This window comes from Variovorax sp. P4_B10, from assembly GCF_056402375.1.
Map to the genome: position 1 here is coordinate 1 of NZ_JBFUHN010000039.1, position 57163 is coordinate 57163.

The window sequence follows — 57163 nt, forward strand, 5'->3', positions numbered from 1 at the left end:
GCATCAAGCAGAAATTCACTCGAGCCTATCGACCACAAACCAATGGCAAGGCCGAGCGCTTTATCCAGTCAGCGTTACGCGAATGGGCCTACGGCCGTGCATATGCCAGCTCGGATCAACGCCGAGCTGCGTTGCCGGTCTGGAATCACTTCTATAACTGGCACCGGCCCCATCACGGCATCGGCTGCCAGCCTCCTATGTCTCGGCTCTCGAATTCACGCAACAACCTCTTGACTCTTCACACCTAGGCCGCGCCGGGGGACATTCGCGGAGCAAGGTACCCCGTCGGCGTGAGCGCGCCCTGAACAGAGCCGTCACGCATCGAAAGGCGCCCGGTCAGCGCTTCTTGCTGCCGAAGATCCCGCCGAGCACGCCGCGCAAGATTTCCTTGCCCACCGAAGTGCCCATGGTGCGCACGGCCGACTTGGCCATGGTCTGCACCAGGCCATCGTGCTTCGCGCCGCGCGGGCCGGTGGTGCCGAAGAGCATGTCGTTGAGCATGCCACCCATGCCGGACCCCGACGCATCGGCGCCGCCCTTGCCGGCCGGTGCGTTGGCCGCCGGCGCATCGGGGGCGGATTCGGCGCGGCCCTTGAGCTTTTCGTAGGCCGATTCGCGGTCCACCGTCTTTTCATAGACGCCGGCGACGAGCGAGTTGGCGACGAGCGCCTTGCGCTGATCGGGCGTGATCGGGCCGAGCTGGCTGCCGGGCGGCAGCACGAACACGCGCTCGGTCACGCTCGGACGGCCCTTGGCGTCGAGGAAGCTCACCAGCGCCTCGCCGACGGCCAGCTCGGTGATGGCGGTCTCGATGTCCAGCCCGGGCTTCTGGCGCATGGTGCTGGCGGCTGCCTTCACGGCTTTCTGGTCGCGCGGCGTGAAGGCGCGCAGCGCATGCTGCACCCGGTTGCCGAGCTGGGCCAGCACCGTGTCGGGAATGTCCAGCGGGTTCTGCGTGACGAAATAGACGCCCACGCCCTTGGAGCGCACAAGGCGCACCACCAGCTCGATGCGTTCCACCAGCGCCTTGGGCGCCTCGTTGAACAGCAGGTGCGCCTCGTCGAAGAAGAAGGCCAGCTTGGGCTGGTCGGGGTCGCCGATTTCGGGCAGCTGTTCGAACAGCTCCGACAGCATCCACAGCAGGAAGGTGGCGTACAGGCGCGGCGAGTTCATGAGCTTGTCGGCGGCCAGGATGTTGATCACGCCCTTGCCGCCCACCGTCTGCATGAAGTCGGCAATGTTGAGCATCGGCTCGCCGAAGAATTTCTCGCCGCCCTGGGTTTCGATCTGCAGCAGGCCGCGCTGGATGGCGCCCACGCTCGCGGCGCTGATGTTGCCGTACTGGGTGGTGAACTGGCTCGCGTTCTCGCCCACGTACTGCAGCATGGCGCGCAGGTCCTTGAGGTCGAGCAGCAGCATGCCGTTGTCGTCGGCGATCTTGAACACCAGGTTCAGCACGCCGGCCTGGGTTTCGTTCACGTCGAGCATGCGGCCCAGCAGCAGGGGGCCCATGTCGGAGACGGTGGCGCGCACCGGGTGGCCCTGTTCGCCGAACACGTCCCACAGGGTGACGGGGCAGGCGGAGGGCTCGGGCAGGTCGATGCCGCGTTCCTTCAGCGTGGCGGCCAGCTTGTCGCCGATGCTGCCTTTCTGGCTGATGCCGGTCAGGTCGCCCTTGACGTCGGCCATGAATACGGGCACACCGATGCTGGAAAGCTTCTCGGCCATGGTCTGGAGCGAGACGGTCTTGCCGGTGCCGGTTGCGCCGGTGATCAGGCCGTGGCGATTGGCAAGGCTCGGAAGGAGGGCGCACTCGATGGTGTCGTGGCGTGCGATCAGAAGGGGGTCGGCCATGGGTGCTCCGGGTCGTATCGAAGCGGGCAGTCTAATCAAGCCGCGCTCCTATAATCCACGACCCGCACGGTAGTTCAGGAAAAAGTTTCAGGAGGTTTTTTTGTCATCGACTGCTCAGCCCCCCATTCCCGCCACTGGCGATGCGTCAGAACAGTCGCCGATTGAAAAAGAACTGGCCGTCCTGCTCGTGAACGCACTCAATCTCGAGGTCGCCCCCGAGGACATCGTCCCCACCGATCCGCTGTATGGCGAAGGCCTGGGGCTCGATTCGATCGACATCCTCGAAGTCGCGCTCGAAGTGTCGCGGCGCTACGGCTTCCAGCTGCGCTCCGATGACGAGCGCAATCAGCAAATCTTCCAGTCGCTGCGCACGCTCGCGACCCACGTCGCCCAGCATCGCAGCGCTTCCTGACCCATGTCACGATGGCGACTGGCGTTCCTCCTGCTGGTGGGCGTGGCGTATGCGGGCCTGTCCCACTGGATGACGCTGTTCCACGCCACCGAGCCGTGGGCGGTGGTGGTGCTGCTCGGGCCGCTCTGGCTCGCGGCACTGGGCTTTGCCGCCAGCCGTTTCGGGCGCCTGGGTCTTGCCGGGGCGCTGCTGCTGGGCATCGGCGGCTTCGCGCTCGTCTTCCTCGGCGAAGCGGGCGACCCCAACCGTCTCTATGTGCTCCAGCATGTGGCCATCAATGGCCTGCTGTGCGGCTGGTTCGGTTCCACGCTGCGCGGTGACGGCCTCTCCCTGATCACCCAGTTCGCTCAGCGGGTGCATCCGCTGGAAGGCCACATGAAGGCCTACACCACGCAGCTCACGCGCATCTGGACGGGATACTTCGCCGTGATGGTCGTGGCGTCGATCGCGATCTACCTGACCCTGCCGTTCTCGGCCTGGTCGCTGTTCGCCAATGTGCTGTCGCCGGTGATGGTGACGCTCCTGTTCGTCGGAGAACACTTCCTGCGCTACCGGCTGCACCCCGAGTTCGAGCGCACCCGGCTCGTCGATGCGGTGCGCGCCTTCTACGGCACGTCGCCGGCCGACCACGGCGCCGGCCCCCGATGACACAGGCGCTGCCCGCGTGACGACAGACACCCATTTCCTGCCGCTGCTCGCGGACCGCGACCCCGACGCTCCCCTGGCCTGGCGCGCCGGCGTGCCCGTGAGCACCCGCCAGTTCCTGGCCGACGTCGCCCGCTTTGCACCGGTGCTGCCGGCAGAGGGGGCTGCAGTCAACCTGTGCGTCGATCGCTATGCCTTCGCGGTGAGCCTGGCAGCGGCGCTGGTGCGGGGCCATGCGAGCCTGCTGCCGCCCGATGCACGGCCCGACACGCTGGCCCGCCTGCTCGAATCCGGCGGCACCGGCCTTTTCGCGCTCACCGACGACCCGAAGCTCCAGACGCCCGGCATGCAGCGCGTGCTGATTGAAAGCCGCTCCGGCCTCGACGGCGATGCGAGCGCGGCCGTGCCGGCGTTCGACGGCGCGATGCATGCGGCCAGCCTGCTCACTTCCGGCTCCACCGGTGTGCCGCAGCCGCATGCCAAGACGTGGCGCACGCTGGTGGGCGACGTCGCGGTCGCGGTCGAACGGCTTTGCCGGGTGCTCGAGCGCCCCTCGCTCGAAGGCCTCACGCTGGTTGCGACCGTGCCGGTGCAGCACAGCTACGGGCTGGAGTCGTCGGTGCTGCTGGCCATGCTGGGCGGCGCCGCCTTCGAAAGCGGGCGGCCGTTTTTTCCGGCCGACGTGGCGCAGACGCTGGCCTCGGTGCCGCGCCCGCGCGCGCTGGTGACCACGCCGTTCCACCTCAAGACGCTGCTGCTGTCGGGCATCGAGCTGCCGCCGGTGGACCTGATTCTTTCGGCCACCGCGCCGCTGTCGCCGCAGCTCGCGGCCCAGGCCGAGGAGGCCATGGGCGGCGTGCTGCTCGAAATCTACGGCAGCACCGAATCGGGCCAGGTCGCCACCCGCCGCACAACCGAGAGCGAAGTCTGGGAAACCTTCGGCCAGATCCGCGTGCATGCGGAGCCGGGCGAAGGCGACGGGCCGGAGCGCTTCATCTTCGACGGCGACTTCCTGCCCCAGCCGACGCCCATGGCCGATGTGCTCGAGCTGCTCGACGAACGCCGCTTCCGGCTGTTCGGTCGCGCGAACGACCTGATCCATGTGGCGGGTCGGCGCAGTTCGCTGGCGCACCTGAACTACCACCTCAACAGCATCGCCGGCGTCGAGGACGGCGCTTTCTGGCTGCCCGACGAAGTGGCCGACGGCGTGGTGCGGCCGGTGGCTTTCGTGGTCGCGCCCACGTTGACCGCAGGCGCCATCGTTGCTGCGCTGCGACAACGCCTCGAGCCGGTGTTCGTGCCGCGCCGCGTGGTGCAGGTGAAAGCCTTTCCGCGCGAAGGCACGGGCAAGCTCACGGTGCGCGCGCTGCGCGAATTCGCACTGGCGCAGCTCGCGGAAGACGACACGCCGGTGCAGATCGCCCACACGGTGCCTGCCGACCATCCCTCCTTGGCGGGCCATTTCCCCGGTCAACCCCTGCTTCCCGGCGCGTTGGTGCTGGCCGAGGTCATGGAAGCCATTCAGCGCGTACCGGCCCTGGTCGCGCGGCTCGGCGCGACCCCCACGCTCGCGGCGGCCAAGTTCCTGGCGCCGGTGCGGCCCGGCAGCACGCTCTCCATCGAGCTGCATCCGGAAGCCGGGACTGGTCGCGGCGTGCGTTTCGACGTGCGTTGCGACGGCGTGGTGGCTGTCAGCGGCCGCTGGACGGCTGTGCAAGAGTCGGCGTGATGAAACACACCGACGCCGAAACGCGCGCGGTCAACGAGGCGGCCGCAACCGCCCAGACCACGCAGCAGCAAGGTGACTGGGCCCGTGCGCCCGAGCGCAGCAACATGCTGGCCTTGCGCTTCATCTGCCTGATGGCCCTGGTGTGCGGGCGCCACATCACGCGCCTGCTGCTGCCGCCGATCAGTCTCTACTTCCTGCTGTTCGCACCTGCGCAACGCCGGCACATCAAGCACTACCTGTTCCGGGCCATCGGCCCGCACGCGGGCTGGATCGACGGTTATCGGCTGCTGCACGCCTTCTCCTCGACGGTGCTCGACCGCGTGTACTTCCTGCGCGGGCGCATGGAGCTCTTCGATCTGAAGATCGAAGGCAACGTCCCGCTCGAGACCGAGGCTGCCGAAGGCCGGGGCGCCTTCCTGCTCGGCGCCCATGTGGGCAGCTTCGAAGTGCTGGGCGCCTGCAAGCAGCAGACGCACCAGCACGGCCTGCGTCTGGCGATGCTGATGTACCCGGACAACGCGCAGCGCATCACGGCCATCCTCAACACCATCGCGCTGCCCGAATTTCGGCCCCATGTGATCGCGCTCGGCCGGCCGCATTCGATGCTCGCGCTGCGCGACTGGCTCGACGGTGGCGGCCTGGGGGGCATGCTGGCCGACCGCACGCTGCCGGGCAGCGAAGACTCGCCGACGCAGCAGCGCGGCAACAACATCGTGCTGCCGTTTCTCGGGCAGCCCGCCAGCTTCAACGACGGGCCGTTCCGCCTCGCGGCCCTGCTGCGCCGCAAGGTGTTCTTCATGGCGGGACTCTATGGCGGCGGTGCGCGCTACGATGTCCGGTTCGACCCGCTGGTCGACTTCGGCGAGCCGGTGGCCGATGCCGCGGAGCGCGAACGCCGCATCCGCGCCGCGGTCGAAGCCTATGTCGCACGCCTGGAGGCGCTGTGTCGCGCGTATCCGTACAACTGGTTCAATTTTCATGATTTCTGGCTCGAAGATGCGGCTTGACTGGCTTTGCAGGGTGCTCGTGCTGGCGTTGGCTTTCTGCGCCGCGCCGGCGTGGGCTTTCGACCTGCCCGAACTGATGGGCCTGCTGGCCAGGCAGAAGAGCGGCGAGGCCCGCTTCACCGAACAACGCTTCGTGCACGGCCTCGAAGGCCCGCTCGATGCCAGTGGCACGCTGAGCTTCGATGCACCCGACAAGCTGGTGCGCCGCACGCTCTCGCCGCGTCTCGAGACCATGGCGGTCGAGGGCAACACGTTGACGTTGTCGCGTGGCGGCCGTACCCGCACGCTGGCGCTCGACAGCATGCCCGAGCTGCTCGGCCTGGTGGAAGCCATGCGCGGCACGCTGAGCGGCGATGGCGCCACGCTGCAGCGCTACTTCAAGAGCATGGTGTCGGGCTCTTCGGCCAAGTGGACGCTCGACCTGACGCCCATCGACAGCCGGCTGGCCGCGCAGGTGCGCAGCATCCGCATCAGCGGCCGCGCGAGCGATGTGGTGGGTCTCGAGATGGAGTTCGTCGGCGGTGACCGCTCGGCCATGAGCATCTCGCCCAACGCACCCGCCGCGGTACCCGCCAACGCGGCCCCGTCCGGCGCGGCCGGACGCACCACGCCGTGACGGCGCCGCAGGCGGGCGGCCCGCCGAGCTGGCAGCGCAGGGCGGTCGTGCTGGCGGCGTGGCTGCTGGTGCTGCTCTGCGGTGCCCTGGTCATCGCGCGCACGCAGATCGGCGCCGACCTTTCGGCTTTCTTGCCCAAGAGCCCGGACCTGCGCCAGCGCGTGCTGATCGAGCAACTGCAAAGCGGCGTCGCCTCGCGCACGCTGATGCTGGGGATCGAAGGCGGCAGCAGCGCCGAGCAGCGCGCCACGGTCTCGCGTGCGGTCGGCAAGGCCATGCGCGAGAGCCAGCTTTTCGACCTGATCCAGAACGGCGACGTCGGCGACTGGAGCGAGGCCGGCACCTGGGTGTTCCAGCACCGCTACCAGCTGTCGCCGAGCGTCGCGCCCGGGCAGTTCACCTCCGCCGGGCTGCGCGACGCGATCAACGAAACGCTGTCGATGCTCGGCACGCCCGCAGGCAACGTGATCAAGCCGTTTCTCGACCGCGACCCGACCGGCGAGACACAGCGCATCGCGATGGAACTGGTGCCGGCGAGTGCGCCGCGCAGCGAGGACGGCGTCTGGATGTCGCGCACCGCGCCGCGCGCGCTCATGATTGCCACCACGCGCGCCGCCGGCAGCGACCTCGATGCCCAGGCCGTGGCCATCGCACGCGTGCACGCCGCCTTCGATGCCGCCACGCGCGACATGGGCGAGGCCAGGCCGAAGCTGCTGCTGAGCGGGCCACCCGTGTTCTCGGTGATGAGCCGCGACAAGATCAGGACCGAGGCCATTCACCTCGCGATGGTGGGCGGCATCGTGATGGGCGGGTTGCTGCTGCTGGCCTTTGCTTCGCCGCGCGCATTGGTCATTGCTTTTCTGCCGGTGGCCACGGGCGTGGTGATCGGCACAGCCACCGTGAGCCTCGTGTTCGGCTCGGTGCACGGCCTCACGCTGGGCTTCGGCAGCACGCTGATCGGCGAGACGGTCGACTACGCGATCTATTACCTGATCCAGGCGCGGGGCGCTGCGGTGGCCGGCACCGGCTGGCAGCGCTGGCGCGACCTGAACTGGCCCACCGTGCGGCTCGGGCTGCTCACCTCGGTGTGCGGCTTCGCGGCGCTGGTGTTCTCGGGCTTTCCGGGGCTGGCGCAACTGGGCGTTTTCTCCATTGCCGGGCTGGTCGCCGCCGCGCTGGCTACGCGTCATGTGCTGCCGATGCTCGCGCCCGACGGCGCGACCGGCATGGGCATGCGCAGGTACATGGCACAGGCTGCCGGCATGCTGGTGCGCGGCCTGCCGCGCTTGCGCTGGCCGCTGGCTGCGCTCGGCGTTGCCGCGCTGGGGCTGGTGCTGTGGCAGGGCGGCCATCTGTGGCGCGCCGATCTGGGCGCCATGAGCCCGGTGCCCAAGTCGGCCCAGCAGCTGGACGAGATGCTGCGCAGCGACATCGGCGCCAGCGACGGCGGCGTGCTGGTGGTGGCCTACGGCAACGACGAGCAGGCCGCGCTGCGCAACACCGAAGCGGCGGCGGCCCGGCTCGATGCGCTGGTGGACAAGGGCGAGCTCGTCGGCTACGAGGCGGTGACGCGCGTGTTGCCCAGCGTGGCCGCGCAGACCGCACGGGTCGCGAGCCTGCCCGACGCGGCAACACTGCGGGCCAGCCTGACCGAAGCCACGCAGGGCTTGCCGCTGCCGGCTTCGCGGCTCGGGCCTTTCCTGGCCGACGTCGAGGCAGCGCGCAAGCTGGCGCCTTTGCAGCGCGCCGATCTGGCCGGCGGCCCGCTCGGTTCGGTGGTGAACACCCTGATGTACCAGCGCCCGGGCGGTGGGTGGTCCACGCTGGTCGTGCTGCACCCCGGCACGAAGTTCGATCAAGGACGGCTCGAAGCCGCGCTGGCGGGCGTGCCCGAAGTGCAGGTGGTCGATGTCGGCCGCGAACTCGCGGGGCTGTACCAGCGCTATCTGCACGAGGCTTTCGTGCAGGTGCTGCTCGGCGCACTGGCGGTGGTGGTGTTGCTCGGCCTCTACCTGCGCTCGTGGCGGCGGCTGCTGGCGGTGTGCCAGCCGCTGCTGTTCGCCGTGATGCTCACGCTCGGGGGCATGGCGCTTGCGCAGGCCGCGCTCGGCATCCTGCATCTGGTGGGGTTGCTGCTGATCGTCGCGGTGGGTTCCAACTACGCGCTGTTCTTCGACCAGCTGCGCACGACGGGGCGGGCCGATGAAGACACGCTGGCCTCGCTGATGCTGGCCAACCTGACGACGGTGGTGTCCTTCGGCCTGATCGCGATTTCGGACATTCCGGCGCTGTCGTCGATCGGCCGCGTGGTCGCGCCGGGTGCCTTGCTGGCGCTGCTGCTGTCGGCCGCATTCGCGCGGCATGTGGCGCCGCCGCCTCCTGCGCAGCGCGGCTGATGGGAAAATCCATTCCCATGTCCACCGCATCCGTTTCGCCCGAATCCTGGCCCTGGCCGCCAGCCATGCGTGCCAGTGCGGCCTGGCATGTGGCGGCCATCGGCGCGGGCGTGCTGGTGCCGGGCGCGTGGCCCTGGGCGATTGGCGCCATCGTGCTCAACCACGCGCTGATCACCGGCGCGGGGCTGACGCCGCGCAGCAACCTGCTGGGACCCAACGTCACGCGGCTGCCCGAGGCGGCGGCCGCTCGGCGCGAAGTGGCGATCACCATCGACGACGGGCCGGAACCGGAAGTCACGCCTCGGGTGCTCGACCTGCTGGATGCGCACGGCCAGCGTGCCACCTTCTTCTGCATCGCCGAACGCGTGCTGGCGCACCCGGCCCTGGCGCGCGAGATCGTCGCGCGGGGTCACAGCATCCAGAACCACACGGCGCGGCACCGGCACAACTTCTCTTTCCTGGGGCCGCGCGGCTTCGCCAGCGAGATCGCCCGGGCGCAGGACATCCTGGGCGAGGTCACGGGCCAGCGCCCGACGTGCTTCCGCGCGCCGGCCGGCCTGCGCAACCCCTTTCTCGAACCCGTGCTGCACCGCCTGGGCCTTTCGCTCGTGAGCTGGACGCGCCGCGGTTTCGACACCCGCGAGGGCGACCCCGCCAAGGTGATGGCGCGCCTGGCCCGCAACCTGCAGGCCCGCGACATCCTGTTGCTGCACGACGGCAATGCCGCGCGCACCGCCGAAGGAAATCCCGTTTTGCTGGAGGTATTGCCCTTGTTGTTCGAACGCCTGCGCGCCGATGGATTGCGCGCCGTGACCCTGCCCGAAGGCCTGAAATCATGAGCCGCCGGGCCGCTCCCAAGGCGAATACCGCAGCGCGCAGCGCGGAGGCTACTCAATGAGTGCAGTGATGTCGCCGCCGTCCACGGACAACGCGTGGCGCGAGCTGCACGAGGCCGCGACCATTCCCTACAAGAAGGGCGGCACCTTCGCCTGGCAATTCGCCCGCGGCAAGCTGGGTCGCGACCCGGTGTTTCGCGGGCTGCTCGAACGCGGGCTGATCGACGCGCAGCATCGCCGCGTGGTCGATATCGGTTGCGGGCAGGGGCTTTTTGCGAGCCTGCTGGCGTCGATGAGCGCTATGCAGAAGCAGGGGCGCTGGCCGTCTTCGTGGTCGGCCACGCCGGCCGCCGCCGATTACACGGGCATCGAGCTGATGCCGAAGGACGTGGCGCGCGCCGAAGCCTCCATCGGCCACCTGCAGCCGGCGCCGCGGCTGGTGTGCGCCGACATGTGTTCGGCCACCTTGCCGGAGTGCGACCTGGTCGTGATCCTCGACGTGCTGCACTACGTGAGCCTCGAAGCGCAGGAGGGCGTGCTGCAGCGTGTGCGCGATGCGCTGCAGCGCGGCGGCGATCTGCAAGCCCGGTTGCTGCTGCGGGTGGGCGATGCATCGAGCCGACGCGGTTTCGCGATCAGCCAGTGGGTCGATCGCACGGTGACGCGCATCCGCGGCCACAAGGTCTCGCCGACCTGGGGCCGCCCGCTGGCCGAATGGACGGCGTTGCTGCAGCGCCTGGGTTTTCGGGTGCAGAGCATCCCGATGAGCAAGGGCACGCCCTTCGCCAATGTGTTGCTGGTGGCCGATCTGGAGGCCGCCGCTTGACAGCGCCGCAAACGCTCGACCGCGCCGGCATTGCGCGGCGCATTCCGCACAGCGGCAGCATGTGTCTGCTGGAGCGGCTCGAAGGTTGGGATGCCGATGTCATTCGTTGCAGCACGACGACGCACAGGCGAGCGGACAACCCCTTGCGTACGGCCGGCGGATTGCTGGCCCCCAACGCCATCGAATACGCGGCGCAGGCCATGGCGCTTCATGGGGGATTGCTGGCGGCAGAGGGCAGCACCCCGTCGGCCGGCTTTCTGGCGAGTGCGCGCAATGTGCGGCTGGCCGTCGCGCGGCTCGACGACATCGAAGGCGCATTGCAGGTGCAGGCCAGGCGCCTGTCGGGCGACGAGCGCCAGATCCTTTACGAATTCGCGGTCAAGGCGGACGATGGCCGCATGCTGGCCGAGGGACGGGCCGTGGTGGTCCTGAACACGCCGCTGGCAACAGAAAGCGCTTCATCATGAGTCTCGAAGGAAAGCGTGCGCTGATCACGGGCGCCAGCGGCGCGCTCGGCGCCGCCATGGCCGAGCGTTTTGCGCGGGACGGCGCCACGGTGCTGCTGCATGCCAATTCGCGGCCGGAAGCCATCGAGCAACTGGCGGCTTCCATCGCGGCGGCGGGCGGCAAGGCGGAGTGCCATGTGTTCGATCTGCGCAGCGACGAAGCCTCGGCGGCCGCTTGTGCGCGCATGCTGGAAGGCGGGGCGATCCAGGTGCTCGTGAACAACGCCGGTGTGCATGACGACGCTGTGTTGCCGGGCATGCGTGCCGAGCAGTGGCACAAGGTGATCGACGTGTCGCTCAACGGATTCTTCCGCGTCACGCAGCCTTTGTTGCTGCCGATGATGCGCACGCGGTGGGGGCGCATCCTGAACATCTCATCGGTGTCTGCGCTGACGGGCAATCGCGGGCAGGTCAACTACGCCGCCGCCAAGGGCGCCCTCAACAGCGCGACCAAGGCGCTGTCGCTCGAAGTGGCGTCGCGGGGCGTGACGGTCAATGCGATCGCGCCGGGGATCATCGCCTCGCCGATGGCGGATGCTGTTTTCGATCCTGCGGTCATCAACCAGATGGTGCCTGTGAAGCGTGCGGGGACGCCCCAGGAAGTGGCCGCGCTGGCCGCCTTCCTTGCCAGCGACGACGCTGGCTATATCACCGGACAGGTGATTTCCATCAATGGCGGGATGATCTGAGTTTTGGGGGGGCGGCCGGGCCGTACCGGGCGCCCTCCGCCAAAGGTCCCGAAGGCGTTACAGAGGCAGCGTATCGAACGCAGCGTAAGCCGTTGCGAGCCACGATTTCACGCGCTGGCGTTCGAGCAGGCCCAAGGCATGCGCGCCTTCGCGGTCATTCACGGCCTTCCAGAAGCTGGTGTTCTGCGCATCGATCTTCCGCATGCTGGCTTCGTGCAAACGCGGCAATGCAATCACCCGCGCACCGTTCGCATTCGCCTTGGAGAGCGACTGCGACGCCAGCAACATGCCGAAGTCGCTGCCGCGGCCGTAGTTCTGCACCACGATGTAGTTGGGCCGGTTGCCGAAGGTGTCGATCAGCGTGCCGAGCAGGTCGGTGGAGTCCTTGCCGTCGTCGAGCACGTGCCAGAAGTTGACGGTCACGCCAATCTCGGCGAACACATCGAACAGGTCCGACTCCTTGATCCAGCGCGACAGCGGCGTCAGCGTCTGGGCTGCAAGGTCGACGATCACGCTCTGCTTCGGATTGGTTTCGAAGCCGTTCACGACCGTGTCGAGCCCCTCGTAGCTGTCGACCACCACGGGCGAGGCGAAACCTTCGTAGAAGCGGGTGAACGAACTGTGCGAACGGTCGGTGTCGAAGCCGGTGAAAGGGCGGCTGCGGTCGATGAAGTACTGCGCCAGCACGCGCGCCGTGACCGACTTGCCGACACCGCCTTTTTCGCCGCCGATGAAATTGATGGAGCTCATGAGTTGCTGCTGCCTCGAATGGGTTGAGGGGTGAAGGGCTGAATCATTCTAGGGGCCATGTTTTTCTGTTTATTTGCCGCGCCTGGCCATGCCTTGCAGCAAGGGGTGTGCCTGCAAGCGCTGCTGCAGCCGCTTTTTCCACGGGGCGGGCAGCGTCGACGCTTCGATCATCTGGGGCCAGTGGGTGCGTGCGAGGCGTGCCGTGTCGGCGACGATGCGACGCACAAGCGGTTCGTGCAGCCCGGTGGAGAAGCAGAAAGCACGCACGCTGGCGGGCGTGAACAGGGCGGTTGTGCGTTTGGGGCCGGCACCGCCGGGCGCTGCCGGCAGCAGGGGCAGGGCATGGCCATCGACGCCCTGCAGCGCGGCATACGCCACGATGTCGTAGGCCGGCGCCAGCCGCGGCGCGATGCCATCGGCGTACAACACGCCGAAGTTCTTCAGGTGGGCATCGGGGTTGCCGAGCAGGTCGTTCACTGCGAGGCGCCGCACGAGCTCGAGCACCGCTTCTTCGCCCAGCGAGGGGAAGGCTTGCATGGCAAGCGCCATGTCGAGGTAGCTCGCGCTGTACTTGTGCATCGGGTCCACCGCGAGCACCTGTGCGAAGTCCTCGAAATGGATGCGGCGCGCGCCATCGCGGTCGAAGCGCGTGACGGCCAGGAATTCGGGCTCGTCGGGCAGTGCGTAGCTGTGCTCCGCCTGGATGGCCGAGAGCGGCGCCAACTCGGCGTGGCACACCTCGACGCCGGCCGTGCCCGCCATCTGCAGCGACAGCATCTCCAGCTGCGGCATATGAGGCCGGCCCGCCACAGGCAGCTTCGCGATCACGCGCGTGCTCGCGCCGGCACGCGTCCGCGCCACGTAGCGCCCGCCTTGGCGCCGCAGCCCCAGCTTGGGCTGCACGCCAGAGACCGAGATGCCTTGCGGCATCGGCAGTTCGACCACCGACATTTCGAGCGCGTCCTGGTCCTGGGTGATGAGTCGCTGCAACGTGCCGCGGTCCACCGAGACGGGCCTGGCGCTCACCGCGCCCGGCAGGTCGCCGCCGCAGGCCGCGAGCAGCTCGAAGTAGTCGTTCTCGCGGCAACCGCGCAACTGCGCGATATGGGTGCGCAAGACGCCTTCGGGCAGCAGGTTCTGGAAGAACCGCGGAAGCTGCCCGCCCTGGGCGTTGAACAGCGGATTCTTCACGTCGCTCCAGAGCGCGGCCTGGGTCGCGGCATCGCTCGCCACCATCGACAGCGAAAGCACCTCCGGCGGCGGCGCGGCCACCAGTTCGGGCTCCGCCACGAAGCGGCACAGGTCGGCGTACTGGAAGAGCTTGCCGAAGCGCCGCGTGCCGAGCGAGATCTCGAGGATCTTGACGTTCATGGCGAGCGGCGCTTGTTGCCATGGGGCGGCGGGGACGGTGCCTGCGCGACCGCATGGCCCACGCGGGTGGCGACGGGGCGGTAATCGGGGTCGGTGCCCGCGCTCTCGCCAAATCCCTTGGGTGCCAGCTGCAGCTCGAGCCCGAGCGCATCGACCAGCGCAAGCAGCGACGACAACTGCGGGTTGCCTTGAAGGCTCAAGGCGTTGCGCACCGAGCGCTCGGTCAGCCCCGAGCGCAGTGCGATCTCGGCGCTCGAGAGGCCCGTGGCGTCACGCCGCGCGGCCAGGGCCATGATGAGTTCCTGCTTGTTCACGGAAATATATTACCGTAATTGGGGATCTGGGAAACATATTTCCCATGAGTCATGTTGCCGATGGACCTATTTCGGTAGCATCGTGAAGAAGGGCATGACCACGCCCATGACCCAGTTCTGACCGAAATCGAGTGCTGCCCGCCGGTATTTCTCGTCGGCCTGTGCGGCCAGCAGGTCGAGCCGCGCCACCACCTTCGACAGCTCGCGGTCGGCCACGAGGTTGCGGCCGCGCTCGCTGATTTCGGTGGCCAGCAGCAGCGGCTGGCCGTCCGGGCCGGTCTTGGAAGAGATCAGCCAGAGCGAGATTTCGAAATTGCGCGCGGCCCGGTAGCTGTTCTCGGCGTTGACGCCGTCGACCAGGGTCTGCTCCCAGGTGCCGCCGTTGGCCTGCTTGAGCATCGAGGCCCAGCCGACCACCAGCGCCGCCACCCGGTCGCCCTGGTAGGCCTGCGGTCCGGTCTCGAAGGCCAGGCGAATCGCGTCGATGCCGGTCGCCCCGCGCAGTTCGGGCAGGTCGGGGCCTTTCAGCACCGCATCCCAGGCGCGCTGGGTGGCTTCGTCGATGCTGGCCGCTGATTTGCGCCATTCGCGCGGGTTGCGCCGGTAAAGGGTGGTCTGCACGCGCCGGATCGACTGCAGGTTGTCGCGCAGCGACAGGTTGGCGATGCGGTTGGCGCCGGACTGCAGCCACTCCTGGCTGGCATAGGGTTCGGCGCGTTCGGTGGAGCGGACCGACGCGCAGCCTGCCAGGCCGAGCAGGGCGGCTGCACCTGCCAACAGGCAGCCGCGTCGCGCCGCAAGGGGTAAAACCGGAGAAACACTCATGCCCTGACGTTATCATCCACGGCTGGGGCGGCGGCTCGCTTCAAGCGGCGGGCCCGTGCAATTTTCCTTACAAATCAATACCTTGGCGCTACGTCAAGGCAGGCCGACAAGTCGTGCGTCTTAATTCCATCAAGCTCTCGGGCTTCAAGTCGTTCGCCGAACCCACCAACTTCCTGCTGCCGGGCCAACTGGTCGGCGTGGTCGGGCCCAACGGTTGCGGCAAGTCGAACATCATGGATGCGGTGCGCTGGGTGCTCGGCGAGTCGCGTGCGTCGGAGTTGCGCGGCGAGTCGATGCAGGACGTGATCTTCAACGGCACGACCACGCGCAAGCAGGCCAGCCGGTCGAGCGTCGAGCTGGTGTTCGACAACGCCGACCACCGCGCCGGCGGCCAGTGGAACCAGTTCGGCGAAATCGCCGTGCGGCGCGTGCTCACGCGCGACGGCACCAGCAGCTACTACATCAACAACCAGCCGGTGCGCCGCCGCGACGTGCAGGACGTGTTCCTGGGCACCGGTCTCGGCCCGCGCGCCTACGCCATCATCGGCCAGGGCACGATCAGCCGGATCATCGAATCCAAGCCCGAAGAGCTGCGCCTGTTCCTCGAGGAAGCGGCCGGGGTCTCCAAGTACAAGGAACGGCGCCGCGAGACGGAAAACCGCCTGGGCGACACACGCGAGAACCTCACGCGCGTCGAAGACATCCTGCGCGAACTCAACGCCAATCTCGAAAAGCTCGAGAAGCAGGCCGAGGTGGCTGCGCGCTACAACACGCTGCAGGGCGACGCCACGAAGAAGCAGCACCAGCTGTGGTTCCTGAAGCGCAGCGAAAGCCATGCCGACCAGGCCAAGGTCAAGGCCGATTCCGAAAAGGCGATCAACGACCTCGAATCGCGCACCGCCGACCTGCGCCACATCGAAGCCGAACTCGAAACCGTGCGCCAGGCCCACTATGCGGCAGGTGACCAGGTCAACCAGGCCCAGGGCAAGCTCTACGAAGCCAGCGCCGAAGTCGGCCGGCTCGAAGGCGAGATCCGCTTCGTGGTCGAGGGCCGCCAGCGCGTCGAGCAGCGGCTGGTCCAGCTGCGCGAGCAGATGGGCCAGTGGGGCCGCCGCCGCGAAGAGGCCGAGGCCGAGATCGAGACCCTGGCCGGGCAGGGCGTGGACGCCGAAGAGCAGGCCATCCTGCTGGCCGCCCAGCTCGAGGAACACGATGCGCGCATGCCCGAGCTCGAGGAAGCCGTGCAGCGCGCCCAGGACGAGGCCAATGCCCAGCGCACGACCGTGTCGCAGGTGCAGCAGCAGATCCAGGTGCTGGCGGCCGACCAGCGCAACATCGAAGACCAGAGCCGCCAGCTCACGCAGCGCAGCGAACGCCTGCGCGCCGACCAGAACGCACTGGCCGCGCCCGACGAGGAGCGCCTGGAAGCCATGCAGCAGCAACTGGCCGCCGCCCAGGAAGCCGCCAGCGAAGCCGATGCGCGCCTGCACGAGTTGCAGGAAGCCGTGCCGCAACTCGACGACGACCGCCGCGCGAAGCAGCAGGCCGTCAACACCGAAGGTGCGCGCCACGCCGAGTTTTCCGCACGGCTCGAAGCGCTGCGCGCGCTGCAGGAGAAGGTCAAGACCGACGGCAAGCTCGCTCCCTGGCTCGCCAAGCACGGCCTCGACGGCCTGCAAGGCCTGTGGAGCCGCATCCATATCGAGCAGGGCTGGGAAAGTGCGCTCGAAGCCGCACTGCGCGAGCGCCTGGGCGCGCTCGAAATCGGCCGGCTGGACATGGTGCACGCCTTTGGCAACGATGCGCCGCCGGCCAAGCTGGCTTTCTACAGCCCGCCTTCGGCCGGTGCGCCGCCCGGCGCCAGCGCGCTGCCGCGGCTGTCGAGCCTGCTGCGCCTGAACGATGCCGGCCAGCAAGCCCTGCTGACCGACTGGCTCCACGGCTGCTACACCGCGCCCAGCTTCGAGGAGGCATTGGCGCAACGTGCCACGCTGCAGCCGGGTGAAGTCGTCTATGTGCAGAGCGGCCATGCCGTCTCCTCGCACAGCGTGAACTTCTACGCGCCAGATTCCGAGCAGGCCGGCCTGCTGGCACGCCAGCAGGAAATGGAAAACCTCGAGCGCCAGCTCCGGGCCCAGACGCTCATCAACGAGGAAGCGCGCACGGCGCTGGTTCGCGCCGAAGCCGCCTACGGCGACGCGGCACAGCGCCTCGTCGCTGCGCGGCGCGAAGCGGCCGACACCCAGTCGCGCGCGCATGAACTGCAGGTCGAGACCCTGCGCATGACCCAGCTCGCCGAGCAGACGCGCGCGCGCAGCCAGCAACTGGCCACCGACCTCGGCGAAGTCGATGCGCAGCTCGAAGAGCTGCAGGAAAAGCGCATGGCCGCCGAGGGCCGCTTCGAAGAACTCGACATGCAGCTGGCCGACAGCCAGGAACGCCATGCACAGCTCGACGAACGCGTGATCGAGGCCGGCCGTGCGCTGGCCGCCAGCCGCGAGCAGCACCGCAGCCTCGAGCGCCAGGCCCAGGAAGCCACCTTCTCGCAGCGCACGCTCGAAGCCCGCCGCGCCGAACTGAACCGCGCCATCGAAACCGCCTCCCAGCAGACCGTGGCGCTGACCGACGAAGACGAGCGCGCCCGCGCCGAACTCGGCCGCCTGTCCGATGCCGCCGCGCAAGCCGGCCTGCAGGATGCCCTGTCGCTCAAGCTCGAACGCGAGGCCTCTCTGGGTTCGGCCCGCAGTCAGTACGACGACCTCACGCTCAAGCTGCGCGCGAGCGACGAGCGCCGATTGCAGCTCGAGCGCGAACTCGACCCGCTGCGCCAGCGCATCACCGAGTTCCAGCTCAAGGAACAGGCAGCGCGCCTCGGTGTCGAGCAGTACCAGCAACTGCTGGACGATGCCGGCGCCGATCTCGAAGCCATTGAGCAGTCGATCGAAACCGACAAGGTGCGCCTGACCGGCCTGCAAAGCGAAATCGACCGCCTCAACCGCGAAGTGGTGGCACTGGGCGCGGTGAACCTGGCCGCGCTCGACGAACTCGCGATCGCGAGCGAGCGAAAGACCTTCCTCGATGCCCAGTCGGCCGACCTGAACGAAGCCATCGGCACGCTCGAAGACGCCATCCGCAAGATCGACGCCGAGACGCGCGACCTGCTCGGCGGCACCTTCAAGATCGTCAACGAGCACTTCAGCCGCATGTTCCCCGAGCTGTTCGGCGGCGGCAATGCGCGGCTGGTGATGACGGGCGACGAAATCCTCGATGCCGGCGTGCAGGTGCTGGCGCAGCCGCCCGGCAAGAAGAACCAGACCATCCACCTGCTCTCGGGCGGCGAGAAAGCGCTCACGGCCATCGCGCTGGTGTTTGCGATCTTCCAGCTCAACCCGGCGCCTTTCTGCCTGCTGGACGAAGTGGACGCGCCGCTGGACGACGCGAACACCGAGCGCTATGCCAAACTCGTGACCGCCATGAGCCGCGAAACCCAGTTCCTCTTCATCAGCCACAACAAGATCGCCATGGAAATGGCCGAGCAGTTGATCGGTGTCACGATGCAGGAGCAGGGCGTTTCGCGAATCGTCGCGGTGGACATGGAGGCTGCCGCCTCGATGGTCGAGGCCGCTTAAGTCGAGCGGCGCGCATGAGCAACCTCACCCTGGCCCTTTCCATTCTTGGCGGCCTCGTTCTCGCGACCGTCGTCGGTTACGAGGCGCTGATGTCGCGCCGCAACGCACCGCGCCAGCCCGATGTACCCGATGGCGATCTGGCCAATGCCGAGCGGCTCTCGTCGTCGGCCGATGGCGTGGAGCCGATGCTGCGTGTCGATCCGAACCCGCAGTCGACGCATGACCGCCACGAACCCCTGTTCGATCCCGATCTGCCGGCACCGAGCGGTGTTCCCGTGGCCACGGGCGAGCGGCGCGGGGGGCTCGATCCGCTGATCGACGTGATCGCGCCGGTGTCGCTGGACGGCCTCGCTTCGGGAGATGCCGCCATCGCGGCGATGCCGTCGACACGGCGCGCGGGCAGCAAGCCGGTGGCCATCGAAGGCCTCAACGAGCACACCGGCCAATGGGAGCCGCCCGTGGCCGGCCAGCGCTACAGCGCCTTCCAGGTCGGCGTGCAACTGGCCAACCGCACGGGCGCACTCAACGAAATCGAGTATTCCGAGTTCGTGGTCAAGGCGCAGGCCTTCGCCGACGCGGTCAATGGTGCGCCCGAGTTCCCCGAGATGCTCGACGAGGTGGCGCGGGCCCGCGAGCTCGACCAGTTCGCCAGCGCGCACGACGCGCAGCTCGGCTTCGTGCTGCGTGCGCTGCATGCGGCCTGGAGTCCGGGCTACGTGCAGCAGAACGCTGCGCGGCTCGGCTTCGTGGCCGGCATCATCCCGGGGCGCATGGTGCTGCCCACGGGCGAGATCGGCCTGCCGCCGATCCTCGGGCTGGCCTTCGACACCCAGGCCGCGCTGGCCGACGATCCGGCGCAATCGGCCATCCGCGAGTTGAGCCTGAGCCTCGACGTGCCGCAGGTCGACCGCGGCGAGGAGCCGTTCCGCCGCATGCGCGAGGCCGCCGCCACGCTCGCACGCGAGATGGACGGCGTGGTGACCGACAGCGACGGCCAGTTGCTGCGCGACGAGACGATGGACGTGATCGGCAACGACCTCGAACAGCTCTACGACACGCTCGATGCGCGCGATCTGGCCGCCGGCTCGCCCTTGGCCCGCCGACTCTTCAGCTGATCCGATTTTTCGGGAGACACCCCACATGACGACGCGCGACGAAGCGGCACGCGAAGCCGCCGCACTGAGCGAAAAGCTCCACAAGCACGCCCACCTCTACTACGTGCTCGACGCGCCCGAACTGCCCGACACCGAGTACGACAAGCTGTTCCAGCGCCTGCAGGCGCTGGAGGCCGAATACCCCGAGCTGCGCACGCCCGATTCGCCGACGCAGCGCGTCGGCGGCAAGGTGCTCGACGGCTTCGCCAAGGTGCGCCACAGGGTGCCGATGCTGTCGATCCGCACCGAGACCGACATCACGCCCGGCGGTGCCAGCGCCTTCGATGCGCGCGTGCGCAAGGAGCTGGGCCTGGCCGAAGACGGGCCGCAGGTCGAGTACGTCTGCGAGCTCAAGTTCGATGGCCTGGCCATGAACCTGCGCTACGAGAACGGTGTGCTGGTGCAGGCCGCCACGCGCGGCGATGGCGAAGTCGGCGAAGAGGTCACGCAGAACATCCGAACGGTGCGCGAGATTCCGCTGCGGCTCGACGGCAAGGCGCCGCCCGTGGTCGAGGTGCGCGGCGAGGTCTATATGAAGCGTGCCGATTTCGATGCGCTCAACGAACGCCAGCGCGAGAAGATCGCGGCCGGCCAGAAGAACGAGAAGGTGTTCGTCAACCCGCGCAATGCGGCGGCCGGCGCGGTGCGCCAGCTCGACCCGGCGATTGCCGCGGCGCGTCCGCTGAGTTTCTTTGCCTATGGCCTCGGCGAAGTCACGCCGGCCAGCGAAGGCGGCCCTGATTTTCCGACCCAGTTCGATTGGCTGCAGCAGTTCCACGCATGGGGGTTCCCGGTGGCCACGCAGACCGCGCGGGCGAGGGGCGCTATCGAATTGATAGCTTTCCACGAAAACATCGGCCGCCAGCGCGACGCCTTGCCCTACGACATCGACGGCGTGGTCTACAAGGTCGACAGCATCGAACTGCAGCGGCAACTGGGCTTTGTCTCCCGCGAGCCGCGCTGGGCCGTGGCCCACAAGTACCCGGCGCAGGAGCAACTGACCGAAGTGCTCGGCATCGAGATCCAGGTGGGCCGCACCGGCAAGCTCACGCCGGTCGCCAAGCTCGCGCCGGTGTTCGTCGGCGGCGTGACCGTGACCAACGCGACGCTGCACAACGAGGACGAGGCCCGCCGCAAGGACGTGCGCGTGGGTGACACCGTCATCGTGCGCCGCGCCGGCGACGTGATTCCCGAGGTCGTCGGCGTGGTGCCCGAGAGTCTTGCCAAGCCCGAGGGGGAGCGCGGCGCGATCTTCACCATGCCGCACCAGTGCCCCGTGTGCGGCTCGGCCGCGGTGCGCGAGGAGGACGAGGTCGACTACCGCTGCACCGGCGGCCTGTTCTGTGCGGCGCAGCGCAAGGAAGCCATCCTGCATTTCGCGGCGCGGCGCGCGGTCGATGTCGACGGCCTGGGCGACAAGCTGGTCGAGCAACTGGTGGATGCCAACCTGATCCGCACCTTGCCCGATCTCTACAAGCTCGGCTTCACCACGCTCGCGGGCCTGGACCGCATGGCCGAGAAGTCGGCGAAGAACCTCGTCGACGCGCTCGAAGCCTCGAAGAAGACCACGCTGCCGCGCTTCCTGTTCGGCCTCGGCATCCGGCACGTGGGCGAAAGCACGGCGAAGGACCTGGCCAAGCATTTCGGCAAGCTCGACGCCATCATGGACGCCACCGAAGAGCAATTGCTCGAGGTCAACGACGTGGGCCCGGTGGTGGCGCAAAGCCTGCGCACCTTCTTCGACCAGCCGCACAACCGCGAGGTGGTCGAACAGCTGCGCGCCTGCGGCCTGACCTGGGAAGAGGGCGAGCCCGCGGCCCGTGCGCCCAAGCCATTGGCGGGACTGACCTTCGTGATCACCGGTACCCTTCCTACGCTGGGCCGCGACGAAGCGAAGGATAAATTGGAGGCAGCCGGCGCAAAGGTCGCCGGTTCCGTCAGCAAGAAGACCCATTACCTCGTTGCCGGCGAAGAAGCCGGCAGCAAGCTCGACAAGGCCCGGGAAATCGGGGTGACCGTGATCGACGAGGCGCGTATGCTGGAAATTCTCGAGAACGGCGTCGAGGAACGAGGGGCTGGCGGCAGCCCCTCTTTACCGGCCGTTACGTGACTTCATCGCAGCGCAGTCAACAGGGTCTACAACCTGACGTTGAATGAAAACAGAAGGCCGACAAGGAGTCCCTCATGCAGAAAATTCGTGTTCTTGGTGCCAGCCTCGCAGTGGGCGGCATCGCGCTCCTCACCGGCTGTGTGGGTGTTCCCGCCGAACCGTACTACGCTGGCGGCTACTCTCAGCCGTACTACGCCGATCCATCGCCGGTGGTCGTCCAGCCGGCGCCGGTCTACATCCAGGGTGGGGGTTACTACGAGGGCCGCTCGTCGTACTACGACCGCCGACCCTACTACGGTCGCCCAGGCTATCCCTATCCGGCCGTGCGGCCGGGCTACCCTGCGGTGAGGCCCGGCTACCCTGCCGCGCGTCCGCCGGGCGCTTGGAGTGGTGGCGGCCGACCCGGTGTCGTGCCGGGTGTCACGCCGCCTGCCGGCCCGCAACAGATGCCTCGCGGCACCTCGCGGCTGTGGACTTCGCCCGACTCGAAGGGCACGACCCCTCCCTGATCGCGGCGCGAGGCTGTCGCGATAATCCCGCCATGGCCATCCGCGAAATCCTCAAGATGGGCGACCCCCGGCTGCTGCGTATTGCGCAGCCGGTCGCCGCCTTCGACACCGACGAACTGCACCTGCTGGTGCGCGACATGTTCGAAACCATGCATGCGGTCAACGGTGCCGGTCTTGCCGCACCRCAGATCGGCGTGGATCAGCAACTCGTGATCTTCGGCACCGACGTCGTCAATCCCCGCTACCCCGATGCGCCGCCGGTGCCCCGCACCGTGCTGCTGAACCCCGTCATCACGCCGATCGGCGAGGATGAAGAGGAGGGCTGGGAGGGGTGCCTTTCGGTGCCGGGCCTGCGCGGCGTGGTGCCGCGCTTCGCCAACATCCGCTATACCGGCTTCGATCCGTATGGCGACTCGATCGACCGGGTCGCCAGCGGCTTTCATGCGCGCGTGGTGCAGCATGAAGTCGACCACCTGCTGGGCAAGCTGTACCCGATGCGGGTGCGCGATTTCTCGCGCTTCGGCTACACCGAGGTCCTGTTTCCAGGCCTCGATGCGGCCGACGACGATTGACCGAAGGCCTGGACCTTACTTGTTGCTGAGGCCGAAGCGGCCTCCACCCATGAAGGCCACCGAGATCGCCGCGAACAGGAACATGCCCTGCAGTTCCAGCACCCAGCCGCCCTGGCCGTTCATTGCGCCAAGGTCCTTGCGGTGCGCCAGCCAGATCGCCACCAGCATGTTGATGACCATGATCGCGGCCGCCGGCCGCGTGAACAGGCCGACGATCAGCAGCACGGGCGCCAGGATTTCCCCGATGTAGACCCCGTACGCCAGGATGGCCGGCAGGCCGTGCGACGCCAGCATGCCGCCGATGCCGTCGACGCCCTTGGTGATCTTGGCCACGCCGTGCAGCAGGATGAGGATGCCCAGCGCTACGCGCAGAACGAGCTTGCCGATGTCGTCGGACTTGAACATTGTGTGATTCCTGTTCGGGAGTTGATAAAGGGCCGTATGGTATTGCCAATGGGCGTGCATATGCATCCAACGGACCGTTCTTTGGCGCGGCGGCGCGCCGCCCCGTACACTGCCTTTCGTTGACTGTTGAGGAGAACACACACATGAAGAACCGATTCCGCCCGGCGCTGCTCGCCGTTGCATCCGTCGTCGCCTTGGCCACCGCCGCGCCGGCCTTCGCAGGCAAGACGCTCGACGCCGTCAAGCAGCGCGGCACCGTCAAGTGCGGCGTGACCAACGGCGTGGCGGGCTTCTCCGCCCCCGACACGCAGGGCAACTGGTCGGGCCTCGACGTCGACACCTGCCGCGCCATCGCGGCCGCCGTGCTCGGCGACCCCAAGAAGGTCGACTTCGTGCCGCTGAATTCGCAGCAGCGCTTCTCGGCACTGCAGGCCGGCGAGATCGACATCCTCGCGCGCAACACCACCTGGACGCTGACGCGCGACGCCTCGCTGGGCTTCAACTTCACCACCATCACCTACTACGACGGCCAGGGCTTCCTGGTGCCCAAGAAGCTCAAGGTGACCAGCGCCAAGCAGCTCAAGAACGCCACCATCTGCACGCAGTCGGGCACCACCAACGAGAAGAACGTCTCCGACTACTTTCGTGGCCTGAACATCCCGGTCAAAACGGTCGTGTTCGAAAGCTTCGAGGCCTCATTCAAGGCTTTCTTCTCGGGCCGCTGCCAGGCCTTCACCACCGACGCCTCGGCGCTGGCGGGCCTGCGCAACAAGGAAGCGCCGAACCCCGACGACTACGTCATCCTGCCCGAGCTGATCTCCAAGGAGCCGCTCGCGCCGCTGGTGCGCCGCGGCGACGACGAATGGTTCGCCATTGCCAAGTGGGTGCCCAACGCGCTCATCGAGGCCGAAGAATTCGGCGTCACGCAGGCCAATGCCGACGAGCTCAAGGCCAACAGCAAGGACCCGGCGCAGCAGCGCCTGGTCGGCACCGGCGAAGACCTCGGCAAGCTGCTGGGCCTGGACAAGGACTGGTCGTTCCGCGCCATCAAGGCCGTGGGCAACTATGGTGAGGTGTTCGAGCGCAACGTCGGGCCGAAGTCGGTGCTCAAGCTGCCGCGCGGTTCCAACAACCTCTGGAACAAGGGCGGCCTGATCTACGCACCCCCGGTTCGATGAATCCGGAGGCCTCGCGCCGCGGCGCCTGGCTGGCCTGGATCGTCCAGGTGCTGCTGGTGCTGGCCGTTGTGGCCGGTGCCTTCTGGGTGGTGCATCACGCGCTCGAGGTGCTGCGCGCACGCGGTGTTCGCTCCGGCTTCGACTTTCTCACCGAGCCTGCGGGCTTTTCGATCAGCGAGGGCTGGCTCGATTTCGATGCCAGCCAGCCGTTCTGGCGCGCCTTCCTCGCGGGCCTGATCAACACGGTGCGGGCCTCTGTGCCCGCGGCGATTTTCTCGGTCGTGCTCGGCACGCTGATCGGCATCGGCCGGCTCGCGCCGCATGTGCTGCTGCGCGGCATCTGCACCGCGTATGTCGAGTTGCTGCGCAATGTGCCGCTGCTGGTGCAGCTGTTGATGCTGGCCTTTGCAATGGCCAACCTGCTGCCTGATCCGACCGAACCCGTTCGGCTGCTGCCCGGCGTGTGGCTCAGCAAGGGCGGCCTCAGCGTGCCATGGCCCATGGCGGGCGAGGGCGGCTGGTGGCCCACGCACTTCGAATGGCCCGAGCGCGGTGACTTCGGCGTGAGCGGTGGCGCTGCGCTGAGCCCCGAGTACGTGACCATCGTTGCGGGCCTGTCTTTCTATTCGGCGGCGTTCGTGGCGGAGATCGTGCGTGCCGGCATCCTGTCGGTCTCGCAGGGACAGGTGCTCGCGGGGCAGGCGCTGGGCCTGTCGTCGGTGCAGCAGCTGCGCATCGTGATCCTGCCGCAGGCGCTGCGGGTGATCGTGCCTTCGCTCACCAATCAATTGCTGAGCCTCACCAAGAATTCGTCGCTGGCCGTGGCCGTGGGCTATCCGGAACTGGTGTCGGTCGCCAACACCACCATCGGCTCGAACGGCCGGGCCTTCGAGTGCATCGCGATCATCATGGCGGTCTACCTGCTGCTGTCGCTGCTGATTTCCTTCGGCATGAACCGCTACAACGCGCGCGTCGCGCTCAGAGGCTGGCGATGAGAAACGTCGCGCAAGGTCCGATCGCGTGGCGCAGTGAACTCTGGGGTTCGCCGGTGCGCGCGCTGGCCACGGTGGTGTTGATCGCATTGCTCGCATGGGCCGGCTTTCATGGGGTCGAATGGGCCGTGGTGCATGCGGTGTTCCGACCCGATGCCGAGGCCTGCCGCGCGGTGCAGCACGGCGCCTGCTGGGGCGTGGTGGCCGAGAAGTGGCGGCCGATGCTGTTTGGGCGCTTTCCCTATGAAGAGCAATGGCGTCCAGCCATCGCGGTGATCGTGCTGTCCGCCGTGACCATGCTGAGCGCCTGGCCGCGCAGCTGGCGCTGGTGGCTGGTGCCGTTGTGGGTTGTGGCACTGCTGCTGTTCGTGCTGTTGATGCGCGGCGGGGTGATGGGGCTGATCGATGTGCCGACGAGTCGTTGGGGCGGCTTGCCGCTCACGATCGGACTCGCGGTGGTGGGGCTGGCCCTGTCTTTTCCGCTGGCGCTGCTGCTCGCGCTGGGCCGGCGTTCGGGCTGGCCCGTGGTTCGCACGCTGAGTGCGAGCTACATCGAGCTGGTGCGGGGCGTGCCGCTGATCTCGGTGTTGTTCATGGCGTCGTTCCTGCTGCCGCTGCTGTGGCCTGCGGGTTGGCAGCCCGATGTGCTGGTGCGGGTGCTCGCGGGCCTCACGCTGTTCGTGGCGGCGTATCTGGCCGAGATCATCCGCAGCGGCCTGCAGGCCGTGCCGCGCGGGCAGACCGAGGTGGCGATGGCGCTGGGCTTCGGCCGCTGGCCGGTGCAGCGCGACATCGTGCTGCCGCAGGCCCTGCGCCTGGTGGTGCCGGCGCTGACCAACAGCGTGGTCGGCACGCTGAAGGACACCTCGCTCGTCACCGTGGTCGGCCTGTTCGAGCTGACCGGCGCGCTGGGCCTCGCACTTGGCGGCGATCCGATCTGGCGGCCCTTCTATCTCGAGGGCTACCTGTTCATCGCCGCGGTGTACTGGGTGCTGTGCTTCGGGCTCTCGCGCTACAGCGTGTGGCTGGAGCGGAGGCTTGGAGAAGGGGCACGCTGAGGTGCCGCGCGAAGGTCAGGCGGGCAAGGCGCTTCCTGGCACCAGCTCCGCATGACCGGTGACCGGATCGATCTCGCGCGCGAACTGCCATTCGGGCAGCCACGCCAACAGGATCTCGGCCGTGGTGCGCACCACGCAGCCCGGCGCAACGTGGCCGCCGCTGACCTTGCCCGCCGCATCCGATACGCCGATGTGCAGGTGCGAGCCGTCCGGCGACAGCGTGCCGGAGAGCGTGAGGATTTCGAGACTGCCTTCGATCCGTGTCGCAGTCTCGGCACCCGCGAAGCGAATGGATGCGCCGCGCAGGCTGCCGATGCCCGAGAGCACGAAGGCTGCGGTTCCTCCGCTTTTCGCCAATGCGGCATCGAGCGCGGCCCGCAAGTCGTCGCCCGGGTTCAGGCGCAGCACCAGCGTTTTCATGGACTGCCGACCGATGCCGTCTCAGGCCGCCGACAGCGCCTTGTCGACCAGCTGCTGCGCCTCTTCGAGGATGCGCCCCAGGTGCTCCGCACCCTTGAAGCTCTCGCCGTAGATCTTGTAGATGTTCTCGGTGCCCGAGGGCCGGGCGGCGAACCAGCCGTTCTCGGTCACGACCTTGACGCCGCCGATGGCCGCGCCATTGCCCGGTGCGTGGCTCAGCACGGCCTGGATCTTGTCGCCGGCCAGCTCGGTCGAGCTCACCTGCTGCGGCGACAGGCTCGACAGCCGCTTCTTCTGCTCGACGGTGGCCGCCGCGTCCACGCGGTCGGACACCGGCCGGCCCAGCGCTTCGGTCAGCTCGGCATAGCGCTCGCCCGGGTCGCGCCCGGTGCGCGCGGCGATCTCGGCCGAGAGCAGGGCGGGCACGAGGCCATCCTTGTCCGTGGTCCACGCCGAGCCGTCCCGACGCAGGAATGTCGCGCCTGCGCTTTCCTCGCCACCGAAGCCCAGCGACCCATCGACCAGGCCGTCGACGAACCACTTGAAGCCCACCGGCACTTCGTAGAGCTTGCGTCCCAGCCGGGCCGTGACCCGGTCGATCATCTGGCTGCTCACCACCGTCTTGCCGACGGCTGCATCGCCGGGCCACTGCGGCCGGTGCGTGTAGAGGTAGTCGACCATCACCGCGAGATAGCTGTTCGGCTGCATCAGGCCCGCGCTGCGCGTGACCACGCCGTGGCGGTCGTGGTCGGTGTCGCAGGCAAAGGCGATGCCGAAGCGGTCTTTCAGCGCGATCAGCTTGTGCATCGCGTCGGGCGAGGATGGGTCCATGCGGATGCGGCCATCCCAGTCGAGCGACATGAAGCGGAAGGTCGGGTCGACCTCCTGGTTCAGCACGTGGAGCCGCTTGAGCTTGTAGCGCTCGGCAATGGCCGGCCAGTAGTGCACGCCGGCTCCGCCCAGCGGGTCGACACCGAGGTCGATCTCCACGCCGCGGATGGCGTCCATGTCGAGCACCTGGGCCAGGTCTTCGACATAGGTGTTCAAGTAGTCGTGCCGGTGCGTTGTTGGCGCGCGCAGTGCCTGCGCGAGCGGCATGCGCTTCACGCCTTCGAGCTTGTTCGCCAGCATCTTGTTGGCGGCAGCCTCGACGGCGGAGGTGATGTCGGTGCCGGCGGGGCCGCCATTCGGCGGGTTGTACTTGAAGCCGCCGCTCTCGGGCGGGTTGTGCGAGGGCGTGATGACGATGCCGTCGGCCAGCCCGGTCGTGCGCCCGCGGTTGTAGACCAGGATCGCGTGCGACACGGCCGGCGTCGGCGTGTACTCGTCGTCCTTCGAGAGCATCAGCTCGACGCCGTTGGCCGCCAGCACCTCGACCGCGCTGCCGAAGGCGGGCGTGGAGAGCGCATGCGTATCGATGCCGAGAAAGAGCGGCCCGTCGATGCCCTGTTGCCTGCGGTAATCGCAGATGGCCTGGCTGATCGCCAGCACATGCCATTCGTTGAACGCGTCGTCGAAGGACGAGCCGCGATGGCCCGAGGTGCCGAAGGCCACGCGCTGCGCCGGCACCGACGGATCGGGCCGGCCCGTGTAGTAGGCCGAGATGAGGCGCGGTACGTTCACAAGCAGGTCGAGGGGCGCGGGTTGGCCCGCGAGGGGATTGGTTTTTTGACTCATTTCGTGGGCCAGTCGTCGAGGTGGATCAGGTCGCCGATGCGTTCGATGGTGATGTCGGCGGGCGCGTAGGCGGCAATGGCCTGCGTGTCGAGCGCATAGTGGCCTTGCCGCACGAAAACGGTGGTGAGCCGCGGTCCCCAGATCGCCTTCATGGCGGAGAGCAGGCGCAGCTTGTCGTCGACCATCACGTAGTGCCTGGCGGGATGGCACTCCTCGATGGCGTCGAGCATCTGCTCCTTGTGCACATAGATCAGCACGCGGCCCTCGACCGCGTCCCAGAGGCCCGAGCGCTGCACCTTGCGTGGCTGGAACACCACGTCGCCGTCGGACAGGATTACCGTGGGGCCATGGCGCCGCAGATGCTTCAAGGCGTCGAGGGCGTCTGGATACAGCCGGTCGGCAAAGGGATAGTCGATCAAAAAGCTCGACATCAGCAGCAGCCGCGAATCGCTCATGCCGCGTTGGCTTTCCTCGGCCCGGTAGCGCTGCAGCGCGCCGAGGTAGTCGACGTAGCCGAGCTCGGTGCGCAACGCCTCGAAGGCCGCCCAGTAGCGGTTGGCGCTCTCGGCGCCGAAGGTCTGCTCCAGGTGCGCGCGGAGGTCGGCAATGACGCAGTCGTTGTCGAGCAGGGTGTTGTCGACGTCGATCAGGAAAACGGTGTCGGAATTCGGTGTCATCGAATGTGAGATCGTTGGACCTATGCTGGACGCATCGCTTTCAGCATACGCTATTGACGACCAAGTCCAAGGAGCAAGAAAAGATGTGGATGAAGAATGGCCGAGACTGGATCTGCCTGTCGGCCCTGGCCTTTTTGCTGGCTGGCTGCCAGGCGCCTCCCAAGGATCGGCCATTGACCTCGGAGGTGCCGGAGCCGCCGAGCTTCGCGCCGCCGCCGGAGAGCTGCCAGGCCGCCGCTGTCCGCTTCGGGCTCGGATTGCGCGCCACGCAGTCGTTGCTGGAAGAGATGCGGCAACGCGCCGGCGCGCGCGCTGCCCGGACGGTGCCGGCGGCCGAGACCGCCGGCCCGGCACAGGACGCCACGCGGCTCAATGTCCAGGTCGAACCCACGGGGCGCATCGTGGGCGCGCATTGCGGCTAGACCGGCAGCTCAGGACGCCAGCGCTTCCATCAGGTCGGTCTCGATCGCGAGCTGCGTCTTCTGGCCCTGCAGCTCGGGTCCGCTGATCAGAAAGCTGTCTTCCACGCGCTCGCCCAGCGTCGTGACCTTGGCAAGCTGCAGGTTCAGGTGATGGCGCGCGAGCACGCGGGCCACCGAGTACAGCAGGCCGGCACGGTCGCTGGCCGAGATGCTGAGCACCCAGCGCTGGGCCTTGTCGTCGGGCACGAGGCTGATGCGCGGCTTGATCGGAAAGCTCCGCACCCGGCGCGACACCCGGCCCATGCTGGGCGCGGGCAGGGCGCCGGCTTCGGTCAGTGTCTGTGCCAGGCCCGACTCGACCATGCTGATCAGGTCGCGGTAGTGGTCGGGCTGGAAGGTGGTCACGACCTGGAAGGTGTCGAGCGCATAGCCGTTGCTCGTGGTGTGAACTTTGGCATCCAGGATGCTGAACGACGACTGGTCGAAGTAGCCGCAGATGCGTGCGAACAGATCGGGCTGGTCGGGTGTGTAGACCGCGACCTGCAGGCCCTCGCCGACCGGCGACAGGTGGGCGCGCACGATGGGCGGCGCCTTCGGGTCGACCGGCACGTTCGGCGGCGGCACGAAGCGCGAGAGCTGCTTGGCGTGCCAGGCGATCTCCGTCGCGTCGTGCCGCATGAAGTAGCCGACGTCGAGCGTGTCCCACAGGGTCTTGTGCGCCTCGAAGCGCTGGGCATGCAGGGCGAGCTGCACCAGGGCCTCGCGTTTGCGCGATTCGACTTCCGCGTCGGGGTCGGGCATGCGGCCGCCGAGTGCGCGCAGGGTGAAGCGGTACAGGTCTTCGAGCAGCTTGCCTTTCCAGGCATTCCACACGCGCGGCGAGGTGCCGCGGATGTCTGCCACCGTCAGCAGGTAGAGGGCGGTGAGGTAGCGCTCGTTGCCCACGCGCTTGGCGAAGGCGCCGATCACCTCGGGGTCGCTCAGGTCCTGTTTCTGGGCCACCTGGCTCATCACCAGGTGTTCTGCGACCAGGAATTCGATCAGCCTGGAGTCTTCGCGCGCAATGCCGTGCTGCTTGCAGAAGCGTTGCACGTCGCGCGCGCCGAGCGTCGAATGGTCGCCGCCGCGGCCCTTGGCGATGTCGTGGAAGAGGGCCGCCACATACAGGATCCACGGCTTGTCCCAGCCCGCCGCGAGCTGCGAGCAGAACGGGTATTCGTGTGCGTGTTCGGCGATGAAGAAGCGCCGCACATTGCGCAGCACCATCAATATGTGCTGGTCCACCGTGTAGACGTGGAACAGGTCGTGCTGCATCTGCCCCACGATGCTGCGGAACACCCGCAGGTAGCGTCCCAGCACCGAGGTCTGGTTCATGAGCCTGAACGCGTGCGTGATGCCGTAGGGCTGCAGCAGGATGCGCATGAAGGTCTGGTGATTGACCGGGTCGTTGCGGAACTTGCTGTCCATCACATGGCGCGCGTTGTAGAGCGCGCGCAGCGTGCGGGCCGACAGGCCCTTCACGCCGATGGTCTTCTGATAGAGCAGGAAGGTCTCGAGCACGGCATGCGGCTCGCGCTCGTAGAGGTCGTCGCTGGCGATCTCGATCAGCCCGGCACGCTCGTAGAAGCGCTCGTTGATCGGCGTGGGCTGCTCGCCCTGCGGCTGCAGCCGCTCGGCGATGTTGAGCAGCAGGATCTGGTTGAGCTGCGACACCGCCTTGGCCGCCCAGTAGTAGCGCCGCATCAGCGCCTCGCTGGACTTGCGCTGCGATTCGCCCTCGTAGCCGAAGCTCGCCGCCACGGCGGTCTGCAGATCGAACACCAGGCGGTCTTCGCGCCGGTTGGCAATCACGTGCAGGCGGGCGCGGATCAGCGAGAGCAGGGCCTCGTTGCGCTTGATCTGCTGCGCTTCGAACGAGGTCGCGAGGCCGTTCTTGGCAAGATCGTCCCAGCGGTTGCCGAAGCCCGCGGCCTTGGTCATCCAGAGGATGGTCTGCAGGTCGCGCAGGCCGCCGGGCGATTCCTTGCAGTTGGGCTCCAGCGCGTAGGGCGTGTTGTCGAACTTCTGGTGGCGGTGCCGCATTTCCTGCGACTTGGCGACGAAGAAGGCCTGCGGGTCGATGGCCCGGATGAAGCGCCGGCGGAAGGCGGTGAAGAGCTTCTTATCGCCCGCGATCAGGCGGGCCTCGAGCAGCGAGGTCTGGACGGTGACGTCCTTCTCGGCCTCGGCCAGGCATTCTTCGAGCGTGCGCACGCTCGAGCCGATTTCGAGCCCGGCGTCCCAGCAATGGCCGATGAAGGCCTCGATGCGGGCCGGATCGATCGCGCTCTCATGGCCTTCGGGCGGCAGCAGAAGGAGCACGTCGACGTCGGAATACGGAAACAGCTCGCCGCGGCCGAAGCCGCCCACCGCGGCCAGCGTCAGCGAATCGCCGAAATCGGCTTCCTGCCACAGGGTGCACAGCGTCCGGTCGGCCAGCGCCGAGAGCTGGCGCAGCACCGTGTGCACGCTGCGGGTGGGCGCGCGCGCAAAACGCAGGGTGTCGAACAGGGCGAGCTTTTTCGCGCGATAGGCTTCGCGCAGCATCGCCACGTCGATCTTGGCTGCTTCGATCATGGCCCGGGGGCGCGAACGCGCGTCAGGTCTTGGTCGAGGTGACGAACGAAGGCAGGGGCGGGCTGCCTTCGGACAGCGTCAGCACCTCGTAGCCGGTTTCGGTGACGAGCACCGAGTGCTCCCACTGGGCCGACAGCGAATGGTCGCGCGTGACGATGGTCCAGCCGTCGTACTGGCCGCCCTTGAAGTCTTCCTTCACGTCGCGCTTGCCGGCGTTGATCATCGGCTCGATGGTGAAGATCATGCCGGGCTTGAGCTCTTCCATCGTGCCCGGGCGGCCGTAGTGCAGCACCTGCGGCTCTTCATGGAAGCGCTGGCCCACGCCGTGGCCGCAGAACTCGCGCACCACCGAAAAGCCCTGGCCTTCGGCGAATTTCTGGATCGCATGGCCCACGTCGCCCAGGTGCGCGCCGGGGCGCACCTGCAGGATGCCGTGCCACATGGCTTCGAAGGTGATGCTGCACAGGCGCTTGGCCGCGATGGAGGCGTCGCCGATCACGTACATGCGGCTGTTGTCGCCGAACCAGCCGTCCTTGATGACGGTCACGTCGACATTCATGATGTCGCCCTTTTTCAGGGGCTTGTCATTGGGAATGCCGTGGCATACCACGTGGTTCACCGAGGTGCAGAGCGACTTCGGAAACGGCACGCTGCTGGCGCCCATGTAGCCCACGGTCGCGGAGGTGGTGCCCTGCTTGACCATGTACTCGGCGGCGAGCCGGTCGACGTCGTTGGTCGTGATGCCAGGCTTGATCAGGGGCGTGAGGTAGTCCAGCACCTCGGAGGCCAGGCGGCAGGCGACGCGCATGGCCTCGATGCCCGCTGCGTCTTTGTAGGTAATGCTCATCCCCGAATTATCCCATTCACCAAGCTAAAATTCCGGGTTAACGCGGATGACCCCAGTCAGCGGCCATCCGCCCAGATTCCTTGATTCCCAACGCGGCCCCCGAGGCCCCATCGACCGTGACGCAGCCCGCACTTCAAGCCCTTCCCGTCGTAACCCTGTTCGAGGGCGGCAGCGCGCTCAGCGAATTCCGCGCGCGGCAACTGCTGCCGAAGCTGCAGGCCATCGAGCCGCGCATCGAGGGCATCGCCGCCCGTTTCGTGCACCTGGTGGTCACCGATGCGGCGCTGAGCCCGGCCGACCATGAGCGTTTTGCCGCGCTGCTGACCTACGGCGAGCCCTTCGAGGCGCCGGCCAAGGCGGGCACCTCGGTGGTCGTCACGCCGCGTCTGGGCACCGTGTCGCCCTGGGCTTCCAAGGCCACCGACATCGCCCACAACTGCGGCCTGGCGCTGCGCCGGGTCGAACGCGTCACCCAGTACCACCTCAAGTTCAAGGCGCCGCTGATCGGCAAGGCGCCCGTGATCGAGGGCGATACGCTGGCGGCCGTGGCCGTTCCGCTGCACGACCGCATGACCGAATCGGTGCTTGCCACCGTCGCGCAGGCGGCCAGCCTGTTCAGCGAGCTGCCGGCCCAGCCGATGGCGCAGGTGGATGTGCAGACCGGCGGCCGCGAGGCCCTGGTGGCCGCCAACACCGGCTTCGGCCTGGCGCTGGCCGAGGACGAGATCGACTACCTCGTCGACGCCTTCACCCGCCTGGGCCGCAACCCCAGCGACGTCGAACTCATGATGTTCGCCCAGGCCAACAGCGAGCACTGCCGCCACAAGATCTTCAACGCCCAGTTCACCATCGACGGCGTGGCCCAGCCGCAAAGCCTGTTCTCGATGATCCGCCACACCGAGAAGCAGAACCCGCAGCACACGGTGATCGCCTATGCGGACAACGCCTCGGTGATGGAGGGCTCGTCGATCGAGCGTTTCGTCGCGGCTTCGGACTCGCAAAGCTATCAAAAAGATAGCGCCCTGAGCCATGTGCTGATGAAGGTCGAGACGCACAACCACCCGACCGCCATCTCGCCGTTCCCTGGCGCCTCGACCGGCGCGGGTGGCGAGATCCGCGACGAAGGCGCCACCGGCCGCGGCTCCAGGCCCAAGGCCGGCCTGACCGGCTTCACCGTATCGAAGCTCTGGCCGGAAGAGGGCCACTACGGCAAGCCCGAGCACATCGCCAGCCCGCTACAGATCATGACCGAGGGCCCGCTGGGCGGCGCCGCGTTCAACAACGAATTCGGCCGGCCCAACCTGCTGGGTTACTTCCGCGAATACGAGCAGACCATCGCGAGCGACCTCGACACGGTGCAGCGCGGCTACCACAAGCCCATCATGATCGCGGGCGGCCTCGGCAGCATCGATGCCACGCAGACCCGGAAGATCCAGTTCCCGGCCGGCTCGCTGCTGATCCAGCTCGGCGGCCCCGGCATGCGCATCGGCATGGGCGGCAGCGCCGCGAGCTCGATGGCGACCGGCGCGAATGCGGCCGAGCTCGACTTCGACTCGGTGCAGCGCGGCAACCCCGAGATCGAGCGCCGTGCCCAGGAAGTCATCAACCATTGCTGGCAGCAGGGCGCGGCCAACCCGATCCTTGCGATCCACGACGTGGGCGCGGGCGGCCTGAGCAATGCCTTCCCCGAATTGACCAACGACGCCGGCCGCGGCGCGCGCTTCGACCTGCGCGCCGTGCCGCTCGAGGAGTCGGGCATGGCGCCGAAGGAAATCTGGTGCAACGAAAGCCAGGAGCGCTATGTGCTGGCCATTGCGCCGGAATCGCTCGAACAGTTCAAGGCGTTTTGCGAGCGCGAGCGCTGCCCGTTCTCGGTGGTCGGCGTGGCGACCGAGGAGCGCCAGCTGCTGGTGGCCGATGAAGGCGCCGAAGTCCAGCCCGTCGACATGCCGATGGACGTGCTGCTCGGCAAGCCGCCCAAGATGCACCGCGACGTCAAGACCGTCGCTCGCACCTTCAAGCCGCTCGACCTCACCGGCGTCGACCTGCAGAAGGCCGCCATCGACGTGCTCGCGCACCCGACCGTGGCCTCCAAGCGCTTCCTGATCACCATCGGCGACCGCACCGTGGGCGGCCTGAGCCACCGCGACCAGATGGTCGGCCCCTGGCAGGTGCCGGTGGCCGATTGCGCCGTGACGCTGGCCGACTACARGGGCTTTGCCGGCGAGGCCATGAGCATGGGCGAGCGCACGCCGCTGGCCGCGCTCGACGCGCCGGCCTCGGGCCGCATGGCCGTGGCCGAGGCCATCACCAACCTGCTGGCCGCGCCGATCGAACTCTCGCGCGTCAAGCTGTCGGCCAACTGGATGGCCGCCTGCGGCGAACCCGGCGAAGACGCCGCGCTGTACGAGACCGTCAAGGCCGTGGGCCTGGCGCTGTGCCCGGCGCTGGGCGTGTCGATTCCGGTCGGCAAGGATTCGCTGTCGATGCGCACGCAGTGGAAGGATGACAAGGCCGGCGGGGAAGCCAAGAAGGTGACATCCCCCGTCAGCCTGATCGTGACCGCCTTCGCCACGCTGGCCGATGTGCGCGGCACGCTCACGCCGCAGCTCGATGCGGCCGAGGCAGACACCACGCTGGTGCTGATCGACCTGGGCCGCGGAAAGCACCGCATGGCCGGCAGCATCCTGTCGCAGACGCTCGGCCAGAGCGGCGACACCGTGCCCGACCTCGACGATCCGGCGCAGCTCGTGGCGCTGGTGAACGCCGTGAACGCGCTGCGCGCCGACGGCAAGATCCTCGCGATGCACGACCGCAGCGACGGCGGCCTGTTCGCCACCGCCTGCGAAATGGCCTTTGCGGGCCATGTGGGCGTGGCGCTCAATGTCGACATGCTGGTCACCGAGGGCGACGGCATTTCGGACAGCCGCATGGAAACCGGCGACGCCAAGAATTGGGCGCAGCAGGTCAGCGCGCGGCGCGAGGAGCTCACGCTCAAGGCGCTGTTCAACGAAGAGCTGGGCATGGTGCTGCAGGTGCGCACGGCCGAACGCAACGACGTGATGCAGGTGCTGCGCACCCACGGCCTCAGTGCCCACAGCCATTTCGTCGGCAAGACACGGCCCGCCAGTTCGGCCATGGACGCCGGCAAGGGCAAGCTTGAAATCTGGCGCGATGCCAAGTCGGTGTTCAGTGCGAGCCTGCAGGACCTGCATCAGGTCTGGGACTCGGTCAGCTGGAAGATCGCCCGCGAGCGTGACAACCCGGCCTGTGCCGATGCCGAGCACGCCGCGGCGGGCGAGCCCTCCGATCCGGGCATGCACGTGTTCCTGCCGAACCAGCCGACGGCCCCGGCCATCCTGCAGTCGCGCCCCAAGGTCGCCATCCTGCGCGAGCAGGGCGTCAATTCGCACGTCGAGATGGCCTACGCCTTCACCGAAGCAGGCTTCGAGGCCTACGACGTGCACATGACCGACCTGCAGACGGGCAGGGCGGACCTCGCCAACTTCAAGGGCGTGGTCGCCTGCGGCGGCTTCAGCTACGGCGACACGCTGGGCGCCGGCATCGGCTGGGCGCGCAGCATCACCTTCAATCCCCGCCTGGCCGAGCAGTTCAAGGCCTTCTTCGGCCGCGAAGACACCTTCGGCCTCGGCGTGTGCAACGGCTGYCAGATGTTCGCCGAGCTGGCCGACATCATCCCGGGCGCCGAAGCCTGGCCGCGCTTCACCACCAACCAGAGCGAACGCTTCGAGGCGCGCCTGTCGATGGTCGAAGTGCTCGAATCACCCAGCATCTTCTTTGCGGGCATGGCCGGCAGCCGGCTGCCGATCGCGGTGGCGCACGGCGAGGGCTACGCCAACTTCAAGCACCGCGGCGACCAAGCCAAGGCCATCGCTGCGATRCGCTTCGTCGACAACCACGGCAAGGCCACCGAGCAGTACCCGTTCAACCCGAATGGCAGTGCGGGCGGCCTGACCTCGGTGACCACGCCGGACGGCCGCTTCACCGCGGTGATGCCGCACCCGGAGCGCGTGTTCCGCAACATCCAGATGAGCTGGACGCCGGGCGACAAGAGCGAGTTGAGCCCGTGGATGCAGATCTGGCGCAACGCGCGGAAGTGGGTTGGCTGATCGACGCAAGCCTGCCGTGCGGCGGGCAATAAAAAAGCGGCCCGCGGGCCGCTTTTTCATGGGGTTGCAAAGCCCCGGCCTTACTCGACCTTGGCTTTCGCGCGCAGGTCTTCCTGGTACTTCTGCAGGCGCTGCTGCTGCAACTGCTGCGTGATCTGCGGCTTCACTTCTTCCAGCTTCGGCAGTTGGGCCTGGCGGATGTCGTCGACACGGATGATGTGATAGCCGAACTGCGTCTTGATGGGGGCAGGGGTGGTCTCGCCCTTCTTGAGCTTGATCATCGCTTCCGAGAACTCGGGCACGAAGCTCGCGGGGTTGGCCCAGTCGAGGTCGCCGCCGTTGGCGCCCGAACCCGGGTCCTTGCTCTGCTTCTTGGCGATGTCTTCGAACTTGGCGCCCTTCTTCAGGTCGGCCATGATCTTCTTGGCCTGGTCTTCGGTTTCGACCAGGATGTGGCGCGCCTTGAATTCCTTGCCGCCGTTGGCTGCGACGAACTTGTCGTACTCGGCCTTCACGTCGGCGTCCGAGATCGGACTCGTCTTGCGGTAGTTCTCGAACAGCGCGCGGATCAGGATGGCCTGGCGGGCGAGTTCGAGCTGGTTCTTGTAGTCGTCGCTGGCATCCAGGCCTTGCTTCTGCGCTTCCTGCATGAACACTTCGCGGGCCACGATTTCTTCGCGCAGCTGGCTTTGCATCTCGGGCGTCACCGGGCGGCCTGCGGCTGCCAGTTGCTGCGCCAGGACGTCCATGCGGGCCTTCGGTACCGGCTTGCCGTTCACGATGGCTGCGTTCTGTGCCAGAGCCGCCATGGGGATGGCACCGATCAGCGCTGCGGCCGCAACGGCCTGCAAGATGTGTTTTTTCATGGAATGAATATCAGGCTGGAGAGAAAGTGCGCGTGTAGGAAAAGGCGCGTGAAAGAAAGCAGAGAGAGTCGAACAAAAGGGGAGAAAGAGGGGCTGGAGCACCGCGGCGATGACGGCATGTCAGCGGCGTGCAACCGATTGGACGACTCAGAGCACCTCGATGGCGATGGCGTGCAGACCCTGTGCGATAAAAACCTGGAGGGCATCATACACAAGCCGATGTCGCGCCACGCGAGGCTTCCCGGCGAAAAGCGGGGAGGCGATGCGAACACGGAAATGGGTGCCGCGGCCTTCCGCGTTGGCACCCGCATGGCCGGCGTGGGCGCCGCTCTCGTCGATCACTTCGAGCTGCGTCGGGGCCAGCGCCTCGCGCAGTGCGGCTTCGAGGTCGGCCGCGGTGGGCAGGAGTGCGGCGCTCGTCACGCGGCCGGCTTGTCGTCGCCCTTCAGGTGCGGCGCAATGTACAGCCCCTGCGCCACCAGGAAGACGATGGGGAACACATAGCCCCAGAGCTTGAAGTTGACCCAGGCCTCGGTGGTGAAGTAGGCCGCCACGTAACCGTTGATGATGGCCATGAAGAGGCAGTAGCCGATCCACGCCACGTTGAGGCGGCCCCAGATGCGCTCGGGCAGCTCGAGCTGTGAGCCCAGCAGCATCTTGAGGAAGTTCTTCTTCAGCGCCCAGAGCGCCACCGCGAGCGCAATCGCCATTGCGCCATAGAGCACCGTCGGCTTCCACTTGATGAAGCGGTCGTCGTGCAGCACCAGCGTGAGCGTGCCGAACAGCAGGATCAGCACCAGCGTGGCCTTCTGCATCGCCTGYAGCTTGCGTTCGGTTGCATAGATGATGGCCATCTGCACCACGGTGGCGGCCATCAGCACGCCGGTGGCGGTGTAGATGTCGGCGAGCTTGTAGGCGCCGAAGAACAGCAGGATCGGGAAGAAGTCGAGGATCAGTTTCATTTTTTCTGGAAGTCGAGCGATGCCGAGTTCATGCAGTAGCGCAGGCCGGTTTCGGTGGGGCCGTCGGGGAACACGTGGCCCAGGTGGGCGCCGCAATTCGCGCAGACATTCTCCGTGCGCACCATGCCGTGCGATCGGTCGACGATGTTCCTGATGGCGCCGGGTACGGCTTCTTCCGAGAAGCTCGGCCAGCCGCAGCCCGCGTCGAACTTGGTGCTCGACTCGAACAGCTTCGCGCCGCAGCACACGCAGTGGTACGTGCCGTCGTCCCAGTGGGCTTCGTACTTGCCGGTGAAGGGGCGCTCGGTGGCCGCATGGCGCGTCACCTCGAAAGCGGCGGGTTCGGCGCCTTTTTCAGCGAGCAGGGCTTTCCATTCGGCGTCGGTTTTCTGTGCAGGAGTGGTCATGATGAACAGCTGATTTCAATCGTGGAAGCCCAGTCGGGCGGGAAGCCGGCATACGCATCGGCACCGGGATGTTCTTCAAATGGGGTTTCGAGCAGCGCCAGCAAGGTTGCCACACCCGAGAAGTCCTTCCGGGCTGCCGCTTCGATGGCTTGCTGGCCCAGGTGGTTCCGCAACACGTACTTCGGATTGGATTTGAGCATCAAATCGGCGGTTGCCGAGCTTGCGGCCTGTGCATGACGCTCTGAAAAAGATAGCAACCACGCGTCGAAACCGGGGCGGTCCAGGAACAGGTCGCGCACCGGTTCCACATGGCCGTCGGCCATGTATTGGGAGAGCCGGCGCCAGAAGATCGTGTAGTCGACCTTGCCGGCGGCCAGCAGCTTGAGCACGCCCTCGATCAACGCGCGGTCGCCCTCGGCCGCATCCGCGAGGCCGAGCTTGGCGCGCATGCGGGCCTCGAATTCGGTCGGGAACACCGTCTTGTACGACTCCAGCGCGGCCACCGCGATTTCCTGGTCGCCGATCAGCGGCAGCAGCGCCTGGGCGAGACAGAAGAGGTTCCAGTACGCCACGTTGGGCTGCTGGTTGAAGGCATAGCGGCCGCTGGTGTCGCTGTGGTTGCAGATGTGGCGCGGATCGAAGCCGTCGAGGAACTGGAAGGGCCCGTAGTCGATGGTGAGCCCGAGGATGCTCATGTTGTCGGTGTTCATCACCCCATGGCAGAAGCCCACGGCCTGCCATCGGGCGAGCAGGGCGGCGGTGCGCTCGCTCACGGCTTCGAGGAACGCGGCATAGGCGTTGCCGTTGAAGCGGTCGGTGGTGCGGCAGGCGGGGTAGTGGCGGTCGATGACGTAATCGGCCAGTGCGCGCAACTCGGCGTCGCGCTGGTTGGCGGCAAAGTGCTCGAAGTGGCCGAAGCGGACGAAGCTTGGCGCCACGCGGGTGACGACGGCCGCGCTTTCGGGCTCTTCGCGGTACACGTGGGCGTCGGAGCCGGTCACGCAGAGCGCCCGGGTGGTCGGGATGCCGAGGCCGTGCATGGCCTCGCTGCAGAGGAATTCGCGGATGCTGGAGCGCAGCACGGCGCGGCCATCGCCGCCGCGCGAGTAGGGCGTGCGGCCCGCGCCTTTGAGCTGCACCTCGAGGCCACCCGCCGTCTCGCCCAGCATGATGGCCCGGCCATCGCCGAGCTGGCCGGCCCAGACACCGAACTGATGGCCGCTGTAGACCGTGGCGAAGGGCTTTGTTCCGGCGACGGGCAGGCTGCCGGTCAGGGCGGACAGCGTGGCGTCCGATTGCCGCCAATCGGACGGCAACCCGAGCGCGCGGGCCACCGCCTCGCTGGAGCCCACCCAGTAGGGATCGGGCAGCGGCGTCGGTCGCAGTTCGGTGAGAAAAGCGGACCCCAGCGTCGAGAAACCAGGTTTCCAGCGCAATCCCGGGTCCGCGACGTCCGTGTCTTCAGCAAGCAGGCTCATGCCCGGATTGTCCGGCAGAGCGCGAAACCCCTTGCCGCGGGGGCCATCGAGGCCTCGGCCCGGTCAGTGTGAGAGTGCCGGCGTGTCCCAGATCCGCGCCCGATACTGCGCGGGCGGCAGGCCGAACCAGCGCTTGCAGGCCCGGAAGAAGTTGCTGCTGTCGACGAAGCCGAGCATGTCCGCCACGTCGGTGAGCGTGTGGCGGTCTTCCGCCAGGTACTGCTGCGCCAGCTCGCGGCGGGTGCGGTCGAGCAGCGACTGGAACGACACCGATTCCTCCTGCAGCCGCCGTTGCAGGGTGCGCTCTGCCAGTCCGAGGCCCGCAGCCACGTCCTGCCGGCGCGGCTCGCCCAGCTGCAGCCGGCGCGCGATCTCGGCGCACACCAGGCTGCTGGTGGTGGTCTGGCCCAGCTGGTTCAGCTGGTTTTCGAGCAGTTGCTCGTGCACCTCGGCGAGCGAAGGGTGGTGGGTGGGGAGCGCCAGCGCCAGATCGGCGTCCGACACCAGCATGCGGTTGGCGATCGCGTTGAAGCGCATCTCGCAGCCGAAGGCCTCGCGGTGCGGTGCTTCGTTGGCGGGCGCCGCGTAGACGAACTCCATCGCCAGCGGCCGCAGCTCGCGCCGGGTGAGCCACTGGCACTGCATCAGCACGGTCAGCATGGCGTATTCGACGCGCTGCCGCGGTATCGGCAGGCTGCCGCCGTTGTGCTCCATCACCAGCCAGCAGCCGCGTGCATCGGCCTCGAGCGAGAAGCCGGTGGCGTCCGAGATGACGGCCATGTAGCGCGCGAGGCGTACCAGCGCGGTCCGCAGGTCGGGGCTGCAGGTCATGGCGTAGCCCACCGTGCCGAGCTTGCTGTGCCGCGCGGCCAGCGCGCGCTGCATGCCCAGCGTGGGCTTGCCCACGCGAGCGACGGCGAGCTGCCACAGCACCGTGATCTCGTCGACCGGGACGCGCGCGTTCTGGCGCCGCAGCGATTCAGGGTCGAAGCCCGCATCGCGCAACAGCGCGGGCACGTCCAGCCCCTCCGCCTCGAACATCGACAGCACGCCTTCGAGCCATTCGGCGGAACTGGTGCGCAACTCCGGCTGCGGCATGCAGAGGCCCCGCCTGGCGGGACGGCGCACGTGGCGAGGCAGTTGTGCTTGTGAAGTCATTGCTTTGGCGCGCTTGCGATAGCGGTGAATGCGGGGTCGATTTCTAGAATTTTTGTGGGTTCGGCGCGCCGCAGTATGGGCATCGGACACCGATGCAGGAATTCCGATTAACCCGGTGTGGAGACAAAAAATGAATACGTCAGAGGCAACGGAAAGCCAGGGCGCGACACGACAAGCGGCGGCAACGGTGGCAAGAGCCGTCGCGGTGGCCGCCTGCATGGCCGTCACGGCCTGCGGCGGCGGCTCCTCGGGCTCGTCGTTTTCGTTCCTGCCGGTCACCCCGCCTGCGCCACCGCCGCCGGCTGCGCCACCCCCGGCCGCCGACGGCCCCATGGTGCGCCAGACCACGGCCGGCAAGATCGAAGGCGTGGACGACAGCGCCAACTCCGGCACCTGGTTCTGGAAAGGCGTTCCATTCGCGCAGCCGCCGGTCGGTGCGCTGCGCTGGCGCGCGCCGGTGGCGCCCGCGGCCTGGAGCGGCATCCGGCCGGCGGCGAAGTTCGGCAATGCCTGCCTGCAGATCGGCCGACTGTTCGGGCCCGGCGCCAACAACACCTACGACACCACCATCGGCGCCATGCTGGGCAAGCCGACCGGCAGCGAGGACTGCCTGTTCGTCAACATCTGGCGCCCCGCCACGGCCGACAAGAACCTGCCGGTGCTGCTGTTCGTGCACGGCGGCAGCAACATTTCGGGCTACACGGCCGATCCTCTGTACGACGGCGCCAGGCTGGCGAAGACCGCCAACGCGGTGGTCATCACCGCCAGCTACCGCCTGGGCATCCTGGGCTTCATGAACATGCCGCAGCTGCGGCCGGGCGGCACCGCGGGCGACGACTCGGGCAACTTCGCGCTGCTCGACAACCTAGCGGCGCTGCGCTACATCAAGAACAACGTCGAGGGCTTCGGTGGCGATCCGAACAACGTCACGCTCTCGGGCGAATCGGCCGGTGCCACCAACCTGCTGGCGGTGATGACCTCGCCGATGGCCAAGGGCCTGTTCCACAAGGCCTTCGAGATGAGCGGGGGCATCTCGCTCGCAAGCAACCTGCCGATGGGCACGCTGCCCACGCTGTCCCCGGCATCGGCCTCGCTCGCGCAGGGCCAGGCGATCCTGGAGAAGCTGCTCGTGGCCGATGGCACCGCCGCCGACGCGGCCGCGGCCAAGACCTACATCGGCACACGCACGCCGGCCCAGATTTCCGACTACCTGCGTGCGCAGGAGGGCGGGGCGCTGCTGACCACGGTGGTCGCCAACGGGCTGGGTAGCGTCGCGCCCATTCCCGACGGCACGATGCTGCCGACCGACCTCATCGGCGCCATCGCGGCGGACCAGTACGTCAAGGTGCCCATGCTCGCGGGCAACACGCGTGACGAGGGCAAGCTCTTCGCGTCGCTACTGGGAACGATCGGCTTTCCGGCGCCCGGCTGGATCGTCACCGACGCCCAGCGCTTCTCGTTGATGTTCAACTTCGACCCCAACGCCGCGCCGGCGCTCACGGTGAATGACATCATCAACCCGTTCTACCTTCCGGTAGGCACGCCCGGCACGGGCTACAACGCGGCCACCGACATCATCACGAAGGGCCTCTTCGGAGCCAACCGCGACAGCCTGCTCAACACGATGAAGACGCGCCAGTCGAACATCTGGCACTACCGCCTGGACTGGGCGCAGGAGCCGCCGCCGTGGAACGACGTGTACGGCGCCTCGCACGCCTTCGATCTGCCCTTCGTGTTCGGCAACTTCGACGGCTCGCTGCTCAGCAACGTGATGGGCGGCAAGGCCAACCAGCCGGGGCGAATCGCCTTGTCCAACGCCTTCATGGCCAGCGTCGGCGCCTTCATGCGCAAGGGCGATCCGAACACGCCCGAACTTGGTGCGGCCTGGGCGCCGTGGCCGTCGCAGCTGCTGCTCGACGCCACGCCCTCGGCGGCCAGGATCACGCCGGTGAGCACCCCTTGATGAGCCGCTTCGTTCAATCCAGCAGTGCGGGTTTGTGTCATTGTGCAAGTGGCCGAAGCTTGCGTGAATCTGTTGTCCGCAAGCTTTCATGAAGTCATTTCACAAAGGAGTCCGTAGATGCTGGGTTTGATGCAAGACCAACCGCTTTTGATCTCGTCGCTGATCGAGTTCGCCGAGCGCCACAATGGCGACGGCGAGATCGTCTCGCGCCGGGTCGAGGGCGACATTCACCGCACCACGTGGGGCGGTATCGCATCGCGTGCCCGGCAGGTGGCCAATGCGCTGGACGGCGAGCAGCTGCTGTTCAGCGACCGCATCGCCACCCTGGCCTGGAACGGCTATCGCCACCTGGAGCTGTACTACGGCGTGAGCGGCAGCGGCCGCGTGCTGCACACCATCAACCCGCGCCTGCACCCCGACCAGATCGCGTGGATTGCCAACCATGCCGAAGACCAGATCCTGTGCTTCGACCTGAGCTTCCTGCCGCTGGTGCAGGCGGTGCACGCCAAGTGCCCCACGATCCGGAAATGGATTGCACTGTGCGACGCGGACAAGCTGCCGGCCGACAGCGGCATCCCCAATCTCGTGAGCTACGAAAGCTGGATGGGCAAGCAGCCGGCCGACTACGACTGGCCCACCTTCGACGAGAACTCGGCCTCGAGCATGTGCTACACGAGCGGCACCACGGGCAACCCGAAGGCCGCGCTCTACAGCCACCGCTCGACGATGCTGCATGCCTACGCGGCGGCCTTGCCCKACGTGATGCGCCTGTCGGCGCGTGACTCGGTGCTGCCGGTGGTGCCTATGTTCCACGTCAACGCCTGGGGCATTCCGTACTCGGCCGCGCTCGTGGGCTGCAAGCTCGTGTTCCCCGGCCCGGCGCTCGACGGCAAGTCGGTGTACGAGCTGATCGAGTCCGAGGGCGTGACCTTCGCGGCCGGCGTGCCCACCGTGTGGCAGATGATGCTCGGCCACATGCAGGCCGGCGACCTGAAGTTCAGCAAGCTCAACCGCACCGTCATCGGCGGCTCGGCCTGCCCGCCGGCCATGATCACGGCGTTCCAGGAGAAATTCAACGTCGAGGTGCTGCATGCCTGGGGCATGACCGAGATGAGCCCGCTGGGCACGCTCTGCACGCTCAAGAACAAGCACCTGTCGCTGCCGCCCGATGCGCAGCTGCAGATCCGCATGAAGCAGGGCCGCGCCATCTTCGGCGTCGACATGAAGATCGTCGATGGCGACGGCAAGGAACTGCCCTGGGACGGCAAGGCCTACGGCGACCTGCTGGTCAAGGGGTCCTGGATCGTCAAGGAGTACTTCAAGGGCGAGGGCGGCGATCCGCTCATTCCCGACGCGCAGGGCCGCGGCTGGTTTCCCACCGGCGACGTCGCCACCATCGACGCCGAGGGCTACCTGCAGATCACCGACCGCAGCAAGGACGTGATCAAGTCGGGCGGCGAGTGGATCAGCTCGATCGAGATCGAGAACATCGCCGTCGCGCACCCGGCCGTGGCCATGGCCGCCTGCATCGGCGTGTTCCATCCGAAGTGGGACGAGCGGCCGATCATCGCGGTCGTGAAGAAGCCCGGTGCGGAAGTCACGCGCGAAGAGCTGCTGAAGTTCTACGAGGGCAAGACCGCCAAGTGGCAGGTCCCGGACGACGTGGTCTTCGTCGAGGCCATTCCGATCGGCGCCACCGGCAAGATTCTGAAAACCAAGCTGCGCGAACTCCTCAAGGACTACAAGCTGCCGACCCTCTGAAGAACCGCCAAAGCCCACCCGCACTGTCGCGCACGCGATAGGAAGGCTGCCTTCGCGGCCTTCCTTCCGGGCAATCCCTGTGCGGAGAAGAAAAGGGCACTTGTACGCTGGCATCCCGCCTTTCACTCAGGAGACTCTTCATGCAATTTGCTCTCAAGTCAGTCGCTGCTTGTGCCATGTTGGTGAGCGTGACCGCCGCCTTCGCCCAGAAGGGCGAGACGGTCAAGATCGCCTGGCTCGACCCGCTCTCCGGCCTGATGGCCGCGGTCGGCACCAACCAGCTCAAGACCACGCAGTTCCTGGCTGAAGAGTTCAACAAGAAGAACGCGTCAGGCGTGAAGTTCGAGATCATCGCCATCGACAACAAGCTCAGCCCGCAGGAAACCACCGCCGCGCTGCGCTCGGCCCAGGACCAGGGCGCGCGCTACATCACCCAGGGCAACGGCTCGGGCCCGGCGCTCGCGATCATCGACGCCATCGAGAAGAACAACGCGCGCAATCCCGGCAAGGAACTGCTTTACCTGAACTACGCGGCGGTCGATCCCGACCTCACCAACAGCAAGTGCAGCTACTGGCACTTCCGCCTCGACGCCGACACCTCCATGAAGATGGAAGCGCTGACCGCCTGGATGAAGGACCAGCCCGACATCAAGAAGGTCTACATCCTCGGCCAGAACTATGCGCACGGCGTGCAGGTGTCGAAGTTCGCCAAGGAAGACCTCAAGATCAAGCGCCCCGACATCCAGATCGTCGGCGACGACCTGCATCCGCTCGCGCAGGTGCGCGACTTCTCGCCCTACATCGCCAAGATCAAGGCCTCGGGCGCGGACACCGTCATTACCGGCAACTGGGGCTCCGACCTGTCGCTGCTCATCAAGGCGGCGAACGACTCGGGGCTGGACGTCAAGTTCCTGACGTACTACGCACCGGGCGCCGGCACGCCCACGGCCATGGGCGCCACCTCGGCCGGCAAGGTCTACACGGTGGCCTATGCCCACTACAACATGGGTGGCGAGATCCAGAAACTGCTTGCCGGCTACAAGAAGAAGATGAACGACGACCTGACGCAGTCCTCGATCTACCACACGTTCGCATTGCTCGATGCCGCTTTCGTTCAGACCAAATCGACCGATCCGGTCAAGGTCGCGGCCGCGCTGGAGGGCATGAAGATCAAGAGCTTCAACGGCGAGGTCGAGATGCGCAAGGCCGACCACCAGCTGCAGCAGGGCCTCTACATCTCCAGGTGGGAAAAGGCCAGCGCCAAGTACCCCTACGACGCCGAGAACACCGGCTACACGAATGTCCCCGTGAAGTATTACGAGTCGTATGTGGCGAGCACGCCGACGACCTGCCAGATGAAGCGCCCCTAGGCGTCTTTGTGAACGCATTTCCTACTCGGTGGTAGCAACGCTCTACCGGCGGGTAGCAATTGGAGAAATGCGCTGTCGCCTGCGCGATAGAAACGGGCCTTTGCGGCCACCCCCTTACGGGCATTCCCTGAGGGGAGGGGCTGCGAACGCTTGTACGCTCGTGCAAGGCTTTTTGATTCGGTTTGACCAGGAGAAATAGATCGTGAAGTTCGCTCTGAAAATCGCTACCGCAGCCATCCTTGCCGCCACTGCCACCGGTGCGCTGGCCCAGAAGGGTGAAACCGTCAAGATCGCATGGCTCGACCCGCTGTCGGGCCTGATGGCCGCGGTGGGCACCAACCAGCTCAAGACCTTCCAGTTCCTGGCCGAAGAATTCAACAAGAAGAACGTGGCCGGCGTGAAGTTCGAGGTCATCGGCATCGACAACAAGCTGAGCCCGCAGGAAACCACCAGCGCACTGCGCTCGGCCATGGACCAAGGCGCGCGCTACGTGGTGCAGGGCAACGGCTCCGGCCCGGCGCTCGCCATCATCGACGCGCTCGAAAAGCACAACGCGCGCAACCCCGGCAAGGAAGTGGTCTACATCAACTACGCCGCGGTCGACCCCGACCTCACCAACAGCAAGTGCAGCTACTGGCACTTCCGCCTCGATGCCGACACCTCCATGAAGATGGAAGCGCTGACCACCTTCATGAAGGACCAGGCCGACATCAAGAAGGTCTACCTGATCAACCAGAACTACGCGCACGGCCAGCAGGTCTCGAAGTTCGCGAAGGACAACCTCAAGGCAAAGCGCCCGGACATCGAGATCGTCGGCGACGACCTGCACCCGCTGGCCCAGGTGCGCGATTTCGCGCCCTACATCGCCAAGATCAAGGCCTCGGGCGCCGACACGGTCATCACCGGCAACTGGGGCTCCGACCTCGCGCTGCTCATCAAGTCAGCCAACGATTCGGGCCTGAACGTCAAGTTCTACACCTACTACGCCGTGACCAACGGCACGCCGACCGCCATGGGCGCGGCCTCGGATGGCAAGGTCTACCAGGTGAGCTACAGCCACTACAACGCGCCGGGTCCGGTCCAGCCGCTGATGGGCGAGTTCAAGAAGAAGTTCAACGACGACATGTACACCACCGACGTCTACACGGTGTACGCGATGCTGAGCGAAGCGTTCGTCCGCACCAAGTCGACCGATCCCGTGAAGGTGGCGGCCGCGATGGAAGGCATGAAGTTCAAGAGCTTCAACGGCGACGTCGAGATGCGCAAGGCCGACCACCAGCTGCAGCAGGGCCTGTGGATCACGCGCTGGCAGAAGGCCGACGCCAAGAACCCCTACAGCCCGGAAAACACCGGCTACACGCTGGCACCGGTGAAGTACTACGAGCCCTACGTCTCGAGCACCCCGACGACGTGCCAGATGAAGCGACCCGGCGCCGCGGCTTCCTGATCTCCGTCTAGCTGGTCGAGGCCCGACTTCAACACTCGGGCCTCTTTCTTTTTTCACGCATCCGAAGGACCGATGAACGTCGAATTTTTCGTCATCTCGCTGCTCAACGGCGTCAGCTACGGGCTGCTGTTGTTCATGCTGAGCTCTGGCCTTACGCTGATCTTCAGCATGATGGGCGTGCTCAACTTTGCGCACGCGAGCTTCTACATGCTCGGCGCCTACATCGCTTACACGCTGTCGGGCATCGTGGGCTTCTGGCCGGCGCTCTTTCTCGCGCCGCTGCTGGTGGGCCTGCTGGGCGCGGGCTTCGAGCGCTATAGCCTGCGCCGGGTCCACAAATTCGGCCACGTGCCCGAGCTGCTGGTGACCTTCGGTCTTTCCTACCTGATCCTCGAACTGGTGCAGCTGGCCTGGGGCCGCTCCACGGTGCCCTACGGCCTGCCGACGCAGCTGCAGGGGCCGCTGTTCTCGCTCTACGGCACGCAGTTTCCGAAGTCGCGCTCCTTCATCATGCTGGTGGCGGTGCTGATGCTGATCTCGGTCTGGCTGCTGCTCACGCGCACGCGCATCGGCCTCGTGATCCAGGCGGCGCTCAAGCATCCCGACATGGTCGAGGCGCTGGGCCACAACGTGCCGCGCGTCTTCATGCTGGTGTTCGGCGGCGGCGCCGCGCTCGCGGGCCTCGCGGGCGTGATCGGCGGCAACACCTACGTCACCGAACCCGCCATGGCCGGTTCGGTCGGCACCATCATCTTCGTGGTGGTGGTGGTCGGCGGCATGGGTTCGCTGGCCGGTGCTTTCCTCGCGTCGCTCTTGATCGGCATCATCCAGACCTTCGCGGTCGCCATGGACCAGTCGCTGGCCACCGGCCTGCAGGCGCTGGGCATGACGGTGACCGACCAGACCTTCGGCTACGAGCTGCTCAAGCTCACGATCTCGCAGGTCGCGCCGATCCTGCCGTACCTGTTCCTGGTGCTGATCCTCATCTTCCGGCCCAAGGGTCTTTTGGGCACGCGAGAGGACTGATGCCATGACAACGACCACAACGCAGTACTACCGCTTCAAGCCCTGGAACATCGGGCGATACCTGATCTGGATGCTGTTCGCCATCGTCCTGATCATCTCGCCGCTGCTGTTCAAGAGCAGCCTGGCGCTCACGATGCTCTCGCAGATGGGCTACCTCATCATCATCTGCCTGAGCTACAACATCCTGCTGGGGCAGGGCGGCATGCTGAGCTTCGGCCATGCGGTCTACGTCGGGCTCGGCTCGTTCCTTGCCATCCATGCGATGAACATGGGCAGCAAGGGTGGCCTGCAGATTCCGCTGGTGCTCATCCCGCTGGTGGGCGGCCTGGCCGGCATGTTCTTCGCGGTGCTGTTCGGCTTCGTCACCACGAAGAAGTCGGGCACCACCTTCGCGATGATCACCATGGGCATCGGCGAGCTCGTGGCCTCGATGGCGCTGATGTTCCCGAGCTTCTTTGGCGGCGAGGGCGGCATCACCACCGACCGCGTGTACGGCCCGACCTTCTTCGGCTTCAACTTCGGTTCGCAGATCCAGGTGTACTACCTGATCGCCGCCTACTGTTTTGTCTGCACCGCGCTGATGTATGCCTTCACCGGCACGCCGCTCGGACGCATGCTGAACGCGGTGCGCGACAACCCGGAGCGCGTCGAGTTCATCGGCTACAACACGCAGCGCGTGCGCTACTTCGCGTTCATCATCGCGGGCTTCTTCGCCGGCATCGGCGGCGGGCTGGCCTCGATCAACTTCGAGATCGTGAACGCGGCCGACAGCCTGAATGCGATCCGCTCGGGCGGCTACCTGCTGTTCACCTTCCTGGGTGGCGCGGTGTTCTTCTTCGGGCCGATCATCGGCGCGGTGCTGCTGGTGTTCGCGTCGATCCTGCTGTCGGAACTCTCCAAGGCCTGGCAGCTCTACTTCGGCCTGGTGTTCGTGTTCATGGTGATGTTCGCCCCCGGCGGCATCGCGAGCCTGATCATGATGAACCTGCGGGTCGCCAAGTTCGGCAAGTTCGACCGCTTCTGGCTGCTGTACCTTGCCATCGCGGTGGCGCTGGTTCCGGTGGTCATCGGCGCGGCTGCGCTGATCGAGATGATCTATCACATCCAACTCAATGCGGCGATGGGTCCGACGCTGAATTTCTTCGGCGTGGCGCTCGACACCGAGGGCGTGGGCAGCTGGCTCGGTGCCGCTGCGATCCTGGCCGTCGGCCTGGCCGCGCTGGAGGTGGCACGCCGCCGCTTCGTGCGGGTCTGGGGGCATGCGCAGGAAGAAATCGAAGCAGAAATCAAACGTCGGGAGGCGGCGTAATGAGCGCGCAACACGCACTGGAACTGAAGGCGCTGCGCAAGAATTTCGGCAAGACCGAGATCATCCGCGGCGTGGACCTAGCGGTGAACGCCGGTGAGCGCGTGGCCATCATCGGCCCGAACGGAGCGGGCAAGTCGACGCTGTTCAACCTGATCAGCGGACGCCTCACGCCCACCAGCGGGGAGGTGCTGCTGAACGGCGAGCGCATCGACGGCAAGAAGCCCTACGAGATCAACCGGCTGGGCCTGTCGCGCAGCTTCCAGATCACCAACATCTTCCCGAAGCTCAGCGTCTTCGAGAACCTGCGCTGCGGCGTGCTGTGGAGCCTGGGCTACAAGTACACCTTCCTGCGCTTTCTCTCGAACCTCGACGACGCCAACGAACGCACCGAAGAACTGGTTCGCCAGATCGGGCTGGAACGCAAGCGCGACGTGCATGCGGTCAACCTCACGTACGCCGAGCAGCGCGCACTGGAGATCGGCGTGACCATCGCAGGCGGCGCCGGCGTGATCTTGCTGGATGAGCCCACGGCCGGCATGAGCAAGACCGAGACCTCGCACTTCATCTCGCTCATCAAGCACGTCACGGTCGGCAAGACGCTGCTGACGGTGGAGCACGACATGGGCGTGGTCTTCGGGCTGGCCGACAAGATCGCGGTGGTGGTGTACGGCGAGGTCATCGCCTTCGACACGCCCGCTTCCGTTCGCGCCAATGCGCGGGTTCAAGAGGCGTATCTCGGGTCTTCGGTCGCCGATGCACAAGGGGCGGGACACTGACATGCTGAAGCTTCACGACATCCACGCCTACTACGGCAAGAGCCATGTGCTGCATGGCGTTTCCTTCAACGTCGGCCCCGGCGAGATCGTCGCGCTGCTGGGCCGCAACGGCTCGGGCCGCTCGACCACCGCCAAGGCCATCATGGGCCTGGCGCATGCCGAGGGCACGCTGCGCTGGAAGGACAAGGACATCCTGCGCAAGAAGGCCTACGAGATCGCCCACCTGGGCATCGGCTACGTGCCCGAGAACCGCGACATCTTCCCCAAGCTCACGGTGCACCAGAACCTGCTGCTGGGACAGAAGGGCGCCGGCAAGGGCAGCCGCTGGTCGTTCGACGACATGTACGGCATGTTTCCGCGCCTGAAGGAGCGCCAGCACACCGAAGCAGGCGTGCTCTCGGGCGGCGAGCAGCAGATGCTCACGCTGTGCCGAACGCTGATGGGCGACCCCGACCTGATCATCATCGACGAGCCTACCGAAGGCCTCGCGCCGAAGATCGTCGAGCTGGTCGGCCAGTACCTGAAGACGCTCAAGGACAAGGGCATCTCGGTGCTGCTGATCGAGCAGAAGCTCACCATTGCGATGCAGATTTCCGACCGCGCGCTGGTCATGGGCCACGGCAGCATCGTGTTCGACGGCACGCCCGACAGCCTGCGCGCCGACAACGCCACTCGCAAGGAATGGCTGGAAGTCTGACGAGTTTCCAGGATCCGGGCCATGCCCCGGATCCCCCTTGTCCCAACAGCGACTGCGTGCCATTGTGAGGCCACGCGAAACGCCTAGAATCCCTCGAAAAAGAACACTCGTGCTTTTTCTTCTTTTTCTTCACACACCAAGGAACGCAGCATGACGGCTGAATACAAAGTGCTCGGCGATGTCGCCGTGATCACACTGACCAACCCTCCGGTCAACGGTCTCGGTTTCTCGACCCGCATCGGCATCACCGATGGCCTGTCGAAAGCCAATGCCGACGACGCCGTCAAGGCCATCGTCATCACCGGCGCCGGCACGGCGTTCTCGGGCGGCGCGGACATCAAGGAGTTCGGCACGCCCAAGGCGCTGCAGGAGCCCAATCTGCTGAGCGTGATCCTCTCGCTCGAAGCGTCGGCCAAGCCCATCGTCGCGGCCATCCACTCGGTGTGCATGGGCGGCGGCCTGGAACTGGCGCTCGGCTGCCACTACCGCGTGGCCGCACCCGGCACCAGCGTGGCGCTGCCCGAAGTCAAGCTCGGCCTGCTGCCGGGCGCCGGCGGTACGCAGCGCCTGCCGCGCGTGCTCGGCGTGGAAACCGCCCTGAACATGATCGTGAGCGGCGAGCCCGTGAAGAGCGAGCTGCTCGCGAGCCTGCCGGGCCAGAAGCTGTTCGACAAGCTGGCCGCCTCGACCGAGTCGGTGTTCGAAGAAGCCGTGGCCTTCGCCAAGAGCGTGGCCGGCAAGACCGGTGAAGCACTGCCGCTGGTGCGCAACTTGCCATGCAAGCACCCGCAAGGCGATGCCTACTTCCAGTTCGCCAGAAACATGGTCGGCGGCATGTCCAAGAACTACCCGGCGCCGCTCAAGTGCGTCGATGCCGTGCAGGCCGCCACGAAGATGAAGTTCGACGAAGGCATGGCCGAAGAGCGCCGTCTCTTCACCGCGCTGATGTTCACGCCCGAATCGCTGGCGCTGCGCCACCTGTTCATGGCCGAGCGCGCCGCCTCCAAGATTCCCGACGTGCCCGAAGACACCGCCAAGCGCGAGATCAAGGCCGTGGGCGTGATCGGTGCCGGCACCATGGGCGGCGGCATCTCGATGAACTTCCTGAACGCGGGCATCCCCGTCAAGATTCTCGAGATGAAGCAGGAAGCGCTCGACCGCGGCGTTGCCACCATCAAGAAGAACTACGAAGCCCAGGTCAAGAAGGGCAAGCTCAAGCAGGACAAGTACGAGCAGCGCATGGCGCTCTTGAGCACCACGCTGAGCTACGACGACCTGAAGGACGCCGACCTGATCATCGAAGCGGTGTTCGAGGAAATCGGCGTCAAGGAAAAGGTGTTCAAGGAACTCGACCGCGTTGCCAAGAAGGGCGCGATCCTGGCCTCCAACACCTCGACGCTCGACGTCGACAAGATCGCCTCGTTCACCGAGCGTCCACAAGACGTGGTCGGCATGCACTTCTTCAGCCCGGCCAACGTGATGAAGCTGCTCGAAGTGGTGCGCGGCAAGGCCACCGCCAAGGACGTGCTCGCCACGGTCATGGCCATCGGCAAGAAGATCAAGAAGACCTCGGTGGTTTCGGGCGTGTGCGACGGCTTCATCGGCAACCGCATGATCGAGCAGTACAGCCGCCAGGCCGGTTTCCTGCTCGACGAAGGCGCGACGCCGCAGCAGGTCGACAAGGCCGTCGAGAAGTTCGGCTTTGCCATGGGCCCATTCCGCATGGGCGACCTGGCCGGCAACGACATCGGCTGGGCGATCCGCAAGCGCCGCGCCACCGAGCGCGCCGACATGAAGTACAGCCGCACGGCCGACAAGCTCTGCGAACTGGGCCGCTTCGGCCAGAAGACGGGGGCAGGGTGGTACGACTACCAGGCCGGCAAGCGCGATGCGATTCCTTCGGAACTCGTCAACAAGATGATCGAGGACCACCGCAAGGAACTGGGCATCACGCCACGCAAGATTTCCGATGAAGAGATCGTGCAGCGCCTGGTGTATGCCCTCGTCAACGAAGGCGCGCACATCCTGGAAGACGGCATTGCCTCGAAGTCGGGCGACATCGACATGGTCTACCTCACCGGCTACGGCTTCCCCATCTGGCGCGGCGGCCCGATGCACTACGCATCGCAAGTCGGCCTGTACAACGTGGCCGAATCGATGAAGCGCTTTGCCAAGAACCCGCGCGACGACGCCGAGTTCTGGCAGCCCGCGCCGCTGATCCAGAAGCTGGTTGCCGAAGGCAAGTCCTTCAGCTGAGCCTGAACGGGGATCAAGACCGCCCATGTTGAAACGCATCTTCCTCGGGCTGCTGCTGGTGCTCCTGGCACTGGTGGCGGCCGTGGCGGTCAAGACCTGGACCACGCCATCGCAGCAGCTGGCGGTGGCGCCTGCACCGAAGCTCGACATCGACGTGCAGGCCGCTGCCAAACGGCTGTCCACGGCGATCACGTTCCGCACGGTGTCGGGCCTCGACGACCCGGCCGCCAACGCGGCCGAGTTCGACAAGCTGCACGCCTACCTCGAACAGCAGTACCCCAGGGTCCACGCCACCCTCAAGAAGGAAGTGGTCGGCAACAAGGCGCTGCTCTACACGTGGACCGGCACCGACCCGAAGGCCAAGCCCATCGCGCTGATGGCGCACCAGGACATGGTGCCCATCGCCCCGGGCACCGAGAAGGCCTGGACGGTCGACCCCTTCGCCGGCGAGATCAAGGACGGTTTCGTCTGGGGCCGCGGCACGCTCGACAACAAGAGCAACCTGTTCGCGCAGATGGAAGCCATCGAGCTGCTGATCGGCAGCGGTTTCCAGCCCAGGCAGACCGTCTACCTCGTGATGGGCGACGACGAAGAAGTGAGCGGCCTGCGCGGCGCGCTGCCCATCGCCGAACTGCTCAAGTCGCGCAACGTGCGCCTCGACTGGGTGCTCGACGAGGGCCTGCTGGTGCTCGACGGCGTGCTGCCCGGCCTTTCGAAGCCCGCGGCGCTCATCGGCCTGGCCGAGAAGGGCTACGGCACCTTCTTCCTGTCGCTCGACACGGCCCCCGGCCATTCGTCGATGCCGCCGCAGCACAGCGCCATCGGCAGCATGAGCGCGGCGCTCGCTCGGCTCGAAGCCAACCCGATGCCCGGCGGCATCAAGGGCGTGGCCGGCCAGATGTTCGGCGCGCTCGCACCCGAGATGAGCGGCGTCAACCGTGTGATGCTCTCCAACCTGTGGCTCACCGAGCCGCTGGTGCGCGGCCAGCTCGAAAAGAGCCCGAGCAGCAACGCCATGCTGCGCACGACCACCGCGCTCACCATCGTGCGCGCCGGCAACAAGGACAACGTGCTGCCCGGCCGCGCCGAGGCGGCCGTCAACTTCCGCATCCTGCCGGGCGACACCATCGACAGCGTCGAGGCACACCTGCGCAAGAGCCTGGGCAACGACGAGATCAAGATCAAGCGCTACCCCGGCAATTCGGAGCCGTCGCCCGTGTCGCCGACCGACAGCACCGGCTACCGCGCAATCCAGCAGGCCGTGCGCCAGACCTTTCCGGATGCCGTGGTAGCCCCGGGCCTCATGACCGCCGCCACCGACTCGCGCCACTTCAGCCTCGTGAGCGACGCCGTCTTCCGCTTCTCGCCGTTCCGCGTGAAAGGCGAAGACCTGGCGCGTTTCCACGGCAACAACGAGCGCCTCGCCATCTCCAACTACGGCGAGATGATCGGCTTCTATCACCAGCTCCTGCGCAACACCAACGCTGCGCCGGCGCAATGACGACCCACCTCTTTCCCTTCCATCTTCAAAGGACCTCATCATGACCAGCGCCGTCATTGTTTCCACCGCCCGCACGCCGCTCGCGAAGAGCTGGAAGGGTGCCTTCAACATGACGCACGGCGCCACGCTCGGCGGCCACGCCGTGCAGCACGCGATCTCGCGCGCCGGCATCGATGCGGCCGAAGTCGATGACGTGATCATGGGTTGCGCCACGCCCGAAGGCGCCACCGGCTCCAACATCGCACGCCAGATCGCGCTGCGCGCCGGCTGCCCCGTCACCACCTCGGGCATGACGATCAACCGCTTCTGTTCCTCCGGCCTGCAGACCATCGCCACCGCCGCGCAGCGCATCATCGCGGGCGAGGGCGACGTGTACGTGGCCGGCGGCGTCGAGAGCATCTCGTGCGTCCAGAACGAAGCCAACAAGCACATGCTGGCCGACCCCTGGCTCGTGAAGCACAAGCCCGAGATCTACTGGAACATGCTGCAGACGGCCGAGCAGGTCGCCAAGCGCTACAACATCGGCCGCGACGCCATGGACGAATACGGCGCCGCGAGCCAGCAAAAGGCCACCGCCGCTCTCGAGGCCGGCCGCTTCAAGGAAGAAATCGCACCGATTACCGTGCTGGCCGGCGTGGCCGATCCGGTGATGGGCCTGCGCACCAAGGAAGTCACCGTCGAGAACGACGAAGGCATCCGCGCCGGCACCACCAAGGAAGGCATCAGCGGCATCCGCTCGGCGATGCCCGGCGGCCTGATTTCGGCCGGCAACGCCAGCCAGTTCTCCGACGGCGGCGGCGCCTGCGTGGTGGTCGACGAGAAGTACGCGCAGCAAAAGGGCCTGAAGCCGCTCGGCCGCTTCCTCGGCTTTGCCGTGGCCGGCTGCGAGCCCGACGAAATGGGCATCGGCCCGGTCTTCGCGATTCCGAAGGTGCTCAAGCGCCTGGGCCTCACGGTCAACGACATCGACCTGTGGGAACTCAACGAAGCCTTCGCCGTGCAGGTGATCTACTG

General features: G+C 66.8%; 49 protein-coding genes (1 of these 49 cut by a window edge). 32 read left to right on the plus strand and 17 right to left on the minus strand.

Going from position 1 to position 57163, the window contains the following annotated elements; genetic code table 11:
• Positions 1 to 248 (plus strand): integrase core domain-containing protein (locus AC1DXX_RS18725; protein WP_478134956.1); only part of this gene is annotated, 248 nt, incomplete at its 5' end.
• An 88-nt stretch (positions 249 to 336) separates the two neighbouring features.
• Here the strand turns inward: AC1DXX_RS18725 and AC1DXX_RS18730 are convergent.
• Positions 337 to 1854 (minus strand): helicase HerA-like C-terminal domain-containing protein, encoded by a 1518-nt coding sequence (locus AC1DXX_RS18730; protein ID WP_478135707.1) that lies wholly within the window; start codon positions 1852 to 1854, stop codon positions 337 to 339.
• Positions 1855 to 1954: 100 nt separating this feature from the next.
• Between AC1DXX_RS18730 and AC1DXX_RS18735 the strand changes: the two genes are divergently transcribed.
• Genes AC1DXX_RS18735 through fabG form a run of 10 tightly spaced genes read left to right on the plus strand, consistent with a single transcriptional unit; the run spans position 1955 to position 11516 of the window.
• Positions 1955 to 2266: a phosphopantetheine-binding protein gene (locus AC1DXX_RS18735; protein ID WP_042578247.1), complete on the plus strand. Its 312-nt coding sequence runs from the start codon at positions 1955 to 1957 to the stop codon at positions 2264 to 2266.
• A gap of 3 nt (positions 2267 to 2269) precedes the next feature.
• Positions 2270 to 2914: a COG4648 family protein gene (locus tag AC1DXX_RS18740; RefSeq protein WP_478135708.1), complete on the plus strand. Its 645-nt coding sequence runs from the start codon at positions 2270 to 2272 to the stop codon at positions 2912 to 2914.
• A gap of 16 nt (positions 2915 to 2930) precedes the next feature.
• Complete coding sequence (locus AC1DXX_RS18745; protein ID WP_478135709.1) at positions 2931 to 4640, plus strand: AMP-binding protein; 1710 nt, start codon at positions 2931 to 2933, stop codon at positions 4638 to 4640.
• Positions 4640 to 5647, plus strand: a complete 1008-nt coding sequence (locus AC1DXX_RS18750; protein ID WP_478135710.1) for an acyl-CoA synthetase — start codon at positions 4640 to 4642, stop codon at positions 5645 to 5647. Before AC1DXX_RS18745 ends, AC1DXX_RS18750 begins: the two co-directional genes overlap by 1 nt.
• Positions 5619 to 6263 (plus strand): LolA-related protein, encoded by a 645-nt coding sequence (locus AC1DXX_RS18755; protein WP_478135711.1) that lies wholly within the window; start codon positions 5619 to 5621, stop codon positions 6261 to 6263. Before AC1DXX_RS18750 ends, AC1DXX_RS18755 begins: the two co-directional genes overlap by 29 nt.
• On the plus strand, positions 6260 to 8659 hold the full coding sequence (locus AC1DXX_RS18760; protein WP_478135712.1) for an MMPL family transporter: 2400 nt from the start codon (positions 6260 to 6262) through the stop codon (positions 8657 to 8659). The genes AC1DXX_RS18755 and AC1DXX_RS18760 overlap by 4 nt, the downstream gene beginning before the upstream one ends.
• Positions 8659 to 9498: a polysaccharide deacetylase family protein gene (locus AC1DXX_RS18765; RefSeq protein ID WP_478135713.1), complete on the plus strand. Its 840-nt coding sequence runs from the start codon at positions 8659 to 8661 to the stop codon at positions 9496 to 9498. Before AC1DXX_RS18760 ends, AC1DXX_RS18765 begins: the two co-directional genes overlap by 1 nt.
• Before the next feature lie 55 nt (positions 9499 to 9553).
• Complete coding sequence (locus AC1DXX_RS18770; protein WP_478135714.1) at positions 9554 to 10321, plus strand: class I SAM-dependent methyltransferase; 768 nt, start codon at positions 9554 to 9556, stop codon at positions 10319 to 10321.
• Positions 10318 to 10788: a hotdog family protein gene (locus tag AC1DXX_RS18775; RefSeq protein WP_478135715.1), complete on the plus strand. Its 471-nt coding sequence runs from the start codon at positions 10318 to 10320 to the stop codon at positions 10786 to 10788. The genes AC1DXX_RS18770 and AC1DXX_RS18775 overlap by 4 nt, the downstream gene beginning before the upstream one ends.
• Positions 10785 to 11516, plus strand: coding sequence for a 3-oxoacyl-ACP reductase FabG (gene fabG, locus AC1DXX_RS18780; protein ID WP_478135716.1), 732 nt, complete (start codon positions 10785 to 10787; stop codon positions 11514 to 11516). Before AC1DXX_RS18775 ends, fabG begins: the two co-directional genes overlap by 4 nt.
• A 57-nt stretch (positions 11517 to 11573) precedes the next feature.
• On the opposite strand, the gene AC1DXX_RS18785 is transcribed toward fabG, so the two are convergent.
• The 4 genes from AC1DXX_RS18785 to AC1DXX_RS18800 all read right to left on the minus strand — a co-directional run bounded on the left by AC1DXX_RS18785 (position 11574) and on the right by AC1DXX_RS18800 (position 14728).
• Positions 11574 to 12266 carry a P-loop NTPase family protein gene (locus AC1DXX_RS18785; RefSeq protein ID WP_478135717.1) on the minus strand — a complete coding sequence of 231 codons (693 nt, stop codon included), beginning with the start codon at positions 12264 to 12266 and terminating at the stop codon, positions 11574 to 11576.
• Positions 12267 to 12335: 69 nt separating this feature from the next.
• On the minus strand, positions 12336 to 13637 hold the full coding sequence (locus AC1DXX_RS18790) for a type II toxin-antitoxin system HipA family toxin (RefSeq protein WP_478135718.1): 1302 nt from the start codon (positions 13635 to 13637) through the stop codon (positions 12336 to 12338).
• On the minus strand, positions 13634 to 13951 hold the full coding sequence (locus tag AC1DXX_RS18795; protein ID WP_478135719.1) for a helix-turn-helix domain-containing protein: 318 nt from the start codon (positions 13949 to 13951) through the stop codon (positions 13634 to 13636). The genes AC1DXX_RS18790 and AC1DXX_RS18795 overlap by 4 nt, the downstream gene beginning before the upstream one ends.
• Before the next feature lie 66 nt (positions 13952 to 14017).
• Positions 14018 to 14728 (minus strand): hypothetical protein, encoded by a 711-nt coding sequence (locus AC1DXX_RS18800; protein WP_478135720.1) that lies wholly within the window; start codon positions 14726 to 14728, stop codon positions 14018 to 14020.
• Between the two features lie 161 nt (positions 14729 to 14889).
• Between AC1DXX_RS18800 and smc the strand changes: the two genes are divergently transcribed.
• From smc to def, 5 genes are all read left to right on the plus strand, one after another.
• Positions 14890 to 18405: a chromosome segregation protein SMC gene (gene smc, locus AC1DXX_RS18805; protein WP_478135721.1), complete on the plus strand. Its 3516-nt coding sequence runs from the start codon at positions 14890 to 14892 to the stop codon at positions 18403 to 18405.
• Positions 18406 to 18419: 14 nt separating this feature from the next.
• Positions 18420 to 19520: a cell division protein ZipA C-terminal FtsZ-binding domain-containing protein gene (locus AC1DXX_RS18810; protein ID WP_478135722.1), complete on the plus strand. Its 1101-nt coding sequence runs from the start codon at positions 18420 to 18422 to the stop codon at positions 19518 to 19520.
• A gap of 25 nt (positions 19521 to 19545) precedes the next feature.
• Positions 19546 to 21669, plus strand: coding sequence for an NAD-dependent DNA ligase LigA (ligA, locus tag AC1DXX_RS18815; protein ID WP_478135723.1), 2124 nt, complete (start codon positions 19546 to 19548; stop codon positions 21667 to 21669).
• A 74-nt stretch (positions 21670 to 21743) separates the two neighbouring features.
• Entirely contained in the window at positions 21744 to 22178 is a 435-nt protein-coding gene (locus AC1DXX_RS18820) for a hypothetical protein (RefSeq protein ID WP_478135724.1), read from the plus strand.
• A 32-nt stretch (positions 22179 to 22210) separates the two neighbouring features.
• Positions 22211 to 22750 carry a peptide deformylase gene (def, locus tag AC1DXX_RS18825; protein WP_478135725.1) on the plus strand — a complete coding sequence of 180 codons (540 nt, stop codon included), beginning with the start codon at positions 22211 to 22213 and terminating at the stop codon, positions 22748 to 22750.
• Positions 22751 to 22765: 15 nt separating this feature from the next.
• On the opposite strand, the gene AC1DXX_RS18830 is transcribed toward def, so the two are convergent.
• A complete protein-coding gene (locus AC1DXX_RS18830) occupies positions 22766 to 23155 on the minus strand; it encodes a DoxX family protein (protein ID WP_478135726.1) in 390 nt (129 codons plus the stop codon).
• 143 nt (positions 23156 to 23298) lie between these two features.
• Between AC1DXX_RS18830 and AC1DXX_RS18835 the strand changes: the two genes are divergently transcribed.
• The 3 genes from AC1DXX_RS18835 to AC1DXX_RS18845 are packed head-to-tail and all read left to right on the plus strand — an operon-like array spanning position 23299 to position 26383.
• Positions 23299 to 24333 carry an amino acid ABC transporter substrate-binding protein gene (locus AC1DXX_RS18835; RefSeq protein WP_478135727.1) on the plus strand — a complete coding sequence of 345 codons (1035 nt, stop codon included), beginning with the start codon at positions 23299 to 23301 and terminating at the stop codon, positions 24331 to 24333.
• Positions 24330 to 25328 carry an amino acid ABC transporter permease gene (locus tag AC1DXX_RS18840; RefSeq protein ID WP_478135728.1) on the plus strand — a complete coding sequence of 333 codons (999 nt, stop codon included), beginning with the start codon at positions 24330 to 24332 and terminating at the stop codon, positions 25326 to 25328. The genes AC1DXX_RS18835 and AC1DXX_RS18840 overlap by 4 nt, the downstream gene beginning before the upstream one ends.
• Positions 25325 to 26383 (plus strand): amino acid ABC transporter permease, encoded by a 1059-nt coding sequence (locus AC1DXX_RS18845; RefSeq protein ID WP_478135729.1) that lies wholly within the window; start codon positions 25325 to 25327, stop codon positions 26381 to 26383. Before AC1DXX_RS18840 ends, AC1DXX_RS18845 begins: the two co-directional genes overlap by 4 nt.
• A 15-nt stretch (positions 26384 to 26398) precedes the next feature.
• Here AC1DXX_RS18845 and AC1DXX_RS18850 read toward each other — a convergent pair whose 3' ends face one another.
• The 3 genes from AC1DXX_RS18850 to AC1DXX_RS18860 are packed head-to-tail and all read right to left on the minus strand — an operon-like array spanning position 26399 to position 29157.
• Positions 26399 to 26803, minus strand: a complete 405-nt coding sequence (locus AC1DXX_RS18850) for a PPC domain-containing DNA-binding protein (protein WP_478135730.1) — start codon at positions 26801 to 26803, stop codon at positions 26399 to 26401.
• Positions 26804 to 26824: 21 nt separating this feature from the next.
• Positions 26825 to 28480, minus strand: coding sequence for a phosphoglucomutase (alpha-D-glucose-1,6-bisphosphate-dependent) (gene pgm / locus AC1DXX_RS18855; protein WP_478135731.1), 1656 nt, complete (start codon positions 28478 to 28480; stop codon positions 26825 to 26827).
• On the minus strand, positions 28477 to 29157 hold the full coding sequence (locus AC1DXX_RS18860) for an HAD family hydrolase (protein WP_478135732.1): 681 nt from the start codon (positions 29155 to 29157) through the stop codon (positions 28477 to 28479). Before AC1DXX_RS18860 ends, pgm begins: the two co-directional genes overlap by 4 nt.
• 89 nt (positions 29158 to 29246) lie before the next feature.
• Here AC1DXX_RS18860 and AC1DXX_RS18865 point away from each other — a divergent pair, with 89 nt between their 5' ends.
• Entirely contained in the window at positions 29247 to 29579 is a 333-nt protein-coding gene (locus AC1DXX_RS18865) for a hypothetical protein (protein WP_478135733.1), read from the plus strand.
• Positions 29580 to 29588: 9 nt separating this feature from the next.
• Here the strand turns inward: AC1DXX_RS18865 and AC1DXX_RS18870 are convergent, their stop codons facing one another.
• Together AC1DXX_RS18870 and map are read right to left on the minus strand one after the other, a co-directional pair.
• Positions 29589 to 32195, minus strand: a complete 2607-nt coding sequence (locus tag AC1DXX_RS18870) for a [protein-PII] uridylyltransferase (RefSeq protein ID WP_478135734.1) — start codon at positions 32193 to 32195, stop codon at positions 29589 to 29591.
• 22 nt (positions 32196 to 32217) lie between these two features.
• Entirely contained in the window at positions 32218 to 33042 is an 825-nt protein-coding gene (map, locus tag AC1DXX_RS18875; protein WP_478135735.1) for a type I methionyl aminopeptidase, read from the minus strand.
• Positions 33043 to 33158: 116 nt separating this feature from the next.
• Between map and purL the strand changes: the two genes are divergently transcribed.
• Positions 33159 to 37172, plus strand: a complete 4014-nt coding sequence (purL, locus tag AC1DXX_RS18880) for a phosphoribosylformylglycinamidine synthase (protein WP_478135757.1) — start codon at positions 33159 to 33161, stop codon at positions 37170 to 37172.
• Between the two features lie 80 nt (positions 37173 to 37252).
• Here the strand turns inward: purL and AC1DXX_RS18885 are convergent, their stop codons facing one another.
• From AC1DXX_RS18885 to AC1DXX_RS18910, 6 genes are all read right to left on the minus strand, one after another.
• Positions 37253 to 38038, minus strand: a complete 786-nt coding sequence (locus tag AC1DXX_RS18885; RefSeq protein ID WP_478135736.1) for a peptidylprolyl isomerase — start codon at positions 38036 to 38038, stop codon at positions 37253 to 37255.
• Positions 38039 to 38185: 147 nt separating this feature from the next.
• Entirely contained in the window at positions 38186 to 38461 is a 276-nt protein-coding gene (locus AC1DXX_RS18890; RefSeq protein ID WP_478135737.1) for a BolA family protein, read from the minus strand.
• Positions 38458 to 39000 (minus strand): septation protein A, encoded by a 543-nt coding sequence (locus tag AC1DXX_RS18895; protein WP_478135738.1) that lies wholly within the window; start codon positions 38998 to 39000, stop codon positions 38458 to 38460. Before AC1DXX_RS18895 ends, AC1DXX_RS18890 begins: the two co-directional genes overlap by 4 nt.
• Positions 38997 to 39407 carry a peptide-methionine (R)-S-oxide reductase MsrB gene (gene msrB, locus AC1DXX_RS18900; RefSeq protein WP_056518623.1) on the minus strand — a complete coding sequence of 137 codons (411 nt, stop codon included), beginning with the start codon at positions 39405 to 39407 and terminating at the stop codon, positions 38997 to 38999. The genes AC1DXX_RS18895 and msrB overlap by 4 nt, the downstream gene beginning before the upstream one ends.
• Entirely contained in the window at positions 39404 to 40885 is a 1482-nt protein-coding gene (locus AC1DXX_RS18905) for a protein adenylyltransferase SelO (protein ID WP_478135739.1), read from the minus strand. The genes msrB and AC1DXX_RS18905 overlap by 4 nt, the downstream gene beginning before the upstream one ends.
• 63 nt (positions 40886 to 40948) lie before the next feature.
• Positions 40949 to 41983, minus strand: a complete 1035-nt coding sequence (locus AC1DXX_RS18910) for an AraC family transcriptional regulator (RefSeq protein WP_478135758.1) — start codon at positions 41981 to 41983, stop codon at positions 40949 to 40951.
• Positions 41984 to 42173: 190 nt separating this feature from the next.
• Here AC1DXX_RS18910 and AC1DXX_RS18915 point away from each other — a divergent pair, with 190 nt between their 5' ends.
• The 11 genes from AC1DXX_RS18915 to AC1DXX_RS18965 all read left to right on the plus strand — a co-directional run.
• Positions 42174 to 44006 (plus strand): carboxylesterase/lipase family protein, encoded by a 1833-nt coding sequence (locus AC1DXX_RS18915; protein WP_478135740.1) that lies wholly within the window; start codon positions 42174 to 42176, stop codon positions 44004 to 44006.
• A 117-nt stretch (positions 44007 to 44123) separates the two neighbouring features.
• Positions 44124 to 45767: a 3-(methylthio)propionyl-CoA ligase gene (locus AC1DXX_RS18920; protein ID WP_478135741.1), complete on the plus strand. Its 1644-nt coding sequence runs from the start codon at positions 44124 to 44126 to the stop codon at positions 45765 to 45767.
• 140 nt (positions 45768 to 45907) lie between these two features.
• Entirely contained in the window at positions 45908 to 47137 is a 1230-nt protein-coding gene (locus tag AC1DXX_RS18925) for a branched-chain amino acid ABC transporter substrate-binding protein (RefSeq protein ID WP_478135742.1), read from the plus strand.
• A gap of 202 nt (positions 47138 to 47339) precedes the next feature.
• Positions 47340 to 48584, plus strand: coding sequence for a branched-chain amino acid ABC transporter substrate-binding protein (locus AC1DXX_RS18930; RefSeq protein WP_478135743.1), 1245 nt, complete (start codon positions 47340 to 47342; stop codon positions 48582 to 48584).
• Positions 48585 to 48656: 72 nt separating this feature from the next.
• Positions 48657 to 49610: a branched-chain amino acid ABC transporter permease gene (locus tag AC1DXX_RS18935; protein ID WP_478135744.1), complete on the plus strand. Its 954-nt coding sequence runs from the start codon at positions 48657 to 48659 to the stop codon at positions 49608 to 49610.
• A gap of 4 nt (positions 49611 to 49614) precedes the next feature.
• Positions 49615 to 50919, plus strand: a complete 1305-nt coding sequence (locus tag AC1DXX_RS18940) for a branched-chain amino acid ABC transporter permease (protein ID WP_478135745.1) — start codon at positions 49615 to 49617, stop codon at positions 50917 to 50919.
• A complete protein-coding gene (locus AC1DXX_RS18945; RefSeq protein WP_478135746.1) occupies positions 50919 to 51695 on the plus strand; it encodes an ABC transporter ATP-binding protein in 777 nt (258 codons plus the stop codon). The genes AC1DXX_RS18940 and AC1DXX_RS18945 overlap by 1 nt, the downstream gene beginning before the upstream one ends.
• Position 51696: 1 nt before the next feature.
• On the plus strand, positions 51697 to 52392 hold the full coding sequence (locus AC1DXX_RS18950; protein WP_478135747.1) for an ABC transporter ATP-binding protein: 696 nt from the start codon (positions 51697 to 51699) through the stop codon (positions 52390 to 52392).
• A gap of 150 nt (positions 52393 to 52542) precedes the next feature.
• Entirely contained in the window at positions 52543 to 54648 is a 2106-nt protein-coding gene (locus AC1DXX_RS18955) for a 3-hydroxyacyl-CoA dehydrogenase NAD-binding domain-containing protein (protein WP_478135748.1), read from the plus strand.
• Between the two features lie 25 nt (positions 54649 to 54673).
• Positions 54674 to 56149 (plus strand): M20 family peptidase, encoded by a 1476-nt coding sequence (locus tag AC1DXX_RS18960; protein ID WP_478135749.1) that lies wholly within the window; start codon positions 54674 to 54676, stop codon positions 56147 to 56149.
• 40 nt (positions 56150 to 56189) lie between these two features.
• Positions 56190 to 57163 carry the 5' portion of an acetyl-CoA C-acyltransferase gene (locus AC1DXX_RS18965; protein WP_478135750.1) on the plus strand. 202 nt of this gene lie beyond the right edge of the window, so only the first 974 of its 1176 coding nucleotides appear in the window; it begins with the start codon at positions 56190 to 56192; its stop codon lies beyond the right edge, outside the window.

What these genes read in the sequence shown, in the direction of transcription:
- AC1DXX_RS18820 (WP_478135724.1), top strand. Translation starts at nt 21,744, where the DNA reads ATGCAGAAAATTCGTGTTCTTGGTGCCAGCCTCGCAGTGGGCGGCATC.
- AC1DXX_RS18730 (WP_478135707.1), bottom strand. Translation starts at nt 1,854, where the DNA reads ATGGCCGACCCCCTTCTGATCGCACGCCACGACACCATCGAGTGCGCC.
- AC1DXX_RS18850 (WP_478135730.1), bottom strand. Translation starts at nt 26,803, where the DNA reads ATGAAAACGCTGGTGCTGCGCCTGAACCCGGGCGACGACTTGCGGGCC.
- AC1DXX_RS18905 (WP_478135739.1), bottom strand. Translation starts at nt 40,885, where the DNA reads ATGAGCCTGCTTGCTGAAGACACGGACGTCGCGGACCCGGGATTGCGC.
- AC1DXX_RS18910 (WP_478135758.1), bottom strand. Translation starts at nt 41,983, where the DNA reads ATGCCGCAGCCGGAGTTGCGCACCAGTTCCGCCGAATGGCTCGAAGGC.
- AC1DXX_RS18955 (WP_478135748.1), top strand. Translation starts at nt 52,543, where the DNA reads ATGACGGCTGAATACAAAGTGCTCGGCGATGTCGCCGTGATCACACTG.
- AC1DXX_RS18945 (WP_478135746.1), top strand. Translation starts at nt 50,919, where the DNA reads ATGAGCGCGCAACACGCACTGGAACTGAAGGCGCTGCGCAAGAATTTC.
- AC1DXX_RS18755 (WP_478135711.1), top strand. Translation starts at nt 5,619, where the DNA reads ATGATTTCTGGCTCGAAGATGCGGCTTGACTGGCTTTGCAGGGTGCTC.
- AC1DXX_RS18885 (WP_478135736.1), bottom strand. Translation starts at nt 38,038, where the DNA reads ATGAAAAAACACATCTTGCAGGCCGTTGCGGCCGCAGCGCTGATCGGT.
- msrB (WP_056518623.1), bottom strand. Translation starts at nt 39,407, where the DNA reads ATGACCACTCCTGCACAGAAAACCGACGCCGAATGGAAAGCCCTGCTC.
- AC1DXX_RS18790 (WP_478135718.1), bottom strand. Translation starts at nt 13,637, where the DNA reads ATGAACGTCAAGATCCTCGAGATCTCGCTCGGCACGCGGCGCTTCGGC.
- AC1DXX_RS18860 (WP_478135732.1), bottom strand. Translation starts at nt 29,157, where the DNA reads ATGACACCGAATTCCGACACCGTTTTCCTGATCGACGTCGACAACACC.
- pgm (WP_478135731.1), bottom strand. Translation starts at nt 28,480, where the DNA reads ATGAGTCAAAAAACCAATCCCCTCGCGGGCCAACCCGCGCCCCTCGAC.
- AC1DXX_RS18870 (WP_478135734.1), bottom strand. Translation starts at nt 32,195, where the DNA reads ATGATCGAAGCAGCCAAGATCGACGTGGCGATGCTGCGCGAAGCCTAT.
- AC1DXX_RS18785 (WP_478135717.1), bottom strand. Translation starts at nt 12,266, where the DNA reads ATGAGCTCCATCAATTTCATCGGCGGCGAAAAAGGCGGTGTCGGCAAG.
- ligA (WP_478135723.1), top strand. Translation starts at nt 19,546, where the DNA reads ATGACGACGCGCGACGAAGCGGCACGCGAAGCCGCCGCACTGAGCGAA.
- AC1DXX_RS18950 (WP_478135747.1), top strand. Translation starts at nt 51,697, where the DNA reads ATGCTGAAGCTTCACGACATCCACGCCTACTACGGCAAGAGCCATGTG.
- AC1DXX_RS18840 (WP_478135728.1), top strand. Translation starts at nt 24,330, where the DNA reads ATGAATCCGGAGGCCTCGCGCCGCGGCGCCTGGCTGGCCTGGATCGTC.
- AC1DXX_RS18740 (WP_478135708.1), top strand. Translation starts at nt 2,270, where the DNA reads ATGTCACGATGGCGACTGGCGTTCCTCCTGCTGGTGGGCGTGGCGTAT.
- AC1DXX_RS18935 (WP_478135744.1), top strand. Translation starts at nt 48,657, where the DNA reads ATGAACGTCGAATTTTTCGTCATCTCGCTGCTCAACGGCGTCAGCTAC.
- AC1DXX_RS18770 (WP_478135714.1), top strand. Translation starts at nt 9,554, where the DNA reads ATGAGTGCAGTGATGTCGCCGCCGTCCACGGACAACGCGTGGCGCGAG.
- map (WP_478135735.1), bottom strand. Translation starts at nt 33,042, where the DNA reads ATGAGCATTACCTACAAAGACGCAGCGGGCATCGAGGCCATGCGCGTC.
- AC1DXX_RS18750 (WP_478135710.1), top strand. Translation starts at nt 4,640, where the DNA reads ATGAAACACACCGACGCCGAAACGCGCGCGGTCAACGAGGCGGCCGCA.
- AC1DXX_RS18940 (WP_478135745.1), top strand. Translation starts at nt 49,615, where the DNA reads ATGACAACGACCACAACGCAGTACTACCGCTTCAAGCCCTGGAACATC.
- AC1DXX_RS18765 (WP_478135713.1), top strand. Translation starts at nt 8,659, where the DNA reads ATGGGAAAATCCATTCCCATGTCCACCGCATCCGTTTCGCCCGAATCC.
- AC1DXX_RS18830 (WP_478135726.1), bottom strand. Translation starts at nt 23,155, where the DNA reads ATGTTCAAGTCCGACGACATCGGCAAGCTCGTTCTGCGCGTAGCGCTG.
- AC1DXX_RS18835 (WP_478135727.1), top strand. Translation starts at nt 23,299, where the DNA reads ATGAAGAACCGATTCCGCCCGGCGCTGCTCGCCGTTGCATCCGTCGTC.
- AC1DXX_RS18810 (WP_478135722.1), top strand. Translation starts at nt 18,420, where the DNA reads ATGAGCAACCTCACCCTGGCCCTTTCCATTCTTGGCGGCCTCGTTCTC.
- AC1DXX_RS18845 (WP_478135729.1), top strand. Translation starts at nt 25,325, where the DNA reads ATGAGAAACGTCGCGCAAGGTCCGATCGCGTGGCGCAGTGAACTCTGG.
- fabG (WP_478135716.1), top strand. Translation starts at nt 10,785, where the DNA reads ATGAGTCTCGAAGGAAAGCGTGCGCTGATCACGGGCGCCAGCGGCGCG.
- AC1DXX_RS18915 (WP_478135740.1), top strand. Translation starts at nt 42,174, where the DNA reads ATGAATACGTCAGAGGCAACGGAAAGCCAGGGCGCGACACGACAAGCG.
- AC1DXX_RS18865 (WP_478135733.1), top strand. Translation starts at nt 29,247, where the DNA reads ATGAAGAATGGCCGAGACTGGATCTGCCTGTCGGCCCTGGCCTTTTTG.
- AC1DXX_RS18960 (WP_478135749.1), top strand. Translation starts at nt 54,674, where the DNA reads ATGTTGAAACGCATCTTCCTCGGGCTGCTGCTGGTGCTCCTGGCACTG.
- AC1DXX_RS18925 (WP_478135742.1), top strand. Translation starts at nt 45,908, where the DNA reads ATGCAATTTGCTCTCAAGTCAGTCGCTGCTTGTGCCATGTTGGTGAGC.